Source organism: Limnohabitans sp. 2KL-1 (assembly GCF_003063435.1).
GTDB lineage: Bacteria > Pseudomonadota > Gammaproteobacteria > Burkholderiales > Burkholderiaceae_C > Limnohabitans_A.
The window spans coordinates 1-44923 of record NZ_NESL01000017.1 but is presented as its reverse complement, the minus strand read 5'-3'; the positions used below and the strand labels follow the sequence as shown (position 1 = coordinate 44923).

Here is a 44923-nt window from a genome sequence, read left to right as displayed (position 1 = left end):
GATGGCGTGCCAAGTTAGCTATCGGGGTTGTGGTCCCCAAAAAAGTTTCTCGGCATCTACCCTTGGCTCCTCCACCCTCAAGTTTCTTTCATCATTCGGGGCGTCGCTCTGGATTCATGACAGTTAGTTTAATTTCACCTCCGTGCGTCAAATCAGCAAAGAACTGGTCATTGACGAACACTTTGAAGGTAATCGCCGGAGCTTTCCAGTCGCTGATTGGCCGGTAAATGTGAATGGCGCCAGCACTCCCTGAACTCTCGGCAACAGCATGTGCGATCGGTTTCTGTGGGGAAGTACATCCGAAAAGAGATATGAAAATCAGTAGGCAAGATAGCCAATGAATTGGTGATTTTTTCAACATATAAATGATGGCATTGGTGTTCGATTAAATAAGTTGGTTTGAGACAAGCAAAACCGTAAGTTCAACCGGCTTCAACCACGCGCATTTCAATGTGAAGTCCGGCAGCTGTGGCCATGTTCACCAGTACATCAAGGCCGAACAGGTTGATCTTGCCGCGCATTAGGTCTGAGACGCGTGGCTGAGTCACGCCGAACAGTTTCGCGGCCTGTGCCTGACTCATTTCTGTGCGGGTCAGGTGGTTTTTCAGCGCCGTCATGAGAATCGAGCGCAGCTTCATGTTTTCTGCCTCCTCCGGGGTGTCCTCAATGGCATCCCAGACGCTGGCAAACCGTTGATTGCTCATAGGCCTAGCTCCTTTAATAAGTCTCGATAACGCTTTGCAGCCAAGTCCAGATCGGCCTTGCTTGTCTTCTCAGTCTTCTTTTGGAAGCAGTGAAGCACATAGACGGCATCGGCGAACTTGGCAACGTAGATGATCCGGAATGCGCCGGCAGCATCCCGAATCCGAATTTCCTTGACGCCTTGACCCACCGTGTTCATGGGCTTCCAGTCGTCCGGCGCTTGTCCGCTTTGCACCTGATCAATTTGATGACCTGCTTCGCGCCTTGCCGCGAGGGGAAAGGCACGAAGATCATCCAGAGAACTGCCTCGGAATTCGACAAGTTTGGGATCAGTCATGTTGAAAACATACAAAATATTATATGTGCCGGCAATGACGTTCTTGCGACCGGTTTAAAGAAGGCGGCGAATGAGCTCAACTCATACACACCGCATTCAACACCCCCGTCGCCACCGACATGGCGCACATAAAGATCGCCGGAGCGGTGTGGCCTTGTTCGATGGCGGGGGCGAAGCGGCGCAGCAGGGTAAATACGGCGATTTGCGCTGCGCCGGTGATGGCGGCCCATTTGATCATTTCGAGCAGGTCGTGGGTGAAGTAGATGGCCGCCGCCATGGGCAGGGCAAAGCCGATGCAGGCACCGGCCAGCGAGATGGCGGCAGCGGCGTTGTTTTGCCCGATGAGTTCAAACTCGTTGTAGGGCGTCACGCGCACATACACCGCCAAAAAGGCGGCCAGCAAGAGCAGGGCGGCCACAAAGTACTGGAGGAAGGCGAGAAAGGCTTGCATGTTGGGGCTCATTCAAAAAAGTGGGGAACAAACTGGCTCATGTTGGTGGTGACGGGGCGGGTGTCTTCGCGCAGGCACATGCCCGCTGCGCTGTCGCCCACAATCCACGAGCCGATGACGGGGTAGCGCCCATCAAATTGCGGCATGGGGGCCAAGGCTTGGAACACAAAACCTTCCGCACCATACGGCCCTTCGGCTCCGGCGCTCAGCCCTTGTGGGGTGTGCAGTTGCACATTGGCCCCCTCGCGTGAAAACAGGGGTTTGCGGGCGTAGTGCTGCAGCTGTCCGGGCTCAAAGTAAGCGGGCAGCAGGTTAGGGTGGCCTTCAAACAGTTCCCACAACACGGGCAGGATGCCTTTGCACGAGAGCACGGCTTTCCAGGCAGGTTCTATGAACCGGGTTTGGCTGGCCGCAATGTGCTGACCAAACGGCTCTTGGAAGATCCATTCCCAGGGGTAGAGCTTGAACAGGGTGGTGATGGGTTTTTGCGCCATGTCCACATAGCGCTGTTGTGCGGCGTTCCAGCCGATGTTTTCCAGGGTGATGTGTTCAGCTTGCAGCCCGGCCTGCAGGGCGGTTTCGATCAGGTAATGGGTGCAGACCCAGTCTTCTTCGTTGTCGTCGAGCGAGGCGATGTGCAGCGGCCCTTGCACGCCCAGCTGTTGCCAGCGCTCAACCAGGCGTTCGTGCAGCGAGTTGAATTGGTCGGCCTGCGGAAAGACGTTTTGCAGCCAGTACCACTGGGCCACGGCCGATTCGAGCAGCGAGGTGGGCGTGTCGGCGTTGTATTCGAGCATGCGCGGGGGCGAGTGGCCGTCATACGCGAGGTCAAAACGGCCATACAGGCTGGGCTCGCGCTTTTGCCACGAGGCATCGATCAAGGCGTGCGCCTGCTTGGGAAAGCCCAGCTGCGCCAGCCGCCCTTGTGCGATCACATGGCCCACCGCCTGCAGACACATGGCGTGGAGTTCTTCAGTGGCGGCTTCGAGTTCGTCCACCTGTTGGGCGTTGAAGCGGTAGCAGGCGGCTTCGTTCCAATAGTCGTCCCAGGCGTGAAAGGACAGGCCAATGGCTTCGAGCTTGCTGGCTTTGTCGGGCCGTGGGGTCAGGGTCAGGCGTTGCATGGCTCAGCCGCCCCCGCTCAGGCCGCGCCCAAAGCTGCCAAAACCACTGCGCACCACGCCTTTGGATGCCGTCATGTGTGTGGGCATGGCGGTGCGGGTGTTGACCGATTGGCTGGCGAATTGGGCACCGGAGGGCGGGATGCGGCTGCCGATGACGGGACGGGTTTTGCCACTGGAATCCACGGCCATGGGGTAGCCCCCGTATTCGTTGCGGTACCAGTAATAACGAGGGCCCGAATAGCGGTAACCACCGCCGCCATGAAAACCTGCCGAAGACGTGGTGGTGCTGGTGCCCGCCGAAGTCATGGCGTTGGTGCTGTCTGTGGCGGCGTTGCTGCCTGCGTAGCCGCTGCTCACGGTGTCTTGCCCATTGAAGTTGGTGGTGGTCAGGGCCTGTTGGCAGTTTTCTGGCTCATTGCCCCAGTCGCGCTGGCAGTCCTCTAGGCTGGCGTAAAAGTCTTGTTTGACTTGTACCTCGGTGTTGGCAGGCGGCTCGTCGCCGCAGCCGGTCAGCCCGCCCAGGGTGCCGAGGAAGATCAAGGGAACGGAGAGGGATCGTTTCATGGTGTGGGTGATGCAATGAAGAGGGCAATGAAATGTTGAAAGCGCCAGTCAGGGCCGGGGTGCCATGGTGTGTGTGTACCGCCCACATGGCCCCGGTAGGGCAGGGCCACACTCAGCACTTGGTCGCTGTCCATGGCTTCGGCTTCGGTGATGCCTGCGCGGGGGTGGTCCAGCATCCAGGCCAGTGCGCCCACAATGCCTGCGGCCACTTGCAAGGTGGTCGCGCTGTTGTGCGGGGCCAGGGCGCGTGCGGCCTGCAGGGTGAGGGTGCTGCCGTACCAATAGGCGCCTGTGGCGTGGCACAGCAACACGCCCAACTCGTCTTGGCCTTGCTGCAAGTCGGCCAGAGGTATCACGTTTTGCGTGTTGGGGGTTTGTTTGTGCTGGCCCAGCCAGTGCGCAATTGACTGGCAGGCTGGCGGGCAGGGCTGGTAGGCGAAATACACCGTGGGGCGGTAGCTGGTTTGGCCTTGAGCGTCTTTCACGGTCAAAAACTCGGCCAATGAAATCGATTCGTTGTGCGTGACCAGCCAGGCCAGGCTGTCGCCAACGGATGGCACCCACGAATTGACCTGAACCAGGCCTTGCTCAGGGTGGGGCCAGTAGATGCTGGCTTGCGAGCCTTGGCGGGGGCGCTGTGCGCCTGGGGGCAGGGTGCTTTCGTGGCTGCCCCAGCCCGCTTCGCAGGCTTGGCTCAGTTCGCTGATAAAGCCTGGCACGGACCAAGTGTTGCAAAACTCGCCCGCCGCCACGGGGCGGTGGACGGTTTGCGTGTCGCGCTCGGCCACCTGGATAACTTGCACACCCAGCGCCTGCGCCAAGTCGGCCCAGCGGCCAGGTGGGAAGGGCAGGCCTTGATCGTGCGCGAGTTGCTCCAATGCCCGTTTGGCCAGGTGCGAGATCAAGCCCGGGTTGGCCCCGTGCGCCAGCACGGCGGTGGCGCAGTCAGCTTGGCGCAGCGCCAGCACTTGTTCGCGCAGCCATTGGTTGGTGGTGGGCTCCAGGCCTTGGTCGGGCTGGTAGCCGCCGTGCCAGGGTTCAATGCCAGTGTCCAGATACAGCACGTCGTTTTGTTGGCACCAGGCGATCAGGTCATGGCTGCTGACTTCGACCGCCAGATTCAGCAACACATCACCCGCTTGCAAATGCGCGGCCAGCAGTTGGGCGTGGTTGTCGGGTGTGAGGGGCTGCAATTGCAGGGCAATGCCCACAGCCTGCGCCACAGAGGCCCCTTCCAGATCGGCTGCCCAAGCGGTGATGCGCGAGGGCTCTACCCCCAAAGCCTGCACCAGCAAAGGTGCCAGGCCTTGGCCGACAGCGCCAAAGCCGATGAGGGGGAAGCGGGGTGCGGGGGCTTTCAAAGGTGTGAGGTGATGACAGATGTGGCGGCTACAGCGCAGGAGAACTGGTGAGTGGAGCCTTCAGACCTTGCTCGATGTTCTGGCTGTACGGTCATTCTTATGATTTAATGTAACTACTATATTTGAAAAAATAAGTCATAAAGTTCAGTACTTGATGCATTCTTCCCCTCGGCAGTCCGTAGCCGTCCTGCTCATTTTTTAAGCGCATGACGCCAGCCCAGACGCCATGCGCCTTGGCGCAGTTGTCCTAGGGCTTATCCACAGGCTTGAACACGGTGGGTGTGGATGCTTCTTTTCATGGTCTCCACCATGGTTTTTTGAGCGATGCATGGCCGTGTTGGCTTTTTGTGGCGCAAAGTGCGCCAAAAGGAGAGCCTCATGTCCGCATCGTCGTCTTCGTCTTCGTCCTCATCTTCGTTTTCATCCGTCAAGTTGTCTTCAGGTTTGGTCAGTCAGGCCCGAGAGGCGGCCTCACCCATGCGCCGTTCGGTGGCCGGGCAGATCGAGTATTGGGCAACCTTGGGCCGCATTGCCGAGGCATCGGGTTTGACGGTCACTGAGGCGCGCGAGGCCATCGCGCTCTACGATGTCCACCAGGCCGCCCCTGCGGATGCCGAACGGCTGGACGCTCTGGAAGCCGACTTTTTGGCCGCTGAAAGTTCGGGCCGTCTGGTGCAGGCCGTGCGCCTGACCGCGCAGAGCAACCGCCGTCAGGTGATGAAGGCCGCCTGAGTCATGCCGCCTGAATATTGCCGCCTGAGCGATTGCCGTTTTTGAAGCCCGTTTTCTTTTTGCTCGCTGGCCCGAATGGGGCTGGCAAATCCACTTTGTACCGCTCAGCGGTTGCTTCGGGCTTGTTGCCGTCTGATGCCGAATTTGTGAATGCGGACCTGCACGAAGCCCATGCCCTCCAGCCCATCACCGATCCCGAACTGCGTTCTGCCCAAGCCCGGGCTTGGGCCGATGCGCGTCGCGCCGCTTGTCTGGCGCAGGGCCAGTCGTTTGTGAGCGAAACGGTGTTTTCTCATCCGTCTAATTGGCTTTGATGCGAGATGCGCGAGCGGCGGGTTTTGCCGTGGTGGTGGTGCTGTTGGTGGTGTGTGTGAATGACCCGCGTCAGTTGCTGGGCCGGGTGGCGCAGCGTGTGGCCGAGGGCGGGCACGATGTGCCGAGCGAGCGCATTTTGGCGCGTTACCCACGGACTTTGCAGAATTTGCACGAGGCCATTCCCTTGGCCGATTTGGCTTTGCTTTACGACACCTCGGGTGTTGGCCGACACGGCATTTCGGGCCCCAAGCTGGTGGCCCGTTGGCGTCATGGGGTGTGGCATTGGCAAGTGGTGCGGCCACCGGCTTGGGCCAAAAAGCTTCAGCCAGCCAAGGCCCCCACGCCGTTGGTTTCGTAGTTCTGGCTTGGCGTGAAGTCAGCGGGAGGTAAGCGGTAGGGGGGCGCGGGCGCTGGTGTGGCCTCAGATGGCGTCTGGTGCATCCGCCGTGTTGCCCCCCTTTTGCGCCACCACGCACTGCACCCCCTGATCGTCCATCAACTGCGCCAGCGCAGGTTCGGGCGGCAGGTCGGTGAAGAGGGTGTGCACCGCTCGGAGTGGGGCCATTTCGATCATGGCCGGGCGGCCGAATTTGCTGTGGTCGGCCACCAGCCAAACTTGCCTTGACTGCTCAACGATGGCGCGGGCCACCATGACTTCGCGCATGTCGTAGTCACGCAGCGTGCCGTCTTCGTCGATGCCGCTGATGCCGATCAGGCCGATGTCCACCTTGAACTGCCGGATGAAGCTGAGCGCCGCTTCACCCACCACGCCCAAATCTTCGTGGCGAACGGTGCCGCCGGCCACCACCACCTCGCACTGCGGGTTGGCCGCCAGGATGCGGGCCACATGCAGGTTGTTGGTCACCACCCGCAAGCCGCTGTGGTGCAGCAGTTCACTGGCCACCGCTTCCACTGTGGTGCCGATGTTCATGAACAGGCTGGCCCCGTCTGGGATGGCCGCGGCCACTTGCCGGGCGATGTCTTGTTTGGCCTGGGCCTGGGTGCGCTGGCGTTCGGTGTAGGTGGTGTTGCGGGTGGACGAGTCCACCGCCCGCACCCCGCCATGAAAACGCTCCAGCTCGGCCGCTTCGGTCAGGCGCTGCACATCGCGCCGTGCAGTTTGCAAGGTGATGCCGAATTGCTCTGCCAGTGCTTCGGTTTTGACGCTGCCTTGCGCACGCACGGCTTGCAAGATGGCGATTTGTCGGGGATTGAGGGCCATGGTCATGAAAAAACAGGAGGTTCGAGAAGTGTAGGGGTCTTCACTAGGCTCACGCCAAATCCCGATAACAGGCGTATTTTCACAGATACAATCAAAAGCGAATCATTTCAATCATTGTTTTTTGATTGTTTAAAGGATATTTTTGAAACCCTCTGCGTCGAATGCCTTGCCCAATGACCTGGTTTGGGACCTGCTGGTCGTCGGTGGCGGTGCCACGGGCCTGGGGGTGGCGGTGCAGGCGGCGCTGGAGGGGCGCCGCGTGGCCTTGGTGGAGGCCCGTGACTTTGCCAGTGGCACGTCGTCGCGCTCGACCAAGCTGCTGCACGGCGGTGTGCGCTATCTGGCGCAAGGCCGTTTGCGCCTGGTGCGTGAGGCGCTGCGCGAGCGCACCACGGTGCTGGGGCTGGCCCCGCACCTGGCCCAACCTTTGTCGTTTGTGGTGCCCGGTGCGAACTGGTTGTCCTGGGCCTGGACGGGTTTGGGGCTCAAGGCCTACCAGTGGTTGTCGGGCCGCATGAGCCTGGGGGCCACGGTGGCGCTGTCCAGACAGGCGCTGGCCCGGTGCTTGCCGGGGCTGCCCGGCATGGTGGCGGGTGCCGTGGCAGGCATGCGCTATTGGGATGGGCAGTTTGAAGACGCCCGGCTGGCGCTGGCGCTGGCCAAAACCGCACGCCAGGCCGGTGCCAGCGTGCACAACCACATGCGGGTGACGGCTTTGGCCCCTTCGGCGCAGGGCTGGCAAGTCGATTTGCGGGATGAGCGCAGCGGCATGGTGCAGACGGTGCAGGCGCGTTGCGTGGTCAATGCCACCGGGGTCTGGGTGGATGCCTTGCGCCGCATGGTGTTGCAGCCCTGGGCTGGCAGCCAGACTGTGCCCGCACTGGTCAAGCCCAGTCAGGGTGTGCATCTGGTGGTGGCGCGTGAGCGCCTGCCCATCGGTGAAGCGGTGCTGATCCCCCGCACCGCCGATGGCCGCGTGCTGTTTGCCGTGCCGTGGCTGGGGGCCACGGTGATCGGCACGACCGACACCCCGCGCAGCGATGCACCGCTGGAGCCTTTGCCGCTTCAGGAGGAGCTGGACTTTTTGTTTCGCGAAACCCGGCAGTCGCTGGGCGTGTCGCTCACGCGGGCGGATGTGCGCAGCGTCTGGGTGGGCTTGCGTCCACTGGTGGGCCACACCGATGGCCAAGCCACCAGCCAGATGTCGCGTGAACACCTGATCCAGCGCGAAGCCCCGGGCTTGTTCACCGTGACCGGCGGCAAATGGACAACTTACCGCAGCATGGCCGAGGACGTGATGCGGTCGATCCGGGCCCACAACGATTTACCGCCTGCAGCCCTTGGGCCTGGCAAGACCGCTCAACACACGCTGGTGGGCGCGCCTTTGGCGGGCGCGCCGCTGCTCCCGATCAGCGCGGCACCGGGCTTGCATATGTGGGGCAGCGAGGCGGCTCAGGTGCAGGCCTTGCCGGGGGCAGGGCGCGATCTGGGCATGGGCCTGAGCGAGGCCATGGTGCGTTTTGCGGCGCGCCACGAGTGGGCGCTGACGGTTGAAGATATGCTTGCACGCCGCTGGCGGGCTCTTTTTTTGGACGCCCGGCTGGCGGCGAAAATGGCCCCGGCCGTGGCGGCCTTGCTGCAAGAAGAGACCGGGCTCGACCCTCAGTTGCCCGCCTTTCTGGATTTGTGCCAACGCTACACGCTGGCCGACTGAAATTTTTTGAAACTTTGAACCGAACAGGGATTTGGCTTTGAACACCACAAACACCGCCCCCACCATGGCCGCTGTGAGCCCCGTGCGCTACGGCATCATCGGCTGCGGCATGATGGGTCAGGAGCATTTGCGCAACATCGCCTTGCTGCCCGGTGCACAGGTCACGCGCATTTTTGAGCCGGATGCTGACATGCTGGCGCGCAGCCTGGCGCTTGTGCCGGAGGCGCAGAGCGCCGCCAGTCTGGCCGAGGTGGTGACATCACCCGATGTGGACTGCCTGCTGATCGCCAGCCCCAACTTTTGTCATGCCAATCAGTTGCGCGAGATCGCCCGCCTGCGTCCGTTGCCGGTGCTGCTCGAAAAGCCCGCCTGCACCAGCCTGGCCGATGTGCGCAGTCTGGCCGCATTGCAAGCCAGTTACCCCGCGCCCATCTGGGTGGCCATGGAATACCGCTACATGCCGCCCGTGGCCCTGCTGGCGCAAGAGGTGCATGGCCAGCAGCACACCGGCCCGGTGAAGATGCTCAGCATCCGCGAGCACCGCTTTCCATTTCTGGTCAAAGTGGGCGACTGGAACCGCTTCAACCGCTACACCGGCGGCACGCTGGTCGAAAAGTGCTGCCACTTTTTTGACCTGATGCGCCACCTGACCCAAAGTGAACCGGTGCGCGTGTTCGCCTCGGCCGGGGTGGACCACAACCACCTGGATGAAACCTACCCCGACGGCACACCCGACATTCTGGACAACGCCTATGTGATCGTGGACTTTGCTTCGGGCCAGCGCGCCTTGCTGGAGCTGTGCATGTTTGCCGAAGGGGCTCGCTACCAAGAAGAGATTTCGGTGGTCGGCCCGCTGGGCAAGGCCGAATGTTTTGTACCCGGCCCCGGGCGCTTTTGGCCTGCACACCTGGGCGACGCACCGGTGCCCAAACTGGTCATCAGCCCACGCGACCCGAAAGGCCCGCGCGAGTTGGATGTGCCGGTGGACCCGGTGGCGCTGGCTGCGGGTGACCACAACGGCTCGACCTTGTACCAGCACCAGAAGTTCAACGCCGTGGTGCGGGGGCAGGGCACGGTGGAGGTGGGCTTGCGCGACGGCCTGGCCGCTGTGGTCATGGGCCTGGCGGCGCAAGAATCCGCCCGCACAGGCCAGGCGATCGACCTGACCCGTGGCGACTACGCCTTGCCCGATTTGCTGGATACTGTTTGAGTTTTTCGCTTTTTTTACACCACAACGAGGAGACTTCCATGAAAACTGTTCGCATTCTTCCCATCGCACTGGCTCTGGGCTCGGCCCTGACGCTGGGTCACAACCTTGCACAAGCCGGTGAAATCCGCGTCATGTGCTACCAGGACGGCACCGAGTGCGACGTGACGGCTGACCTGGCCAAACGCTTTGAAGCGCAAAACCCGGGCACCAAAGTCATCGTCGATACCGTGCCCTACAAAACCATCGTCGAGCAGTTGCCGGTGCAACTGGCCGCTGGTCAGGGTCCGGACATCGCCCGCGTGACCGATCTGGGCGGCCTGTCCAAGTACTACATGGACATCTCGGCCCACATCAAAGACCGCAAATACTGGGACGCCAACTTTGGCACCACTGCCCCCTGGCTGCGCCCGACGCCTGCGGACAAGGGTGTCTACGGCTTCATGTCGCAGCTGACCATGACCGGCCCGTATGTGAACAAAACCCTGTTTGAGCAGGCCAAAGTGCCCATGCCTGGCGCCAAAGCCTCGTGGGACGAGTGGATGGACGCTGCCCGCAAAGTGGCCAAAGCCACCCAAACCAAGGCCGCTGTGGCCTGGGACCGTTCTGGTCACCGTTTCGCAGGCCCCGCCATCAGCTACGGTGCCAAAATTTTTGACGCCCAGGGCAACCCGGTGATCGACGACGGCTACAAATCCACCGTGAACAAGTTCGTCGCCTGGCACAAAGACGGCACCATGCTGCGCGAGGTGTGGGCAGGTTCGGGCGGCTCCACTTATGCCGACTCGATTGGTGAGTTCATCAACGGCAACGTGGTGATGGTCTTGTCGGGCAGCTGGCAAATCAACCGCCTGCAAAAAGACGTGGCCAACAAGTTTGACTGGGTGGCGGTGCCCAACCCTTGCGGCCCGGCTGCCTGCACCGGCATCCCCGGCGGTGCCGCCTGGGCAGCGCTCAAGACCAGCAAGTCGCCCAAAGAAGTGGGGGCCTTTTTGGACTTCATGGCCTCTGAAGCGGCTTATGCCGATTTCAGCGCCCGCACCAACAACATTCCGGCACATGCCGGTCTGGCCAAAAAAGGCGTGAACTACGCCAGCGCCCAACCGGGTGCCAAGGCCGCTTTGGGCGTGTTTGGCAGCGGCGTGGCCAGTCTGGCCCCGGTGGCTTACCAGTTCCAGGGCTACAAGTTCAACCGCGCCATCATGCTGCCCACCGTGGCCCGTGTGACGCAGGTCATCGTGGGTGAAATGGGCTCTGACGAGGCCATCGGCAAGATCAACGCCGACATGCAGGACGCGCTGAAGCAGGCGCAAAAGTAAGCGCAAGTGCCTGGCGATGCTGCGCTGACCAGCTGGTCAGCGTTGCATCGTGCTGCTTTGAGGCGTGCACGCCTGGCGTGCACCGCCGTTTCTGTTCGTGTCTGAAGGTGGTTCGTGCAATTCCTGTCGTTCTTTTTTAATCTGCTGGAACCGCTGTTCAAGCTCGGGCAGCGCTGGCTGGGCACCTCCCGCCTGGGCTGGCTGTTTGTGGGACCCAACCTGCTGGTGTTTGGCCTCTTCACGTTTTTGCCCATCCTGATCAACCTGGTGTATGCCACCACCGGCGGCGTCAACCTCATGCCGATGCAACGGCCTTACACGGGTGCAGAAAACTTTCAGATCCTGTTTGAATGCCGGGACTACTTTGACCTGGTGACCTGCCGCAAGGACGTGTTCTGGCGTGCCATGTTCAACACCCTCAAGTTCAGCCTGCTGCAAGTGGGTTTGATGGTGCTGTTTTCGCTGATCACCGCGCTGGTGCTCAACCGCAAAATCATGGGGCGCGGTTTTTGGCGCGGTGTGTTTTTCTATCCGGTGTTGCTGTCGCCCGTGGTGGTGGCGCTCATCTGGAAATGGCTGCTGCAAAGCCAGGGCGTGTTCAACGCCGGGCTGGTGGCGCTCGACATGCCGCCAGTGGAGTGGCTCACCGACGGCGGTTGGGCTTTTTTCTGGACCGTGTTCGTGTCGATCTGGGCGCACATGGGCTTTTACACCCTGATTTTGCTGGCGGGATTGCAGGCCATTCCCGGTGATCTGTACGAGGCGGCGCAAATGGACCGGGCCAGCCCGATGCGCACCCTCACACGCATCACCTTGCCCCTGCTCATGCCCAACCTGATCGTGGTGCTGGTGCTGGCCGCCATCCGGGCGGTGCAGGTGTTTGACGAGGTGTTTGTGCTGACCGGCGGCGGCCCCGGCTCGGCCACCACCTTCATTGTGCAGTTCATCTACCAGACGGGCTTTGCCGAGCAGATCCATTTGTATGGGCTGGCGGCGGCAGCTTCTTTGTCGCTCGCGGTGTTTTTGATCGTGCTGACCTTGGCGCAGTTGCGCCTGACCCGCGCCAGCCAGGCTGGCCAGAAGGTGAAATGACATGAAGGCGCTTCGTTTTCTCACGCTCACCCGTGGTCGCCAGCGCTTGCACTGGACCGATGTGCTGAGTTACGCCTATTTGGTGGCAGGGCTGTTCGTGATGTTCGCCCCGGTCGTGTGGCTGCTCATGTCGTCGTTCAAGACCGAGTCGGCCATTGGCCAGTTTCCGCCGAGCTTTTTGCCTTACAGCCAGGTGCAGGTGCAGGTGCCGGGCCACGACAAGCCCTTGCCGCTGTTCAAGGTGGCGGGCGAGGGCGGTACCACCCGCGAGCTGGCGCAGGTCAGCCGCATCGGCATCATGGCCACCATGGTCGACCCGACCAAACCCGCCGAGTCGGTACAGGTCAATATTCGTGAGCGGGTGCCGGTCAACGAGCTGAAGTTCGCGACCAGCAACTACACCGACTTGTTTGGCAAATTCACCTTTGGCGCTTACCTCTGGAACAGCGTGTTCATCACGGTGGTCGCCACCTTGCTGACCTTGTTGTTCAACTCGATGGCCGCGTTTGCGCTGTCCAAATACCAGTTCAAGGGCCAAAAGGCGGTGTTTTTGCTGATCATCGCCACCTTGATGATCCCGCCCACCATCATTTTGGTGCCGGTGTTTCTGGTCATCAACTCGGTGGGCCTGCTCAACAGCCTGTGGGGCGTGATCTTGCCGGCCGTGGCCACGCCCACCGGGGTGTTTTTGTTGCGCCAGTACATGCTGACCATCCCTGACGAGCTGATCGAAGCGGCCCGCATGGACCATGCCAGCGAGTGGCGGATTTACTGGCGCATCGTGCTGCCGTTGTCGGCCCCGGCGCTGGCGGTGCTGGCCATCTTTTCGGTCATGTGGCGCTGGAACGACTTTTTGCTGCCGCTGATCGTGTTGTCCAAAAGCGAGTTTTTCACGCTGCAGTTGGCGCTCAATTCGTTTCAAGGCGAACTCAACACCCAGTGGCACTACCTGCTGGCCATGACGGTGATCACCTTGGTGCCCGTTACGCTGGTGTTTGCCTTTTTGCAGCGCTACATCACCACCGGCATCGCCAGTGCGGGCGTCAAGTGACGCCTCCCCCAGTCTTTTTTGAATCGAACACCCGTGTCCACCTTAGAACTGCGCTCCATTGAAAAATCGTTCGACCAGACCCACGTCATCCATGGCGTGGATTTGCAGGTCGCGCATGGCGAATTTGTCGTGTTTGTCGGGCCTTCGGGATGCGGCAAATCCACCTTGCTGCGCATGATTGCGGGCCTGGATTCGCCCACCCGGGGGGATCTCTTGATCGACGGTCAGCGGGTCAACGAGGTGGGGGCTGCAGACCGGGGCTGCGCCATGGTGTTCCAGTCGTATGCGCTGTACCCGCACATGAGCGTGTACGCCAACATGGCCTTTGGCCTTGAAAACGCCAAAGTGCCGCAGGCCGAAATTGCCCAAAAAGTGGGCGACGCGGCGGCACTGCTGCGCCTTGATGCCATGCTCCAGCGCAAGCCCACCCAGTTGTCGGGCGGTCAGCGCCAGCGTGTGGCCATTGGCCGGGCCATTGTGCGCAACCCCAAAATCTTTTTGTTTGACGAGCCGCTGTCCAACCTGGATGCGGAGTTGCGCGTGTCCATGCGCGCCGAGTTGCGCGAGCTGCACCAGCGCCTGGGCGCGACCATGGTGTATGTGACGCACGACCAGGTGGAAGCCATGACCCTGGCCGACAAGATCGTGGTGCTCAGAGCCGGGCGCATTGAGCAGGTGGGCACGCCCCAGGCTTTGTACGAGGCCCCGGCCAATGTGTTCGTGGCCGGCTTCATCGGCAGCCCGCGCATGAACTTCATCCCGGCGGCCACGGCGCGCACGGCCGCGTCCTTGCGCGCCAGCATCCCGGCGCAGGCGCAGCAAGTGGGCATCCGGCCCGAGCACTGGACGGCTTGCGCGGCCGATGCGGGCCTGGCCTTGCAGGTCAAAGGCACCGAATACCTGGGCGCGCAGCGTTTGCTGCACGGCGTGTTGACCGATGGCACCCGGGTGGAGGTGCTGATCGAAGGCGAGCGCGCCCCGCAGGCCGGAGAGACCTTGCATTTCACGACGCGGCCCGAGCGCCTGCATGCTTTTGATACCCACGAACAGCGCATGGCGCAGGTGACCGCATGAACCCCTTGATGACTTCCGCCTGGACGCCGGCGCACGGTGCCAGCGCCGCAGAGCGCACCGGCCCCGACGCCACGGCAGCCTTCACCACCGGCGGCGCTTTGCAGCTGTCTTTCCTGTCGCCCACGATGGCGAGGGTCACGCTGGTGCCTGCCCAAGGCTTTCGCGAACCCCACACCTGGGCGATTGCGCAGGGGTTCAGCGGCGAGCTGCCTTGGGCCGGTCGGCCTCGCAACGCGCTGAACGGTTTTGAGCGTCCGGCCCTGAGCCTGTCGCAGGCCGAAGGCCTCACCACGCTGTCAACCGATCGCCTGTCGGTCTCTTTGCAAGGCGGTGGCAACAGCCCCTTGCGCCTGCACTGGGTAGACGCTGCCAGCGGCAAAACCGTGCTCGAAGACCGGCCCACCAGCGCCTACCTGCAAGAGCGCCGCACCGGCCTGGTGCGCCACTGCGTGGTGCGCGATCCGCAAGAGCATTATTTTGGTCTGGGCGACAAGACCGGCCCGCTGAACCTGCATGGCCGCCGCCTGCGCTGTCTGGGGCAGGACGCGCTGGGCTACGACCCGCAAAACGGCGACCCGCTTTACAAGCACTGGCCCTTCGTGCTGTCGCGCACCGTGGACGGCCTGTGGGTGGGCCTGTATTACGACACGCTGGCCACCTGCACTTTTGATCTGGGCTGCGAGCACGACAACTACCACGGCTTTTTCCGCACGGTGGACATCGATGACGGAGACCTCGACTACTACGTCATGCTCGGGCGCACCCCGGCTGAAGTGGTGGCGCAGTTTGTGGCGCTCATCGGCGGCACGCACTTGCCCCCGCGCTGGAGTCTGGGTTATGCCCAAACCGCCATGGGCCTGGCCGATGCGCCCGATGCACAACATCAGCTCGACAAGTTCATTGACGAGTGCGCCCGCCACCGCATCCCGATTTCGTCTTTCCACTACGGTTCGGGCTATTCCAGCCGGGGCAAGCAGCGCTATGTGTTCACCTGGAACCACGACAAGTTTCCCGACCCGAAGGCCATCAACCGCAAATTCCAGAGCCACGGCATGCGCCTGGTGGCCAACATCAAGCCTTGTTTGCTCGACGACCACCCGGCCTACAGCAGCCTGAATGCCCAACACGCCTTCATCGAAGACCATGCCACCGGGCAGGCGGTGGTCGAGCCGTATTGGGACGGGCAGGGCTCGCACCTGGACTTTACCCGCCCGCAGGCCGTGGCCTGGTGGCAGGAGCAACTCCAGCGGCAGGTGCTGGACCAAGGCATTGACGCGGGCTGGAACGACAACAACGAATACGCGATCCAGAACGAAGACGCTTACAGCGACGCCTGGGGCACGGCTTTGCCCATGCACCGCAGCCGACCGCTGCACGCGCTGCTGATGACCCGCGCCACCTTTGAGGCGCAGCAAGCCCACGCGGCCAGCCAAGGGCAGCAGGGTGAGCCGGTGTTCACCGTGACCCGCGCCGGCCCGCCCGGTTTGCAGCGTTATGCCCAAACTTGGTCGGGCGACAACACCACCAGCTGGGCCACGCTCAAGTGGAACCTGCGCACCGGCCTGCAAATGAGCCTGTCGGGGATGTTCAACGTCGGCCACGATGTGGGCGGCTTTTATGGCCCCTTGCCCGACCCAGAGCTGTTTTTGCGTTGGGTGCAGGCTTGCTGCCTGAACCCCCGCATGGTCATGAACTCCTGGAAAGACGGCGGCATCAGCAATTTGCCCTGGATGCACGCCGAGGTGACCGACGCCGTGCGCGAGGCGATTGCCCTGCGCTACCGGCTCATGCCTTACCTGTGGGATTGCTTTGAGCAGGCCGCGCAAAAGCATGTGCCCATCATCCGCCCGACCTTCTTCAACTTCCCGGACGACCCGCAGTGCCTGGCCGATGCGGATGAGTTCATGCTGGGCGACAGCCTGCTGGTCTCGCCTGTGCTGGAAGAAGGCCAGCGCGAAAAACGCCTGTATTTGCCCCAGCTCAGCGATGGCCGCTGCTGGGTGGACTTTGAAACCCGACAGACGCTGGCATCGGGTGCCTGGCACACGGTGGACGCGCCGCTGACGCGGCTGCCGCTGTTTGTGGCGCAAGGCGCCCAGATCGCCGTGGCCGCTGCCGCGCCCGGTCAGGTGCCCCGGCACGATGACCCGGTGGCCGGGGTACTCCAGTTCTGACCGGGCTTGGGTTTTGAGTCCTGGGCAACGCTACCGGGCTGGCAACGGCGGTGTTTTTCAGGCTTTTCGCTGACCCGCAGAGGCTGCCCGGCTGTTGGATTCATCGTGCGTGTTCGCGATAACCCCAAGAACATTTATGGCCCGAGTCCTTTATGATTCATTCACATCGCCGGAGCTTGTCCGGCGATTTTTATGAAAACCACCCGCATGGCCTCCGTCCAACTTCAACAAGTCCAAAAAAGCTACGACGGCAAGCACAACGTCATTCACGGCATTGATCTGGAGATCCGGCACGGTGAATTCGTCGTGTTTGTGGGCCCTTCGGGCTGCGGCAAGTCCACTTTGCTGCGCATGATCGCGGGCCTGGAGAGCATCAGCGGTGGCGATGTGCTGATCGATGGTCAGCGTGTGAACGACCAGCCGCCGCGCCAGCGCGACATCGCCATGGTGTTTCAGGACTACGCGCTGTACCCGCACAAGAGCCTGTACGACAACATGGCCTTTGGCCTGCGCTTGCGCAAAACCCCCGAAGCCGAGATCCACCAGCGGGTGATGGACGCGGCCAAATTGCTGCGCATCGACCACATGCTGGACCGCAAGCCTGCCGCTTTGTCGGGCGGCCAGCGCCAGAGGGTGGCCATTGGCCGCGCCATCGTGCGTCAGCCCAAGGTGTTTTTGTTTGACGAGCCGCTGTCCAACCTCGATGCCCAGTTGCGCAACGAGATGCGCAGCGAGATCAAGAAACTGCACCAGCGGCTGGGGGCCACCATCATTTATGTGACCCATGACCAGGTCGAAGCCATGACGCTGGCCGACCGCATTGCGGTGCTCAGCGGCGGCCACAAAATGCAATACGCCACGCCCGACGAGATTTACAACCGGCCTGCCGCACAGTTTGTGGCGGGGTTCACCGGCAGCCCGCCGATGAACCTGGTGGCATGCCGCCTGAGCGGCGGTCATGCCGATCTGGGGGGCGTGACCATCGCGTTGCCCGCGGACTTGTCGGCCCGTGCGGCTGCGGCGTCAAAGCATGTGTTTGGCATCCGCCCCGAGAATGTGGCGCTGGCACCCCGCCAAATGCCGGGCGAGGTGGCCGTGCCCGCGCAGGTGGTGATCAGCGAGCCGCTGGGGGCCGAAACCCTGGTGACTTTTCAGCTCGGGCAGGCCGAGCTGGTGGCCCGTTGCCCGGCCAGCTTCAAGGCCGCACCGGGCACGTCGCAAACGCTGTACCTGGACCCGGCTGCCATGCACCTGTTTGATCAGGCCAGCGGCCTGGCCTTGTGACCTGGTTTGAGCTGTTTTGAAACCCTGAGATTGCTTTCCCTTAGTGCTTTGCCTTTTTCACTTGTTGCCCTTTTTTACCCCACAGGAGACCGCCATGAAGAAACGTCACGCCTTGCAACTCGCCGCCGTCGCATTCGCCAGCATGCTGGCCACAGGAGCCGCTTTGGCGCAGCAAACCACGCTGCGGGTTTTTGTGGGCCCCAACCAGCGCCCCGATCTGCAAGCCAAGTTGTTCGAGCAGTACAACAAGGCCAACCCTGGCGTGAAGGTCGAGATCGAAACCGGCGGTGCCACCTCTGAGCTGCAGCGCCAGTACCTGTCCACGGTGCTCAATGCCAAGGACTCGGCCATCGACCTGTTCCTGATCGACATCGTCAACCCGGCGCAATACGCCTCCAAGGGCTGGATCGAGCCGCTCGACAAATACGTGGGTGGCCCGGCTGTGCTGAAAAACGACTACCTGCCGGTCTACCAGTCGGCCAACGTGATCGGCGGCAAGCTCTATGCCATGCCCAGCCAGGGCGATGCGATGTTCATGTACTACCGCAAAGACCTGCTGACCAAACACGGTGTGGCCGAGCCCAAAACCTGGGACGAGCTGGCGGCTGCGGCCAAAAAGGTCATGGCCGCTGAAAACAGCCCGAATCTGCAGGGCTTGTCCATTCAAGGCGCGCCCATCGAAGGCGCGGTCTGCACTTTCTTGCTGCCTTACTGGGGTCAGGGCAAGCAGTTCAACGACGCTGCAGGCAAGCTGACGCTGGACAAGGGCGCAGCCGTCAAGGGCCTGCAAAGCTGGCTGAGCATGGTCGATCAGGGCGTGATCAAGAAAAACGTGGCCGAAGTCACCACCCCGGTCACCGTCAACGAATTCAAGGCCGGTCAGGCGGTGTTTGCCATCAACTGGGGTTTCGCTTTCGACCGCTTCAAAGACGATGCCGATTCCAAGGTCAAGGGCAACGTGGGCGTGATGCCACTGCCCGCCATGACCGGCGGCAAATCGGCCACCTGCATGGGGGGCTGGCAGTGGGCCATGAACGCCTATGGCAAAAACAAAGACGCAGCAGGCAACTTGATCAAGTTCTTGTCTTCCAAAGAAGCCAGTGCTTTCATCGCCCGCGAAGGCTCGATCCTGCCGGTGTTCCAGAGCGTGTATTCCGACCCCGCTGTGAACAAGGCGGTGCCTTGGTTCAAGGACGCCTTGCCCGTGGTGCTGGGTGCCCAAAGCCGCCCCATGGTGGAAGACTACGGCCAGGTGTCGGACATCATCCGCACCACCACCAGCGCGATTTTGGCCCGCACCAAAACACCTGAAGCTGGTGTGGACGAGATCGCCGCCCGGGTCGGCCGCCTGATGCGCTGAGCAACGTTTTTGCCGCCATCCCCAGACCCCGGCTTATCGGCCGGGGTCGTATTTTCAAAAGTGAGATTGCAAGTCGATGTTGTCCAAATGGCGTGATCCCAGCGAAAAAACACTTGCGGTGCTGCTGCTGGCCCCGGCGTTTTTGCTGTTGCTGCTGATCGTGGTCTATCCGATCGGCAAGCTGGTCTACAACAGCGTGCATGCGGTGGACAAGAGCGGTGCATTTTTGGGGTTGCAAAACTACGCCGATGTGTTGCAGGACCCGCTGTTCTGGAACGCCACCCAAAACACCTTGCTCATCACGCTGATCACTGTGCCCGGTGCCTTGATCGCGGGGCTGGCGCTGGCCATGCTGGCCAATTTGCCATTCAAGCGCAAATGGCCGGTGAGGCTGTCCTTGCTTTTGCCCTGGGCTTTGCCGCTGTCGTTTGCCGGGCTGATCTTTGCCTGGTTTTTCCACACCGAATACGGCGTGGTGAACGATGTGCTGGGCCGCCTGGGCTGGCAGACCGAGCCCACCAGCTGGCTTTTGAAGCCCCGCTGGGCGTTTGCCGCGATATGCCTGACCATCATCTGGAAAACTTCGTCTTTCATGGCGCTGATCCTCCTGGCCGGGCTGCAGATGATCCCCAAATCGCTCTATGAAGCGGCCGAAGTCGATGGTGCCAGCCGCTGGCAACAGTTTTGGCAAATCACCATCCCGATGCTGATGCCCAGCATCATCGTGGCCCTGATTTTTCGCACCATCACCGCTTTGCAGACCTTCGACATCCCCTACACCATGACCCGGGGCGGGCCGGGCGAAGCCACCGAAACGCTGGCCATGCTGATCCACAAATACACCATCGATTACTCTGACATCAGCTTTGGCTCCACGCTGGCGGTGTTCATGTTCGTGATTTCGATGTTTGTCACCGGCTTTTACCTGCGCCACATTGGAAAGAACGCCGCATGAACCCGACTGGCTTTTGGACTTCTCCCATGCTGCGTTGGGTGGCTGCGGCCATGGTGGTTTTCAATGGTTTTTTCCCGGCTGTCTGGATCTTGTTCACCTCGCTCAAAACTGAAGCCGAACTGGTGCAAAAACCCATCACCTGGTGGCCTGCCAACCCCATGCTGGACAACTATGTGCGCGCCTTCACCGACCAGCCGCTGTTGACTTACCTGAAAAACAGCCTGCTCGTGGCCACCGGGGCCACGGTGTTGTCTTTGTTGGTGGCCGCCTGCGCGGCCTATGCCATTGCCCGGCTGAATTTGAAGCGCCGCGAGCTGATCCTGACCTGCATCGTGGCGTCGAGCATGTTCCCGCTGGTGACCTTGCTGGTGCCGATTTTCGAGACCATGCGCGCTTTGGGTTGGCTCAACACCTACATCGCGCTGATCCTGCCTTATGTGGTGCTCAACTTGCCGGTCTGCACCCTGGTGCTGGTGAGCTTTTTCCAGAGCATTCCCCGCGACCTGGAAAACGCCGCCATGATCGACGGCTGCACCCGCTTGCAGGCGCTGTGGTTGGTGGTGGTGCCACTGGCCGCGCCCGGTGTGTTCACGGCGGGCATTTTGGCTTTTGTGAACGCCTGGGACGAGTTTTTGCTGGCCTTGTCGCTCAACTCCAGCCCGGCGGTGCGCACCTTGCCGGTGGGCATCGCGCTGTACCAGGGCGAGTTCACCTTCCCTTGGCCCATCATCTCGGCCGCGCTGATCGTGGCCATCGTGCCGGTGGCCATCCTGATCGCGCTGTTTCAGGAACGGGTGGTGGGCGGCCTCACGCAAGGTGGGCTCAAAGGCTAACGCTCAGATGGCGGCCCGCGCTGCGCCCCCTGACCTGAACGGCGGAACCCACAACAAAAAGCCCGGACTGCAATCAGCAGTCCGGGCTTTTTCAGGGTCAGGCGCAGCCGCTCAGGCGTTCACAGGCAAAGCCTGAAACTGGCCGAACTGACTGCGGTTGAAAGCCAGCGCCGGGCCGTCTTGCCAGCCAAAGTCGCGCACAGCCCCCAGCACGATGAGGTGGTCACCGGCGTCTACCAGCTGGTGCAGGTCGCAGTCGAACCAGGCCACTGTGCCGCTCAGGCGCAGGCGCTCACTGGTTTGACGTTGTGCAGGCACACCCGTAAAACGCTCAGCCATGCTGCCCCGGGCAAATTGCAGGGCGGTGGCTTGTTGGTTTTGCGCCAGCACATTCACCATGAAGCCGCCCGCGCCGGTGAAGGCGGCCAAGCTGCTGGCTTCCTTGCGGATGCTCCAGAGCACCAGCCGGGGGTTGAGCGAGACCGAGCTGAAGGAGTTGCAGGTCATGCCCACATCCTGGCCGTCGTGGCGGGCGGTGATGACCGTCACGCCCGTGCCAAAGCAGCCCAGCGCTTTGCGGTAGTCGGCGTTGTTATCCGTGCTGTGATCGGCACTGTGGTTGGCAGCCGGGGCCGCCGTCGGTGCTGAAACCGAGGGCAAAGAGGGGGCTGCGCTGGCCTGGGCCGAGCCTTCGGGGGTGTCTGGCAGGTGTCGCACGGTGTCTTTCATCAGGGCCGTTTCAGGGGACTTCGTGGCCGTTGGCCAATTCGTACAGTTCGTACCAAGTCTGGCGGTCCATGGGCACCTGGGCGGCATCGCCAAAGCGGGCAATGCGCTCGGGCTGGTTGGTGCCCATCACAGGCAACACCTGCACCGGGTGGTGCATCAGCCAGGCCATCGCCACGGCGGTGGTGTCGGTGCCTGCGGCCTGCGCCAGTTCGGCCAATTTGGGGGCCAGCCGGGCAGCGGCCGTGCCGGGCGTGGTCGCTTGCGAATGCAGACGGCCGCCACCCAGCGGCGACCAGGCCATCACCGGCATGCGGTGTTGCTGGGCATGCGCCAGCTGGCCGTTGATGAAGGGGGCGGTGTTCAGCAGGCTCAGTTCAATCTGGTTGGTTTGCAGTGGGTGCTTCATGCACGACTGCAACAAATCCACATCCCAGGGCATGAAGTTGGACACCCCCACGCCGCGCAGCTTGCCGCTGTCGATCAGGCCGTCCAGGCACGCGCCCAGCGCCTGTGCGTCCATCAGCGGGTCGGGGCGGTGGATCAGCAGCAGGTCGATCACGTCCACGCCAATGCGGCTGAGCGAGCGGTCCACACTGGCTGTGACATGGGCCGCGCTGGTGTCGTAGTGCTTCACGCGGGTGCTGGGCCATTGGTCAGACAGCAGCATGATGTCGGTCTTGGTGACGATCTCGATGCGGTCTTTCAGCTCGGGGCGGGCCTTGATGGCCTGGCCAAACAGGGCTTCGCAGCTGTAGTTGCCATAAATGTCGGCATGGTCAAAGGTGGTGATGCCTTGGGCCAGGCAGGCGTCGATGCGGGCCAGGTTGGCGTTGACCGAGCTGTCTTGTGCCTCGGAAAGTCGCCACACGCCATAGGCCATGCGGCTCAGGCTGCGCCCGTTGGGCAGCGTGATGCGGCCGATGTCGTTTGAACTCATTTGCGTACTCCTGTGCCCAGCGGTGTGGGCGGTGTTTGGGCCGGAACGCGGCCATATTCTTGCGCGAGGGACACGGTTTTGAGCTGCGGCAGCACTTTGGTGCCGAAGATCTCGCATTCCTGCAGGTGAGGGTAACCGGAAAAAATGAAGGCCCGGATGCCCATCTTCTGATAAGCCTCAATTTCTGACAGCACCTGATCGACGCTGCCCACCAGCGCGGCCCCGCAGCCGCTGCGGGCGCGGCCCACACCGGTCCACAAATGGGGCTCGACATAACCTTCGTCGTCGGCGCGGTCGCGGTTGGCGCTTTGCAGCGACACCCCCAGGCTCTTGGCATCCAGGGCGCGCTGGCGGATTTCACGGCCTTTTTCATCGTCGAGTTGCGAGACCAGCTCGGCCGCGTATTCACGCGCTTCGGCTTCGGTGTCGCGCACGATCATGTGCACCCTCAGGCCGTAATCGAGCAGTCGACCGTATTTTTCAGCCTGGGCATGCACATCGCGCATGCGCTGCGCCAGCATGTCTTTGGGTTCGGGCCACATCAAATAGGTGTCGCAGTGCGCGCCGCACAGGGCCAGTGCATCGGGGCTGTAGCCGCCAAAGTAGAGCAGGGGGCCGCCATTTTGATAAGGCCGCACCGGGTCGGTGGACAGACCCTTGAGTTGGTAAATCTGACCGTCGTAGTTGATCTCGTCCTGTGTCCAGGCTTGTTTGAGGATCTCCACCACCTCCCAAGAGCGGCGGTAGCGGTAGGCGCTGTCTTCTTGCTGCCCGGGGAAGTCTGACGAAATCACGTTGAGCGTGAGCCGGCCTTCCAGGATGTGGTCCAGCGTGGCCACGGTGCGTGCCAGCATGGCTGGGTGCACCTCGCCACAGCGGATGGCAGCCAGCAAGTTCATGCGTTGGGTCTTGTGGGCCACGGCAGCGGCAAAGGTCAGGGTGTCCTGGCCGACTTGGTAGGACGAGGGGCACAGGATGTTGCGAAAACCGAGCTGATCGGCCCGCTCCACGATGCGGCTGGTGTTGGCCCAGCTGCTGCGCAGGCTGCCGTCGGGCACGCCCAGGTAACGGAAATCGTCGGAACACAGGGGCGCAAACCACGCCACTTCAGCGCCCTGAATGTCTTGTCCTTTGACGGGAACGATGCTCATGCCACACCTCGTTGTAAAAGTGAATGAATAGTATATGAATTAAGGGGCGTCAGGATGAGGGTTAGTACGGAGGCCGGGGCTGATTTGTCATACTGCGGGCCATGAACGCTGTCCACAACGCCCAGCCCCTGCCTGTTTACCTGCAAATTGCCGAGTTGCTGGCCCGCCAGATCAAAGCCGGTTACTGGCACGGCGGTGAACGCCTGCCCACCGAAGCCGCACTGGCCGACACCCTGAAGGTGGCGGTGGGCACCTTGCGCAAGTCGCTGGCCTTGCTCGAAGCGCAGGGCGTGCTCGAACGCATCCAGGGCTCGGGCACCTATGTGCGTCAGGTGCAGGGCACACAACAGATTTACGAGCTGTTCCGGCTGGAGCTGCGTGACGGCCCGGGCCTGCCGACGGCGCAGATTCTGGAGGTGGTGCGCCAGCCCCGGCCCGCGCAGATGGACAGGCAAGCGGTGGCCAGACAAGCCGTGGCCGGGCAAGCGCAGGCCAGCGCTGCGGGTGCCGGCGATTGTTGGCGTGTGCGGCGTTTGCGCAGCCTCAACCAAGTGCCGGTGGCGCTGGAGGAAATCTGGTTTGCGGCCGATGGCTGCCCGGACTTGACGGCGCAGGCCCTGGGCGACTCCATGTATTTGTTTTACCAGCAGCGGCTGCAGGTCTGGATCGCCCGGGTGGAAGACCAGATCAGCGCGGCACCGGCACCGGACTGGGCAGCGCCGCCTTGCGCGCTGGTGCCCGGCGCTTGCGCGGGTTACATCGAGCGCCTGTCCTGGACGGCCACCAAAGAACTGGCCGAGTTTTCCAAAACCTGGTTTGACCCGCAGGTCTGCCGCTACACCTCGCGCCTGAGCCAGTGAGTCAGTCAGTGAGTCAGATACTGCATCCGGTGTTCAGACCGGTTGCAAAACCTGCAGCAGCTCGGTTTCGATCTCGATTTGCGCCTTGTTGTGCTGCAAGGCCGCGCCGCTGATCAAGAAGGTGTCTTCCACCCGTTCGCCCAAGGTGCTGATTTTGGCCAGTTGCAAATGGATGCCGTGGCGCGCCAGCACGGTGGCGATGCTGTAGAGCAGGCCGATGCGGTCGCTGGCCGAGATGCTCAGCAGCCATTTCTGGGCCTTGTCGTCGGGGTTCAGCGTGACACGCGGTGTCACGGGAAAGCTTTTGACCCGCCGCGACACCCGGCCGCGCGTTGGCGCGGGCAGGGGGCCTTGTTTTTCCAGGGTTTGGGTCAGGCCCGACTCCACCATGGTCATCAGTTCGCGGTAGTGCTCGGGCAGCATCGATGTGACGATCTGGAAGGTGTCCAGCGCCCAGCCAGTTCGGGTGGTGTGGATGCGTGCGTCCAGAATGCTGAAGCCAGACTGGTCGAAGTGGCCGCAGATGCGGGCAAACAAGTCGGGCTGATCGGGCGTGAAGACCAGCACCTGCAAGCCTTCACCCAAGGGCGAGATGCGGGCCCGCACGATAGGGCGGGGCGTGCCTTCGCCGGGCAGAGCCACATGCCGTGACAGTTGCCGCGCATGCCAGGCGATGTCCGAAGCATCGTGGCGCATGAAATAGCCCACATCCAGCGTGTCCCACAAGGCTTTGTGGCCTTCGTGGGGTTGGGCCTGACGGGCCAACTCGATCAGGGCTTCACGCTTGCGCGCTTCCACCTCGGCGTTGGCATCCGGTGCACGGCCGCCCAACACCCGCAGGGTGGCTTTGTACAAATCTTCCAGCAGCTTGCCTTTCCAGGCGTTCCACACTTTGGGGCTGGTACCCCGGATGTCGGCCACCGTCAGCAGATACAGCGCTGTGAGGTGCCGTTCGTTGCCCACGCGCTGGGCAAAACGTCCAATCACCTCGGGGTCGCCCAGGTCTTCCTTTTGGGCCACACGGCTCATGGTCAGGTGTTCGCTGACCAAAAATTCGATCAGCTGCGCATCTGCCTTGTCGATCTGGTGTTGGCGGCAAAAACGGCGCACCTCTGCGCAGCCGAGTTGGGAATGGTCGCCGCCACGGCCTTTGGCGATGTCGTGAAAGAGCGCCGCCGTGTACAAAATCCAGGGCTTGTCCCAGCCCGCCGCCAGCTGCGAGCAAAACGGGTATTCGTGCGTGTGCTCGGGCATGAAAAAGCGCCGCACATTGCGCAGCACCATCAGGATGTGCTGGTCCACCGTGTAGGCATGGAACAGGTCGTGCTGCATCTGGCCCACGATGCGGCGAAACACCCACAAATAGCGCCCCAGCACCGAGGTCTCGTTCATCAAGCGCATGGCGTGCGTGATGCCCTGGGGTTGCTGCAGGATCTGCATGAAGGTCATGCGGTTGACGGGATCGGTGCGAAACCGTCCGTTCATGATGGCCCGCACGTTGTACAGCGCCCTGAGCGTGCGGGCCGACAAGCCTTTGACCCCCGGCGTGGCCTGGTACAGCAAAAAGGTCTCCAGGATCGCGTGCGGGTGCTTTTGGTACAGGTCGTCGCTGGCCACTTCGATCAGGCCCGCTTTTTCAAAAAAGCGCTCGTTCAAAGGCCGGAAATCTGGGACCGTTTCGCCCCGCTCGGCCTGCAAGCGGTCTTCGATGTTGAGCAGCAAAATCTGGTTGAGCTGGGTCACCGCCTTGGCGGCCCAATAGTATTGGCGCATCAGCTTCTCGCTGGCACGCAAAGCCAGGCGGCCCTCGGGCGTCACGTCAGAGCTGAAGCCAAACGACTCGGCCACATTGGTTTGCAGGTCAAACACCAGCCGGTCTTCGCGCCGTTTGGCCTGCAAGTGCAGCCGGGCGCGGATCAGGCCCAGCAAGGCTTCGTTGCGTTTGATCTGGCGTGCCTCCAGTGGCGTGGCCAAGCCTTTGCGCGCCAACTCATCCCAGCTTTGGCCCAGGCCCGCCGCTCGGGCCACCCACAAGATGACCTGCAAATCACGCAAGCCACCCGGCGACTCCTTGCAGTTGGGCTCCAGCGCGTAGGGGGTGTCTTCAAACTTGGTGTGGCGCTGGCGCATTTCCAGGGTTTTGGCCACCAAAAAGGCTTGCGGGTCCATGGCCGCCTGGTATTGCTTTTGAAACTCGGCAAACAAACGGGTATTGCCCGTCACACGGCGGGATTCGAGCAAGGAGGTCTGCACCGTGATGTCCTTGGCCGATTCGGCCAGGCATTCCTCAAGCGTGCGCACGCTGGCGCCGATCTCCAGGCCCGTGTCCCAGCAGCTGCCAATGAAGCTTTCCAGTTGGCTTTGCAGCTGCGGCGTGTTCTCTGGCGACTGGCCCTCGGGCAACAACACCAGCACATCCACATCGGAGCAGGGGAACAGTTCGGCACGGCCAAAACCACCGACCGCCACCAAGCTCAGTTCGGGCGCAAAGCCGGCCTTTTGCCACAGCTGGATCAGCAAGCCATCGGCCAGAATGGACAGCTGCCTGAGGGTTTGTTTGAGGCTCCGAACCGCGGCCCCGCTGCTGGCCAGCGTCTGCAAAACGGCGGCTTTGTCGCTTTTGTAAGTCTCGCGCAGCGCAGCCAGATCGGTTTGCAGAGCCGGTATGTTCATGTCAGGCCATGATTTTTTCTTGGATGAAGGCGGGCACAGGCGGCATGCCTGCCGAAATCGTGAGCACTTCGTAGCCGGTTTCCGTGACCAGCACCGTGTGTTCCCACTGCGCCGACAGGGAGTGGTCCTTGGTCACGATGGTCCAGCCATCGCCCAGCTCCTTGATGTCCCGTTTACCGGCGTTGATCATGGGCTCGATGGTGAAGATCATGCCGGGCACCAGTTCCACCAAGGTGCCGGGCTTGCCGTAATGCAAGACCTGGGGTTCTTCGTGGAAGCCCCGGCCGATGCCGTGGCCGCAAAACTCGCGCACCACCGAAAAGCCGTGGCCTTCGGCAAACTTCTGGATGGCGTGACCGATGTCACCCAAATGGGCACCGGGCTTGACCTGTTCAATGCCTTTCCACATGGCGTCGTGGGTCAGGCTGGCCAGGCGCTTGGCCGCGATCGAGGCCTCGCCCACATGGAACATGCGGCTGGTGTCGCCGTGCCAGCCATCCTTGATGGTGGTGATGTCGATGTTCAGCGAATCGCCTTTTTTCAGCGGCTTGTCATTGGGAATGCCGTGGCAGACCTGGTGGTTGATCGATGTGCAGATCGACTTGGGGTAGGGTTTGTAGCCGCCCGGCGCGTAGTTCAGCGGAGCGGGAATGCACTGTTGCACATCGACCATGTAGTCGTGGCAGAGCTTGTCAATCTCGTTGGTGGTGACGCCGGGCTTGACGAAGGGCGCAATGTAATCCAGAACTTCGGCGGCCAGGCGGCAGGCCAGGCGCATGCCGGCGATGTCGTCGGCGTTTTTGATGGTGATGGTCATGGGGCGCGATTATCCCATTGAGTCGCCACTTGCGCTGTCTCTGCAGGCAACAGCCTTGCGTGAATTTGGCGCGTACAGAGCCGTCTTTGCCCGGTTGGGGTCTGGGTCCCGAACGCGAGACCATGGGGTAAACACGGGTGGGCGTTTTTCCATGGATTTTGTATTCTGTATACAGACATGAAGCCTTCCCTCATTCAACTTTCTGCAAGTCCTGACCTGGTTGAACAGGTTTACGCGCGTTTGCTGGACGCGATCAGCGAAGGCACATTGCCGCCGGGTGAGCGATTGACGCAGGAAGACCTGGCCCAGCGCCTGGCCGTGTCGCGCCAGCCGGTTTTGCAGGCCCTGCGCTTGCTCAAAAAAGACGGTTTTGTCGAAGACGCACCCGGCCGGGGTGTGCAGGTCACCCAACTCGATGTGGCCTGGATCGCCCGGGTCTACCAAGTGCGCAGCAGTCTGGACGCCTTGGCGGCGCGTCTGGCGGCCGAACGCGGTGCCCGTCTGTCGCCGCAGGTCATGCGCCAAGGGCGTCTGGCCGAAAGCGGGCGTGATGTGCAGGCCATGATCCAGGCCGACCTGGCTTTTCACCGTGCCATCTACGATGCCTCGGGCAACCCCCTGATAGCCCAGAGCGTGGACTTGCACTGGCACCACCTCAAACGCGTCATGGGCGCGGTGCTGCAATCGTCTTAGCAACGCCAGACGGTGTGGGACGAACACGAAGCCATTGCGCAGGCCATTGCCGCATCCGATGTCGATCTGGCCGTGCGCCGGGTGCAAGAACACGCCCACGAAGCGAGCGTGCAACTGACGGCCCGATTGTCCGAGCAACTTTCCCTCATTCCCCCACCAGGAGCACAAGCATGAGACTGACCCCCGAGCAATTGGCGCAATTCGACAGCGATGGTTATTTGTTTTTCCCCGGCCTGTTCACGCCGGAAGAAACCCAAAACCTGACCGATGCGGTGCCCGAGCTGTACAGCCGCCGCGAAGCCTACAACGTGCGCGAAAAAGGCAGCGAGGCCGTGCGCACCAACTTTGCGGCCCACATGTACAGCGAGCCTTTTGCCAAGCTGGCACGCCACCCCCGCATGATCGAACCGGTGGAAGACCTGTTTGGCGAAGCGCTTTACATGCACCAGTTCAAGATCAACGGCAAGATGGCGTTTGAGGGGGATGTGTGGCAGTGGCACCAGGACTACGGCACCTGGCTCAACGACGACCTGATGCCCACCGAGCGGGCCATGAACGTGGCCATTTTTCTGGACGACGTGAACCCCTTCAATGGCCCGCTGATGTTCATCCCCGGCAGCCACAAAAAAGGCGTGGTCGAGGCCAAACACGACCTCTCCACCACCAGCTACCCGCTGTGGACGGTCGACAACGACCTGATCCGCCAGCTGGTCCAGCGTGCCGGTGACAAGGACGGCGGCATCGTCAGCCCCACCGGCCCGGCGGGCTCCATGATCCTGTTTCACAGCTGCCTGGTGCACGCCTCCACCAGCAACCTCTCGCCCTGGAACCGGGTCAGCGTCTACCTGAGCCTGTGCGCCGTGTCCAACCACATCCGCCGCCACAAGCGTCCCGAATACATCGCGCACCGCGACTTCACGCCCATCCGCTGCCTGCCCGACGATTGCCTGCTGAAAGACTACCCGGTCGACCTGCCCTGGAAAAACGGCATGCCCGACAGCGCCTTGCAAACCTCCCTCGAAGAACTGAAAGAAACCGCATGAACCTGCACGCCAAACTCCTGCAACGTGCTGCAGAAAACCGCCCGATCCGCATTGGCCTGATTGGCGCGGGCAAATTCGGCTCCATGTATCTGGCGCAAATTCCGCGCACCCCCGGCGTGCACCTGGTGGGCATTGCCGACTTGTCGCCCGACAACGCCCGCACCAACCTGGCCCGCGTGGGCTGGGATGCTGAGCGCCTGACGGCCAGCAGCTTGGACGCTGCCGTCAAAAACGGCACCACCCATGTGGGCGACGACTGGCAAAGTCTTGTGCGACACCCGGCGGTGGACGTGATCGTGGAATGCACCGGCTCACCCCTGCACGCGGTGGACCACATTCTGGAAGCCTTTGCGAACCGCAAGCATGTGGTCAACGTGACGGTGGAGGCCGATGCTTTCTGCGGCCCCTTGCTCGCCACCCGCGCGCAGACGGCGGGCGTGGTGTATTCGCTGGCCTTTGGTGACCAGCCTGCGCTCATTTGCGATCTGGTGGACTGGGCACGCACCTGCGGCTTTCCGGTCGTGGCGGCGGGCCGGGGCCACAAATGGTTGCCGCACTTCAGCGAATCCACGCCCGAAACGGTGTGGGGCTATTACGGCCTCACGCCCGAGCAGGCCGATCGCGGGGGCCTGAACCCCAAAATGTTCAACAGCTTTCTGGACGGCTCCAAGCCTTCGATCGAGAGCACCGCAGTGTCGAATGCCACCGGTTTGGGCGTGCCCAGCAACGGCTTGCTGTACCCGCCGGCCAGCGTGGAAGACATCCCTTTTGTGACCCGGCCGATTTCGGAGGGCGGCATGCTGGAACGCAAAGGCATGGTGGAGGTGATTTCCAGCCTGGAAAAAGACGGCCGAAAAATCCCCTACGACATCCGCATGGGCGTGTGGGTCACGGTGGAAGCCGAAACCGACTACATCAAGAACTGCTTTGAAGAGTACAACGCCCACACCGACCCCTCGGGCCGCTACTTCACGCTCTACAAACGCTGGCACCTGATCGGTCTTGAAGTGGGTGTGAGCGTGGCCAGTGTCGCCCTGCGCAACGAGCCCACCGGCGTGGCCATCGGCTGGAACGCCGACGTGGTGGCCACCGCCAAACGCGACCTGAAACCCGGCGACATGCTGGACGGCGAGGGCGGCTACACCGTCTGGGGCAAGCTGCTGCCCGCCGCCACCTCCAAGCGCATGGGCGGCGTGCCGCTGGGCCTGGCCCATGGTGTCAAAGTGGTGCGCCCCGTGGCCAAAGGCCAAAGCCTGACTTGGGACGACGTGGCCATGGACACCAGCACCCACGCCTACAAAATCCGGCGCGAGATGGAGGCGACTTCGGTGATGGGTTGAACTCTCAATCTGTCGGAATCCCAGATAGCCGTGCTGCATCAGTTGCACGGCTTTTTTGATCAAGTCAAGGTCTGCAAGCACCTGGCTTTGACCCTGGGCTCACTGGGACTTGCGCGATCTCATTTGTTTTGCGCTGTGTGCAAGATGGTCAGAACCTGTACCTGATCACCTTTGATCCTGTAGACCGCCAAGTAGTTGGGGTGAAGAACCAGTTCTTTGGTCCCAAAAACACGACCAGATCGGCCCAAAGGTTGAGTTCTTAAAACCTCGAGCTTGTTGCGCAATTCCGTGACAAAGGTCTGGGCGCGAACTGGGTTGTCTCTCGCAATGAAATCAGCGATGTCGTCAAGCCGTTTCAGGGCGCGGTGGGTCCAAATCAGTTCACGCACTGTATTTAGCCATCACGGCTTTGACTTGCTCTGATGTGGCGAAATCGCCATGGTCGGCTTCGGCAATCGCCGCTTCGATATCACCGATTTGCCAGCTTTGCTCGTTGAGGTAACTGGTCAGTGCCTCCAAAGTCACAAAACTTTTCGTTCGGGAGGTGGCCTTGGCCAGGCCCTCCAGTTGCGCATAAACATGGGCTGGCACCCTGACATTGATGGTTCGGGTCGGCATTTCTTTCGAAAGGGGTGATGTCATGATTTACTCTGTGTTGCGTGTATTACGGTGCATTGTATGAATGGTGCCGACATGGTCAAGTCTTTGACCGCTTGTTTCAACTTGCACGAGGGATGCGCTGTTCTGTGCAACAGGCCCGGCAATCAGGGTTTCCCCCGGCTAAAATACCGCCTTTGCCGACAAGCCCCAGTCAGCGGCCCCGGCGCTACGGTTTTCCGTCTCTTTACAAGGCCACCCCGTGTCCCTGCACATCACGACTTTCGAAGGCGCCAGCGCCCTCAGCGACTTTCGCATTGCCCAGCTTTTGCCGCGTCTGGCAGCCATTTCGCCGCAAATTCAGGGCATTTCAGCCCGTTTTGTGCACCTGGTGGCCACGGTTGCGCCTTTGGCCGATGCCCCAAAAAAAACCCTGTCGGCGCTGCTGACTTACGGTGAGCCTTATGCAGGCCCGGTGGATGGTCCCGTGATCGTGGTCAGTCCCCGTTTGGGCACCGTGTCGCCCTGGGCGTCCAAAGCCACCGACATCGCCCACAACTGCGGTTTTGAGGTGCGCCGAGTGGAGCGGCTGACCGAATACCGCCTGACCCTGAAATCGGGCTTGCTGGGCACCGCCAAATTGAGCGCCGAGCAACTGGGCCAGGTCGCTGCCGTGCTGCATGACCGCATGACCGAGTCGGCCATGCCCAGCCGAGATGAAGCAGCGGCCTTGTTCACGGCCCTGGACCCCGCGCCGATGGACCATGTGGACGTGCTCGGCGGCGGCCGCGCCGCTTTGGTCGATGCCAACAAGGCTTGGGGCCTGGCCCTGGCCGAAGACGAAATTGATTATTTGGTCACCGCGTTCACGGGTCTCAAGCGCAACCCCACCGATGTGGAGTTGATGATGTTTGCGCAGGCCAACAGCGAGCACTGCCGCCACAAGATTTTCAACGCAGAGTTCACCATCGACGGCGTGGCCCAGCCCAAGAGCCTGTTCGGCATGATCCGCAACACCGAGCAGCTCAGCCACCAGCACACGGTGGTGGCGTATTCGGACAACGCCTCGGTGATGGAAGGCCACCACATTGAGCGTTTTGTGGCCCGAATGTCAAAGGACAAGGACGGGCAGGGCGCGGCGTACCAGAGCGAACAAGCGCTGCACCATGTGCTGATGAAGGTCGAGACCCACAACCACCCGACCGCGATTTCGCCATTCCCCGGCGCATCCACGGGCGCAGGCGGCGAGATCCGCGACGAAGGCGCAACCGGTCGCGGCTCCAAGCCCAAGGCGGGTTTGTCGGGCTTCACCGTGTCCAAGCTCTGGGGCGGTTTGAGCGACCAGCCGGGCGGCAAGCCCGAACACATCGCCAGCCCTTTGCAAATCATGACCGAAGGCCCCTTGGGCGGCGCGGCCTTCAACAACGAGTTTGGGCGTCCCAATTTGCTGGGCTATTTCCGCGAGTACGAGCAGACCGTGGACGGCGTGGTGCGTGGGTACCACAAGCCCATCATGATCGCGGGCGGTCTGGGCCAGATCGACGCCGAGCAAACCAAAAAAATCGAATTCCCTGCCGGCAGCTTGCTGATCCAGCTGGGCGGCCCCGGCATGCGCATCGGCATGGGCGGCAGTGCCGCCAGCTCCATGGCCACGGGCACCAACGCCGCGAATCTGGACTTTGACTCGGTGCAGCGCGGCAACCCCGAGATCGAACGCCGTGCGCAAGAGGTCATCAACCACTGCTGGGCGCAAGGCAGCCAAAACCCCATCCTGGCCATCCATGACGTGGGCGCGGGCGGTTTGTCCAACGCCTTCCCCGAGCTGACCAACGACGCGGGTCGTGGCGCACGCTTTGATTTGCGTGCCGTCAAGCTCGAAGAATCCGGCCTGTCGCCCAAAGAAATCTGGTCCAACGAAAGCCAAGAACGCTATGTGATGGCGATCGCGCCCGAGTCTTTGGCGCAGTTCCAGGCTTTTTGCGAGCGCGAGCGCTGCCCGTTTGCGGTGATCGGTGTGGCGACAGAAGAGCGCCAACTGGTGCTGGAAGACGGCGTTCAGCGTTCAGCGTTCAGTGTTGAGCGTGGAGATGGCGTGCAGCGTACAGCGTTCAGTGTTGAGCGAGAAGACCAAGGCGCTCAAAGCTCAAGGTCCAACGCTGAACGCTCAACGCCCGACGCCCAACGCCCCGTGGATATGCCCATGGACGTGCTGCTGGGCAAGCCGCCCAAGATGCACCGCGATGTGAAGACCGTGGTGCGCCAGTCGCCTGCGATGGACCTCACAGGTGTGTCGCTGCAAAAGGCCGTCATTGACGTGCTGAGCCACCCCACGGTGGCGTCTAAGCGTTTCCTCATCACCATTGGCGACCGCGCTGTGGGTGGCCTCACGCACCGCGACCAGATGGTCGGCCCTTGGCAAGTGCCTGTGGCCGATGTGGCCGTGACCCTGGCCGATTACCAAGGCTTTGCTGGCGAAGCCATGAGCATGGGCGAGCGCACGCCGCTGGCCTCGCTCAACGCCGCCGCATCCGGCCGCATGGCCGTTGCCGAAGCCATCACCAATTTGTTGGCCGCGCCCATCGAGCTGCCCCGCGTCAAGATGTCGGCCAACTGGATGGCCGCTTGCGGTGAGCCCGGTGAAGACGCCGCGCTTTACGAGACCGTCAAGGTCGTGGGCATGGCGCTGTGCCCTGCGCTCGATATTTCGATTCCTGTGGGGAAAGACAGCTTGTCGATGCGCACGCAGTGGCAAGCCGATGGCCAGACACACAAAGTCACCTCGCCCGTCAGCCTGATCATCACCGCCTTCGCCAGCCTGAGCGATGTGCGCGGCACGTTGACACCGCAGCTTGATGCCCAAGAGGGCGACACCAGCTTGCTGCTGATCGACCTGGGTCAAGGCCGCAACCGCATGGGCGGCAGCGTGCTGGGTCAAGTGCTGGACCAGTTTGGCGACAGCGTCCCTGATCTGGAAGAACCGCAAGCGCTGGTGAATTTGGTCAAGGCCATCAATGCCTTGCGCGCCCAAGGCCAGATCCTGGCCTACCACGACCGCAGCGACGGCGGCTTGCTCGCCGCAGTCGCCGAAATGGCTTTTGCAGGCCATGTGGGCGTGGCGCTCAATGTGGACATGCTGGTCACCGAAGGCGACGGCATTTCTGACAGCCGTGCCGATCATGGCGACGCCAAGAACTGGGCGGGGCAGGTCAGCGCCCGCCGCGACGAACTCACCCTCAAAGCCCTGTTCAACGAAGAGCTGGGCGTGGTGCTGCAGGTGCGCACGGCCGACCGCAACGCGGTGCTTCAAACCCTGCGTGAACACGGCCTGTCCAAACACACGCATGTGATCGGCAAGACCCGTCCCGTGCAATCGACCATCCAAAAAGGCGTGGGCGAACTCAGCATCTGGCGCGACACCAAAGAAGTTTTTGCCGCCAAGCTCGAAGACCTGCACCAGGTCTGGGACAGCGTGAGCTGGAAGATTTGCCAGCAGCGCGACAACCCCGCTTGCGCCGATGCCGAGCACGCGGCTGCTGGCCGCGTTGACGACCCCGGCATGCATGTGTCGCTGAGCTTTGACCCGACGGACAACGTGGCCGCGCCGTTCCTGAACCTGTCGCGCCCCAAAGTGGCCATCCTGCGCGAGCAGGGCGTCAACTCGCATGTGGAAATGGCCTATGCCTTCCACACAGCGGGTTTTGAGTCACACGATGTGCACATGACCGACCTGCAATCGGGCCGCGCCAACTTGGCCGACTTCCAAGGTCTGGTGGCTTGTGGCGGTTTCAGCTACGGCGACACGCTGGGCGCGGGCATCGGCTGGGCACGCAGCATCACCTTCAACCCGGCTTTGGCGGAACAGTTCAAAGGCTTCTTTGGCCGCACAGACACCTTTGGTCTGGGCGTGTGCAACGGCTGCCAGATGTTTGCCGAGCTGGCCGACATCATCCCGGGTGCCGAAGCTTGGCCGCGCTTCACCACCAACCAAAGCGAGCGTTTTGAAGCCCGCCTGTCCATGGTCGAGGTGCTGGAATCGCCCAGCTTGTTTTTGCAAGGCATGGCGGGCAGCCGCTTGCCGATCGCAGTCGCCCATGGCGAAGGCTTTGCCAACTTCAAGCACAGGGGCAACCCGGCCCAAGCCATTGGCGCGATGCGCTTTGTGGACAACCACGGCCAGGCGACCGAGCAGTACCCGTTCAACCCCAACGGCAGCGCGGGCGGCCTGACAGCCGTGACCACGGCTGACGGGCGCTTCACGGCCATGATGCCGCACCCCGAGCGCGTGTTCCGCAATGTGCAGATGAGCTGGACAGACCTGGCCAAGTCGGGCGACATTTCATCCACCAGCCCCTGGTTGCGTGTGTGGCAAAACGCCCGCAAGTGGGTAGCTTGATGGTGGACGGCAGGATGTTTTTTGTGTGTGCCCTGACCGATGTCTGACCAATGGTTTCCGCCTTCGCAGCTGGCGTTTTACTTTGACTCCAATTCCTGGGCCAAAGGCACTGCGCTGTATTTGAAAAATGAGGTCCTCTCGGCCCAGTTGACGCCCGATGGTGACGACTGGCGACTCGACGCCCAGGTGCAGGGAACCTCGTTTGAGCCCTATCGCGTGACCGCCCATCTGCGGGTGTCGGAGGGCGGCAATTTGCAAGGCTGGCGCTCCAATTGCACCTGTCCGGTGGGGCGGCTGTGCAAACACGGCGCAGCGCTGGGCATCCAGGTGGCCATGCAAGGCCTGGCCATGCGCGAGCCGCAAGTCAGCGACGATGCGGCGGGCGACACCGAACAGCAAACCACAGCGCGCCAGGAAAAGGCGTTGCAGCAATCCGAGTACCAAGTGCGTGACTGGCTGCTGCGTTTGCAATCGGCCGATGTGCCCAACGGTTTCAGTGTGCCGGGCAAGGCCCATGAGCATTTTTTGTACTGCCTGTCTGCGGCGGCCGTGGGGCATCGCCCGGTGTTTCACCTGACCATCAAGCAAGCGGTGCTCAAGCAAAACGGTGAATGGGGCAAGTCCAAAAAAGTCACCCACCAGCCTTATCCAAGTGACCCGATCTGGCACAGTTGCGCGCCTGGCGAAGCTGGCATTTTTGACCTGATGAAGGCCTGTCCACCCACCAACAGCTTCAGCTCTTATGGCTTTCAAAGTGCCGTGAAACTGCAAGGCGTGGCAGCGCATTTGCTGCTGCGCATGTGCAGCCAAACCCGACGCCTGATGTGGGAAGAGGGCAAAACCCTGAAGCCTTTGCAATGGACCGATCAAGCGGTGGTGTTCAGCGGCAGCTGGCAGGCCGTGCCCGCGCAAGGCCACAGCCCCGAGGGCTGGAAACTGCACATGCAAACGGCCCAGGCGGGCGTGCTGCACGGCTTGAACGATCCGCCGTTGTTTGTCGACCTGCAGCATGGCACTTGTGGTTTGCTGGACACGCAGGGCATGAGCAGCGAGCAAGTCTTGCTGTTGACGCAGGCGCCCGTCTTGCCGGAAAAAGTGGCGCTGAAATTCCAGCAACAGCTGATGGATGCCATGGGCCCCTTGCCGCTGCCGCCGGTGATCGAAAAAATGCCCGAAATCCGCAACGTCACGCCTGTGCCCGTGCTGCGGATCGTGGAAGTGCCCACGCATTTGCGCGACGAACAAGGCCTGTTTCAGGCCGAAGTGAAATTTCGTTACGCCGACTGCACCGGTTATTGGCCAGAACACCAAAGCCGCGTGGTGGTGGGTCAGGGCGCGCAGTCGCGTCTGTTGGTGCGCGATCTGGAACAAGAGCTGGTCGCTTGGGAGCAGCTTGAAGACCTGGGTTTTTTGATGTGGGACGAAAACCTGCTGGGCATGCCGGGCGTTGAAGGACAGGCCTTGTGGCTCGAATGGCTTGAAACCGATTTTGCACCGTTGCGCGAAGCCGGCTTTGAGGTGCGCCCACCCGAGGGTCTGAACCACTGGTTGCGTCTGGCCGAGGATGTGCATGTGCGCATGAACGGCGACGGTGCCGAAGGCAGCGCCGAGGACACCTCGCCTTGGTTCGATTTGTCGCTGGGCATGGACATCGACGGCCAGCGGGTGAACATCCTGCCGTGGGTGCCCGAAATCCTCAAAGCCCTGGCCCGTTCAGGCGTGTCGGTGACGGCCATGGACGGCGAACACGCCGATCGCGTGCCGGACCATTTGTACCTGCCCGATCTGCATGGGCCCGGTTATGTGAAGCTGCCCACCGCCAAAATCAAGCCTTGGCTGGCCATGCTCATGGAGCTGCACGGCGAACGCGGCCATGACTGGGACGGCGACGTGCTGCGCTTGTCGCGCATGGACGCGTTGCGCACAGCCGCTTCGCTGGGTGAGGGCGCGGTATGGCAAGGCGCGAAAAGCCTGTTGCAACTGGTACAACAAATGCGCGGTCAGGCCGCGTTGACTGAAGTGCCCATGCCCGAGGGCCTGCAAGCGACGCTGCGTCCTTACCAGCAGCAGGGCTTGAATTGGCTGCAGTTCTTGCGCGAGCACCGGTTGGCGGGCATTTTGGCCGACGACATGGGGCTGGGCAAAACTTTGCAAACCTTGGCCCATATCCTGACCGAAAAGCAAGCCGGGCGATTGACGCAACCGGCGCTCATCGTGGCACCGGTCAGCCTGTTGGGCAATTGGGAGCGCGAAGCGACACGCTTTTGCCCTGGCCTGAAAACCCACATCCACCACGGCCTGTCGCGCCATGAAACGGCGCAAGAACTCAGCGGCTTTGACATCGTCATCACCGCCTATTCGCTGCTTTCGCGTGACCGCGAGATGTGGCTGGAGGTGCCCTGGCACCTGCTGGTGCTCGATGAAGCCCAGAACATCAAAAACGCCAACACCAACGCCGCCCAAGTGGTCTCCGAAATCCCGGCTGTGCACCGGCTGTGCCTGTCGGGCACGCCGATTGAAAACCACCTGGGCGAACTCTGGAGCCAGTTTCACTTTTTGATGCCCGGCTTTTTGGGCAGCCAACGGCGCTTCACGGAGCTGTTTCGCAACCCGATCGAACGCCAGGGCAGTGTGGAAAAACTCGCCCAATTGCGTGCCCGGGTCACGCCATTCATGTTGCGCCGGACCAAAGACCTGGTGGCCAGCGAACTGCCGCCCAAGATCGAAACCCTGATGCCTGTTCCGCTGCAGGGTCAGCAAGCCGACCTGTACGAAACCATTCGGCTGGGCATGGAAAAAACCGTGCGCGACGCGCTCAGCACGCAAGGCCTGGCCAGGTCGCAAATCACCATCCTGGATGCGCTGCTGAAGTTGCGTCAGGTCTGCTGTGACCCGCGTCTGCTCAAGCTCAGTGCCGCCAGCCAGGTGCGCGAATCTGCCAAGCTGGAGCAGTTGCTGGACATGCTGCCCGAAATGGTGGCCGAAGGCCGCAAGATCTTGCTGTTCTCGCAGTTCACCGAAATGCTGGGCTTGATCGAAAAAGCTTTGCCCGATTTGGGCATCCCTTGGGTCAAGCTCACCGGCCAAAGCAAAAACCGCGACGCGATCATCGACAAGTTCACCAGCGGCCAGGTGCCCCTGTTCCTGATCAGCCTGAAAGCCGGTGGCGTGGGCCTGAACTTGCCGCAGGCCGACACCGTGATCCACTACGACCCGTGGTGGAACCCGGCCGTGGAAAACCAGGCCACCGACCGCGCCCACCGCATTGGCCAGACCAAAAACGTGTGGGTCGTCAAACTGGTCGCCCAGGGCACCATCGAAGAACGCATGCTGGCCCTGCAAGAGCGCAAAGCCCAGCTGGCGCAAGACATGTACGAAGGTGCCGTCAAGCGCAAAGAGCCGCTGTTTGGCGAATCCGATTTGAACGAGTTGCTCAAGCCGCTGGGTTAAAGGCCGATTTGACGTGCATCACCCCTTGGGTAATAATATTCTTATTACCCAAGGAGGTTCGCATGACCACCACCGTCAAACTGCCCGATCCGCTGGAAAAATCCCTGCGCCAGCGCTGCGCGCAAGAGGGCCGCAGCATCAGCGAAGTCATGCGCGATGCGCTCACCGCTTACCTGGCCCAGCCCTCCCCGACCGCATCGGCATTTGCACTGGGTGAGGGCGTTTTTGGGCGATTCACCGGCCCGGTTGACCTGGCCGAAACCCGCAAAAACCAACTGGCCGACGCTTGGGCCGACAAACACGCGTAAAGGGCATGAGTGCAGAAACCCCTTCGGCCCAAGAGCCCAGCGCACGCTGGTTGTCTCAGCTGCCCCCACAAGATGCGCTGATCGACAGCGGCCCGCTGCTGGCCCTGTTCAACCGCAGCGACAAATGGCACGCGCCCACACTGGCCTGGCTGCAAGGCAATCCGCAAGTGCGCCTGCACAGCACCTGGCCGGTGCTGACCGAAGTCTGCGCCTTGCTGGCCCGGCGCATCCACAACGGCGCAGCGCTCGACTTTTTGCAGTGGGTGCAGCGCGGCGCAGTGCAGCTCGATGCCCCCGCCGACTGGAGCCTGACCAGCGTGCTGGCCATCTGCCAGCGCTTTGCCAGCTTGCCGCTGGACCTGGCCGACGCATCCATCGCCGAAGCCGCCGAACGTCTGCAAATCCGCTGCATCGTGTCGATTGACAAAGACTTTGATGTCTACCGCGATGCCAAAGGACAAGTTCTTCAAAACTTGTTGCGCTGAGCGGACCGCCCAGCAACACCTTCCACTTCCGAAAGACACCGAATGGCCGCCTCCAGCCTGTTGACCCTGATCGACGACATCGCCACCTTGCTCGACGACGTGGCCACCATGACCCAAGTGGCCGCCCGCCAAAGCGCGGCCGCCGCCGACGATGTGGCGGCCATGACGCAAATGGCCGCCAAAAAAACCGCTGGCGTGCTGGGTGACGACCTGGCCTTGAACGCGCAACAAGTCACGGGTGTCAACGCCGACCGCGAATTGCCCGTGGTCTGGGCTGTGGCCAAGGGCTCGCTGGTGAACAAGGCGATTTTGGTGCCCGCTGCGCTGGCCATCAGCGCCATTGCGCCCTGGCTCATCACGCCTCTGCTCATGCTGGGCGGGCTGTTTTTATGTTTTGAGGGTGCCGAAAAACTGTTGCACGCCTGGTTGCACAGCCGCACAGAAGACGCCGCCCATCACGCGGAACTGGTGCAAGCCGTCGCCAACGACCAGCTGGATTTGGTCGCTTTTGAAAAGGACAAGATCAAGGGCGCTGTGCGCACCGACTTTATTTTGTCGGCCGAGATCATCGTCATCACCTTGGGCACGGTGGCCAGCGCCAGTTTTGCGCAGCAGGTGGCGGTGCTGGTGGGCATTTCCATCGTCATGACGCTGGGCGTGTATGGACTGGTGGGCGGCATCGTCAAGCTGGACGATGCCGGGCTCTACCTTGCGCAAAAAAGCAGCAGCGCCTTGCAAGCGCTTGGCCGGGGCCTGCTGGTGTTTGCCCCTTGGCTCATGAAAGCGCTGTCGGTGCTGGGCACCGCCGCCATGTTTTTGGTGGGCGGCGGCATCTTGCTGCACGGCGTGCCCGCGTTGGGCCAAGTGGTCGAACGTTGGGCTCATGATTTGCCGACGGTGGCGTCCTTGTTGGGCAATCTGGCCGGTGGCGGGGTGGGCTTTGTCGCGGGTGCTGTGTTGGTCGGCGGCATGCACTGGGTCCGCAAAATTCGGCGCTGATTCGGAATTGGTCCTTCGGTTTTGGCGGGGTTGTGTTCAACAGGCCAAGGCCACAGGCAAGCCGATCAGGGCGCATGCGCCGGGGCTTGTGTTGCTCAGGGACAAACGCCCACCGAACTGGGCCAAGATGGTTTTGGAGATGGACAAACCCATGCCCAAACCCGAAATTTTGGTGGTGTAAAAAGCATCCCCAGCCTGGCTGGCGGCCTCTTGCGACAGGCCCGCGCCCGTGTCACACACGCTCAGTTGAACTTCCTGATCGATCAGCCCCAAGGTCAAGCGGATCTCACGCACCGGGCAAGAGGTCACAGACTCCATGGCGTTGCGCAACACGTTGAAAACAACTTGGGACATTTGCACGGGGTCTGCCAGCACCCAAACTGGCTGGGGCATGGTCGCCTTGAGTATTTGGATGTCAAGGCGTCGCGCTTGCGGTGCCACCAGGGCGCAAACCTCGTCCACCACCGTGCGCATGTCCACGCGCTGGGTTTTGAGATCGCCGGGTTGAATGAACACGCGGATCCGGCGAATGATGTCTGCGGCACGCTGGCTGTTGGCCAAGATGTTGTCCAAGACGCCAAGGGTGAACTTTTCCGCCATCTGACCGGTGCGCTGGCGGTGTTGCAGCAGCTCTGAGTAGCCCATGATCGCTGTCAGTGGCTGGTTCAACTCGTGTGCAAACGATGCGGACATGACGCTCAGGCTTTGCTGGCGTTCAAGTCGCGCCAGCTGCTGGCCCAGACGTCGGGCTTCTTCTTCCCGGGCCAAAGCAGCAGCCACTTGCAGGCGCTCGTCGTCTTGCTGCTGAATGCGCATGGCGACGTAGGTGAAATAACGCAACATGCCAAAAACAAAAATGGCCGACCAGATGGTTAGGGTCCAGGCGTCTTGCCCGAAAGTCTGCACACCCCAACCCGTCAGCGCCCCTTGCATGCGCACCAGGTGCAACACGCCCAGCCCGGCCATGACCCAGCGCATGTGCATCGAAAACCGGTTGCCTGTCAGCTTGAAATGCACATGTGCCGGATAAGCGCTCCAGATGGACGACAAGCCAAAGGCCAGGCCCGACAAGACCAGGGTGACTTTGGGGCCGGCATGGACGCGACACAACTCGAGCGTCACCGTGTAAGCCAAGGTGGCAACACCCAACACCACCAAACTCGGCCATTGGGGAGCTGGCTTGTAAAGCCGGACAAGGCCCAGCCCCATCAGCACGAAGCTGGCGCTGTTCACCCCAATCGGGATGCTGTAAGACCACAAGGGCGGCAGCTCGTTGCGAAACACGGTGGCCATGCCCGTGATGCCCCACAAGATGGTCGCCACCGTCCAATACTTGGCCGAAGTGTCCAGCCGCTTGAAATAAAGGCTGGCAATGCCACCCCCCAAAAGAGAAAAGATGGCAAAAAAGATGAAGAGGCTTTGTACGTTGTAAGAGGCCATAGATCGTCGCCTTGCCTGCTTCGAAAAATCACATAATCTATGATTATATTAATTTGCTTTCATAAATATCGAATTTCATAATTTCGGTATTTCGTGGTTCTGTCAAGCTGGCCTGTGCCTCAATGCATGCCCACCACGGGCCGCGTCTTGTAAAACTGCACCGGGCTTTCGGGCACCGCATTCAGCACCGACTTTTTGATCTTGCCCACCACATGCATTTCGCAGGGTTTGCAGTCAAAGCGCAGCGTGAGTTTTTCCTTGCCATTGATCAGCTGCAGGGGTTCGGCTTTCACTGTGCCTTGCACGCCGGTCACGCCTTTGGCCTGCTTGGGGCACAGGCTCAAACTGAAGCGCACGCAGTGCTTGGTGATCATCAGGCTGACTTCGCCCAACTCTTCTTGTGCTTCGTAGGCGGCGGCGATCACCTTCACGCCGTGTTTGGCGTAAAAGTCGCGGGCTTTTTGGTTGAACACGTTGGCCAAATAAGTCAGGGTGTCTTCGGGGTAGGGCGCAGGCGGCTCCACGGGCACGGCACGCGGCAGGCGGTGCAGGCCTTGGGCGCGGGCGGCTTCGAGTGCCTGCACCGCGTCGCGGCGCAGCGCGTTCAGTTGTGACGGAGGCACAAACCAGGGGCGGGGCAGGGTCGTTTGAACGTCCAGCGGCTCGAACAAGGTGTCACCCAGCTTGCCCAAAGCGGCCTTGAGTTTGTCCTCGGCCTGGGCCGGGTCTTTGGGGGCTTGCCAGTTGATGGCCAATTGGGCTGCGCCGGTGTGCCCGGCTTCGTCGGTCAGCGTCAGTTGCAGGCCGTCACCTGTGCCACTTGTGCTTTCGGCCAGCTGCATCCACACGCCCATGCGGCGCTCAGCAGACTTTTTGTCCAGTGTGCGCACCCAGCTCATGTCGCGGTTGCGGTTGACCTGCACGCCTTTGCGCAGGTCCTTGAACCCGTCCATCGGGTCTTTGGGGAACAAGCGCCAAACCCCTTTGGCTTTTTGCGCTTCGGCGCGGTTGATCTGCAGGCCCACCAGTTCCTTTTGCAGGTCGTAGTAGCACATGCCGTCACCGTTGTGCAGCTCCGTGGCCGGGTCGTCGGTGGTGATCTCGACGTGTTCGGCCGTCACCTTGCTCACCCAACCAATGGGCTGGCCGGGGTTTTTGGGCGTGTCAAACGCGCCGATGTCTTCCTTGCGGCCTTGCACGAAGTAGTCGGTGAACTCGCGGTTGAAGTTCTGGTTCGGGTCGGGTTCAAAGCTGAAGGTGGTGCGGCCGTGCGAGGCGGGGGCCAGCTCGGGGCGCTCGGCCAGCACTTCGTCAAACAGCTTGCGGTAATGGGCCGTGATGTTTTTCACATAGGCCATGTCCTTGTAGCGGCCTTCGATCTTGAAGCTGCGGATGCCCGCGTCCACCAGGGCGCGCAGGTTCTCACTCTGGTTGTTGTCTTTCATGCTCAGCACATGCTTGTCGTGCGCCACGATGCGGCCTTGTGCGTCTTTGACCTCATAGGGCAGGCGGCAGGCCTGCGAGCAATCGCCCCGGTTGGCGCTGCGCCCGGTGTGGGCGTGGCTGATGAAGCACTGGCCGCTGTAGGCCACGCACAAAGCGCCGTGCACAAAAAATTCGATCACCGTGCGATCGGTGTCGATCACATCCCGGATGGCGGCGATCTGCGGCAAGGTCAGTTCACGGGCCAGCACGATCTGGCTCAGCCCTGCGTCTTGCAGAAACTTGGCTTTTTCGGGTGTGCGGATGTCGGTCTGGGTGCTGGCGTGCAGCTGGATCGGCGGCAGATCAATCTCGAGCAGTCCCATGTCTTGCACGATCAGCGCGTCCACGCCGGCGTCGTACAGCTGCCATGCGAGCTTGCGGGCCCCTTCAAGTTCGTCGTCGCGCAAGATGGTGTTGAGCGTGACAAAGATGCGGCTGTGAAAGCGGTGGGCGTGCTGCACCAGTTTGGCAATGTCCTGGATGCTGTTGTCGGCCGTGGACCGTGCCCCGAAGGACGGGCCGCCAATGTAGACCGCATCGGCACCGTGGTGGATGGCTTCGATGCCGATGTCGAAGGTGCGGGCGGGGGCGAGGAGTTCGAGGTGGTGGGGCAACATGGGTAGGGATTATCCCAGCTTGTGTCCTTTAGGCA

The 44923-nt window shown here is 61.8% G+C and carries 38 protein-coding genes and 1 pseudogene; 23 read left to right on the top strand and 16 right to left on the bottom strand.

What is annotated here, in order from left to right; genetic code table 11:
* Window positions 1–422 precede the first annotated feature (422 nt).
* The 6 genes from B9Z47_RS18010 to B9Z47_RS17985 all read right to left on the bottom strand — a co-directional run bounded on the left by B9Z47_RS18010 (window position 423) and on the right by B9Z47_RS17985 (window position 4539).
* Entirely contained in the window at window positions 423–704 is a 282-nt protein-coding gene (locus tag B9Z47_RS18010; RefSeq protein ID WP_108332587.1) for a helix-turn-helix domain-containing protein, read from the bottom strand.
* Window positions 701–1039 carry a type II toxin-antitoxin system RelE/ParE family toxin gene (locus B9Z47_RS18005; RefSeq protein WP_108332586.1) on the bottom strand — a complete coding sequence of 113 codons (339 nt, stop codon included), beginning with the start codon at window positions 1037–1039 and terminating at the stop codon, window positions 701–703. Before B9Z47_RS18005 ends, B9Z47_RS18010 begins: the two co-directional genes overlap by 4 nt.
* A 76-nt stretch (window positions 1040–1115) precedes the next feature.
* A complete protein-coding gene (locus B9Z47_RS18000; RefSeq protein ID WP_199226470.1) occupies window positions 1116–1490 on the bottom strand; it encodes a DUF350 domain-containing protein in 375 nt (124 codons plus the stop codon).
* Window positions 1491–1498: 8 nt separating this feature from the next.
* On the bottom strand, window positions 1499–2614 hold the full coding sequence (locus tag B9Z47_RS17995) for a glutathionylspermidine synthase family protein (protein ID WP_108332584.1): 1116 nt from the start codon (window positions 2612–2614) through the stop codon (window positions 1499–1501).
* Window positions 2615–2617: 3 nt separating this feature from the next.
* Entirely contained in the window at window positions 2618–3178 is a 561-nt protein-coding gene (locus B9Z47_RS17990) for a hypothetical protein (protein ID WP_108332583.1), read from the bottom strand.
* Window positions 3175–4539 carry a saccharopine dehydrogenase NADP-binding domain-containing protein gene (locus B9Z47_RS17985; RefSeq protein WP_108332582.1) on the bottom strand — a complete coding sequence of 455 codons (1365 nt, stop codon included), beginning with the start codon at window positions 4537–4539 and terminating at the stop codon, window positions 3175–3177. The genes B9Z47_RS17990 and B9Z47_RS17985 overlap by 4 nt, the downstream gene beginning before the upstream one ends.
* Window positions 4540–4917: 378 nt before the next feature.
* Between B9Z47_RS17985 and B9Z47_RS17980 the strand changes: the two genes are divergently transcribed.
* From B9Z47_RS17980 to B9Z47_RS19075, 3 genes are read left to right on the top strand one after another with little or no spacing between them, the layout of a single operon-like run.
* On the top strand, window positions 4918–5271 hold the full coding sequence (locus B9Z47_RS17980) for a hypothetical protein (RefSeq protein ID WP_108332594.1): 354 nt from the start codon (window positions 4918–4920) through the stop codon (window positions 5269–5271).
* Window positions 5272–5312: 41 nt separating this feature from the next.
* The gene (locus B9Z47_RS19080) at window positions 5313–5585 is read left to right on the top strand and encodes a zeta toxin family protein (RefSeq protein WP_233253875.1); all 273 of its coding nucleotides are present in this window, start codon (window positions 5313–5315) and stop codon (window positions 5583–5585) included.
* Window positions 5585–5944 carry a hypothetical protein gene (locus tag B9Z47_RS19075; protein ID WP_233253874.1) on the top strand — a complete coding sequence of 120 codons (360 nt, stop codon included), beginning with the start codon at window positions 5585–5587 and terminating at the stop codon, window positions 5942–5944. The genes B9Z47_RS19080 and B9Z47_RS19075 overlap by 1 nt, the downstream gene beginning before the upstream one ends.
* 63 nt (window positions 5945–6007) lie before the next feature.
* Here the strand turns inward: B9Z47_RS19075 and B9Z47_RS17970 are convergent, their stop codons facing one another.
* Complete coding sequence (locus B9Z47_RS17970; protein WP_108332593.1) at window positions 6008–6808, bottom strand: DeoR/GlpR family DNA-binding transcription regulator; 801 nt, start codon at window positions 6806–6808, stop codon at window positions 6008–6010.
* A gap of 142 nt (window positions 6809–6950) precedes the next feature.
* Between B9Z47_RS17970 and B9Z47_RS17965 the strand changes: the two genes are divergently transcribed.
* The 11 genes from B9Z47_RS17965 to B9Z47_RS17915 all read left to right on the top strand — a co-directional run bounded on the left by B9Z47_RS17965 (window position 6951) and on the right by B9Z47_RS17915 (window position 20871).
* Window positions 6951–8522 (top strand): glycerol-3-phosphate dehydrogenase/oxidase, encoded by a 1572-nt coding sequence (locus B9Z47_RS17965; protein ID WP_233253873.1) that lies wholly within the window; start codon window positions 6951–6953, stop codon window positions 8520–8522.
* Window positions 8523–8559: 37 nt separating this feature from the next.
* On the top strand, window positions 8560–9732 hold the full coding sequence (locus tag B9Z47_RS17960; RefSeq protein ID WP_233253872.1) for a Gfo/Idh/MocA family protein: 1173 nt from the start codon (window positions 8560–8562) through the stop codon (window positions 9730–9732).
* A gap of 38 nt (window positions 9733–9770) precedes the next feature.
* The gene (locus tag B9Z47_RS17955; RefSeq protein ID WP_108332581.1) at window positions 9771–11048 is read left to right on the top strand and encodes an ABC transporter substrate-binding protein; all 1278 of its coding nucleotides are present in this window, start codon (window positions 9771–9773) and stop codon (window positions 11046–11048) included.
* A gap of 114 nt (window positions 11049–11162) precedes the next feature.
* Entirely contained in the window at window positions 11163–12140 is a 978-nt protein-coding gene (locus tag B9Z47_RS17950; RefSeq protein ID WP_108332580.1) for a carbohydrate ABC transporter permease, read from the top strand.
* Window position 12141: 1 nt separating this feature from the next.
* Window positions 12142–13191: a carbohydrate ABC transporter permease gene (locus B9Z47_RS17945; RefSeq protein ID WP_108332579.1), complete on the top strand. Its 1050-nt coding sequence runs from the start codon at window positions 12142–12144 to the stop codon at window positions 13189–13191.
* A 33-nt stretch (window positions 13192–13224) separates the two neighbouring features.
* On the top strand, window positions 13225–14265 hold the full coding sequence (locus B9Z47_RS17940; protein WP_158271709.1) for an ABC transporter ATP-binding protein: 1041 nt from the start codon (window positions 13225–13227) through the stop codon (window positions 14263–14265).
* Window positions 14262–16439, top strand: a complete 2178-nt coding sequence (locus B9Z47_RS17935) for a TIM-barrel domain-containing protein (RefSeq protein ID WP_108332578.1) — start codon at window positions 14262–14264, stop codon at window positions 16437–16439. Before B9Z47_RS17940 ends, B9Z47_RS17935 begins: the two co-directional genes overlap by 4 nt.
* A 207-nt stretch (window positions 16440–16646) precedes the next feature.
* A complete protein-coding gene (locus B9Z47_RS17930) occupies window positions 16647–17723 on the top strand; it encodes an ABC transporter ATP-binding protein (RefSeq protein ID WP_108332589.1) in 1077 nt (358 codons plus the stop codon).
* 94 nt (window positions 17724–17817) lie between these two features.
* Complete coding sequence (locus B9Z47_RS17925; RefSeq protein ID WP_108332577.1) at window positions 17818–19083, top strand: ABC transporter substrate-binding protein; 1266 nt, start codon at window positions 17818–17820, stop codon at window positions 19081–19083.
* 76 nt (window positions 19084–19159) lie between these two features.
* Window positions 19160–20038: a carbohydrate ABC transporter permease gene (locus B9Z47_RS17920; protein ID WP_108332576.1), complete on the top strand. Its 879-nt coding sequence runs from the start codon at window positions 19160–19162 to the stop codon at window positions 20036–20038.
* Between the two features lie 26 nt (window positions 20039–20064).
* A complete protein-coding gene (locus B9Z47_RS17915; protein ID WP_199226468.1) occupies window positions 20065–20871 on the top strand; it encodes a carbohydrate ABC transporter permease in 807 nt (268 codons plus the stop codon).
* Window positions 20872–20982: 111 nt separating this feature from the next.
* Here B9Z47_RS17915 and B9Z47_RS17910 read toward each other — a convergent pair whose 3' ends face one another.
* The 3 genes from B9Z47_RS17910 to B9Z47_RS17900 are packed head-to-tail and all read right to left on the bottom strand — an operon-like array spanning window position 20983 to window position 23688.
* Window positions 20983–21600, bottom strand: a complete 618-nt coding sequence (locus tag B9Z47_RS17910; RefSeq protein ID WP_108332574.1) for a flavin reductase family protein — start codon at window positions 21598–21600, stop codon at window positions 20983–20985.
* A gap of 10 nt (window positions 21601–21610) precedes the next feature.
* Window positions 21611–22537 carry an aldo/keto reductase family oxidoreductase gene (locus B9Z47_RS17905; RefSeq protein WP_108332573.1) on the bottom strand — a complete coding sequence of 309 codons (927 nt, stop codon included), beginning with the start codon at window positions 22535–22537 and terminating at the stop codon, window positions 21611–21613.
* A complete protein-coding gene (locus tag B9Z47_RS17900; protein WP_108332572.1) occupies window positions 22534–23688 on the bottom strand; it encodes an LLM class flavin-dependent oxidoreductase in 1155 nt (384 codons plus the stop codon). Before B9Z47_RS17900 ends, B9Z47_RS17905 begins: the two co-directional genes overlap by 4 nt.
* Before the next feature lie 101 nt (window positions 23689–23789).
* On the opposite strand from B9Z47_RS17900, the gene B9Z47_RS17895 reads away from it, so the two are divergent.
* Window positions 23790–24548 carry a GntR family transcriptional regulator gene (locus tag B9Z47_RS17895; RefSeq protein WP_108332571.1) on the top strand — a complete coding sequence of 253 codons (759 nt, stop codon included), beginning with the start codon at window positions 23790–23792 and terminating at the stop codon, window positions 24546–24548.
* Window positions 24549–24581: 33 nt separating this feature from the next.
* Here the strand turns inward: B9Z47_RS17895 and B9Z47_RS17890 are convergent, their stop codons facing one another.
* Window positions 24582–27221 carry a [protein-PII] uridylyltransferase gene (locus B9Z47_RS17890; protein WP_108332570.1) on the bottom strand — a complete coding sequence of 880 codons (2640 nt, stop codon included), beginning with the start codon at window positions 27219–27221 and terminating at the stop codon, window positions 24582–24584.
* 1 nt (window position 27222) lies between these two features.
* Window positions 27223–28038, bottom strand: coding sequence for a type I methionyl aminopeptidase (gene map, locus B9Z47_RS17885; protein ID WP_108332569.1), 816 nt, complete (start codon window positions 28036–28038; stop codon window positions 27223–27225).
* A 177-nt stretch (window positions 28039–28215) separates the two neighbouring features.
* On the opposite strand from map, the pseudogene B9Z47_RS17880 reads away from it, so the two are divergent.
* The 3 genes and pseudogenes from B9Z47_RS17880 (at window position 28216) to B9Z47_RS17870 (ending at window position 31114) form a co-directional block, all read left to right on the top strand.
* A pseudogene (locus tag B9Z47_RS17880) lies at window positions 28216–28905 on the top strand (GntR family transcriptional regulator).
* A complete protein-coding gene (locus B9Z47_RS17875; RefSeq protein ID WP_108332568.1) occupies window positions 28902–29774 on the top strand; it encodes a phytanoyl-CoA dioxygenase family protein in 873 nt (290 codons plus the stop codon). Before B9Z47_RS17880 ends, B9Z47_RS17875 begins: the two are co-directional and overlap by 4 nt.
* A complete protein-coding gene (locus B9Z47_RS17870) occupies window positions 29771–31114 on the top strand; it encodes an NAD(P)H-dependent oxidoreductase (protein WP_108332567.1) in 1344 nt (447 codons plus the stop codon). The genes B9Z47_RS17875 and B9Z47_RS17870 overlap by 4 nt, the downstream gene beginning before the upstream one ends.
* Before the next feature lie 119 nt (window positions 31115–31233).
* Here B9Z47_RS17870 and B9Z47_RS19245 read toward each other — a convergent pair whose 3' ends face one another.
* Entirely contained in the window at window positions 31234–31503 is a 270-nt protein-coding gene (locus tag B9Z47_RS19245) for a type II toxin-antitoxin system RelE/ParE family toxin (RefSeq protein WP_108332566.1), read from the bottom strand.
* Window positions 31496–31756 carry a CopG family ribbon-helix-helix protein gene (locus B9Z47_RS17860; RefSeq protein WP_199226466.1) on the bottom strand — a complete coding sequence of 87 codons (261 nt, stop codon included), beginning with the start codon at window positions 31754–31756 and terminating at the stop codon, window positions 31496–31498. The genes B9Z47_RS19245 and B9Z47_RS17860 overlap by 8 nt, the downstream gene beginning before the upstream one ends.
* Before the next feature lie 217 nt (window positions 31757–31973).
* On the opposite strand from B9Z47_RS17860, the gene purL reads away from it, so the two are divergent.
* The 5 genes from purL (at window position 31974) to B9Z47_RS17835 (ending at window position 41346) form a co-directional block, all read left to right on the top strand.
* A complete protein-coding gene (gene purL, locus B9Z47_RS17855; protein ID WP_108332565.1) occupies window positions 31974–36104 on the top strand; it encodes a phosphoribosylformylglycinamidine synthase in 4131 nt (1376 codons plus the stop codon).
* 39 nt (window positions 36105–36143) lie between these two features.
* Window positions 36144–39554 (top strand): DEAD/DEAH box helicase, encoded by a 3411-nt coding sequence (locus B9Z47_RS17850; protein WP_108332564.1) that lies wholly within the window; start codon window positions 36144–36146, stop codon window positions 39552–39554.
* A gap of 62 nt (window positions 39555–39616) precedes the next feature.
* On the top strand, window positions 39617–39862 hold the full coding sequence (locus B9Z47_RS17845; protein ID WP_108332563.1) for a CopG family transcriptional regulator: 246 nt from the start codon (window positions 39617–39619) through the stop codon (window positions 39860–39862).
* Between the two features lie 5 nt (window positions 39863–39867).
* Window positions 39868–40347: a type II toxin-antitoxin system VapC family toxin gene (locus B9Z47_RS17840; RefSeq protein WP_108332562.1), complete on the top strand. Its 480-nt coding sequence runs from the start codon at window positions 39868–39870 to the stop codon at window positions 40345–40347.
* 42 nt (window positions 40348–40389) lie between these two features.
* Entirely contained in the window at window positions 40390–41346 is a 957-nt protein-coding gene (locus B9Z47_RS17835; protein ID WP_108332561.1) for a DUF808 domain-containing protein, read from the top strand.
* A 36-nt stretch (window positions 41347–41382) separates the two neighbouring features.
* Here B9Z47_RS17835 and B9Z47_RS17830 read toward each other — a convergent pair whose 3' ends face one another.
* Window positions 41383–42786: a sensor histidine kinase gene (locus B9Z47_RS17830; RefSeq protein ID WP_108332560.1), complete on the bottom strand. Its 1404-nt coding sequence runs from the start codon at window positions 42784–42786 to the stop codon at window positions 41383–41385.
* Between the two features lie 119 nt (window positions 42787–42905).
* A complete protein-coding gene (locus B9Z47_RS17825; RefSeq protein WP_108332559.1) occupies window positions 42906–44888 on the bottom strand; it encodes a U32 family peptidase in 1983 nt (660 codons plus the stop codon).
* Between the last annotated feature and the right edge of the window lie 35 nt (window positions 44889–44923).

Bases quoted from the DNA above. Each gene is read 5' to 3' on its own strand.
- B9Z47_RS18010 (WP_108332587.1), bottom strand. From the start codon at position 704: ATGAGCAATCAACGGTTTGCCAGCGTCTGGGATGCCATTGAGGACACC.
- B9Z47_RS18005 (WP_108332586.1), bottom strand. From the start codon at position 1,039: ATGACTGATCCCAAACTTGTCGAATTCCGAGGCAGTTCTCTGGATGAT.
- B9Z47_RS18000 (WP_199226470.1), bottom strand. From the start codon at position 1,490: ATGCAAGCCTTTCTCGCCTTCCTCCAGTACTTTGTGGCCGCCCTGCTC.
- B9Z47_RS17995 (WP_108332584.1), bottom strand. From the start codon at position 2,614: ATGCAACGCCTGACCCTGACCCCACGGCCCGACAAAGCCAGCAAGCTC.
- B9Z47_RS17990 (WP_108332583.1), bottom strand. From the start codon at position 3,178: ATGAAACGATCCCTCTCCGTTCCCTTGATCTTCCTCGGCACCCTGGGC.
- B9Z47_RS17980 (WP_108332594.1), top strand. From the start codon at position 4,918: ATGTCCGCATCGTCGTCTTCGTCTTCGTCCTCATCTTCGTTTTCATCC.
- B9Z47_RS19075 (WP_233253874.1), top strand. From the start codon at position 5,585: ATGCGAGATGCGCGAGCGGCGGGTTTTGCCGTGGTGGTGGTGCTGTTG.
- B9Z47_RS17970 (WP_108332593.1), bottom strand. From the start codon at position 6,808: ATGGCCCTCAATCCCCGACAAATCGCCATCTTGCAAGCCGTGCGTGCG.
- B9Z47_RS17955 (WP_108332581.1), top strand. From the start codon at position 9,771: ATGAAAACTGTTCGCATTCTTCCCATCGCACTGGCTCTGGGCTCGGCC.
- B9Z47_RS17945 (WP_108332579.1), top strand. From the start codon at position 12,142: ATGAAGGCGCTTCGTTTTCTCACGCTCACCCGTGGTCGCCAGCGCTTG.
- B9Z47_RS17935 (WP_108332578.1), top strand. From the start codon at position 14,262: ATGAACCCCTTGATGACTTCCGCCTGGACGCCGGCGCACGGTGCCAGC.
- B9Z47_RS17930 (WP_108332589.1), top strand. From the start codon at position 16,647: ATGGCCTCCGTCCAACTTCAACAAGTCCAAAAAAGCTACGACGGCAAG.
- B9Z47_RS17925 (WP_108332577.1), top strand. From the start codon at position 17,818: ATGAAGAAACGTCACGCCTTGCAACTCGCCGCCGTCGCATTCGCCAGC.
- B9Z47_RS17920 (WP_108332576.1), top strand. From the start codon at position 19,160: ATGTTGTCCAAATGGCGTGATCCCAGCGAAAAAACACTTGCGGTGCTG.
- B9Z47_RS17915 (WP_199226468.1), top strand. From the start codon at position 20,065: ATGCTGCGTTGGGTGGCTGCGGCCATGGTGGTTTTCAATGGTTTTTTC.
- B9Z47_RS17910 (WP_108332574.1), bottom strand. From the start codon at position 21,600: ATGAAAGACACCGTGCGACACCTGCCAGACACCCCCGAAGGCTCGGCC.
- B9Z47_RS17905 (WP_108332573.1), bottom strand. From the start codon at position 22,537: ATGAGTTCAAACGACATCGGCCGCATCACGCTGCCCAACGGGCGCAGC.
- B9Z47_RS17900 (WP_108332572.1), bottom strand. From the start codon at position 23,688: ATGAGCATCGTTCCCGTCAAAGGACAAGACATTCAGGGCGCTGAAGTG.
- B9Z47_RS17895 (WP_108332571.1), top strand. From the start codon at position 23,790: ATGAACGCTGTCCACAACGCCCAGCCCCTGCCTGTTTACCTGCAAATT.
- B9Z47_RS17890 (WP_108332570.1), bottom strand. From the start codon at position 27,221: ATGAACATACCGGCTCTGCAAACCGATCTGGCTGCGCTGCGCGAGACT.
- map (WP_108332569.1), bottom strand. From the start codon at position 28,038: ATGACCATCACCATCAAAAACGCCGACGACATCGCCGGCATGCGCCTG.
- B9Z47_RS17875 (WP_108332568.1), top strand. From the start codon at position 28,902: ATGAGACTGACCCCCGAGCAATTGGCGCAATTCGACAGCGATGGTTAT.
- B9Z47_RS17870 (WP_108332567.1), top strand. From the start codon at position 29,771: ATGAACCTGCACGCCAAACTCCTGCAACGTGCTGCAGAAAACCGCCCG.
- B9Z47_RS17860 (WP_199226466.1), bottom strand. From the start codon at position 31,756: ATGACATCACCCCTTTCGAAAGAAATGCCGACCCGAACCATCAATGTC.
- B9Z47_RS17850 (WP_108332564.1), top strand. From the start codon at position 36,144: ATGTCTGACCAATGGTTTCCGCCTTCGCAGCTGGCGTTTTACTTTGAC.
- B9Z47_RS17845 (WP_108332563.1), top strand. From the start codon at position 39,617: ATGACCACCACCGTCAAACTGCCCGATCCGCTGGAAAAATCCCTGCGC.
- B9Z47_RS17840 (WP_108332562.1), top strand. From the start codon at position 39,868: ATGAGTGCAGAAACCCCTTCGGCCCAAGAGCCCAGCGCACGCTGGTTG.
- B9Z47_RS17835 (WP_108332561.1), top strand. From the start codon at position 40,390: ATGGCCGCCTCCAGCCTGTTGACCCTGATCGACGACATCGCCACCTTG.
- B9Z47_RS17830 (WP_108332560.1), bottom strand. From the start codon at position 42,786: ATGGCCTCTTACAACGTACAAAGCCTCTTCATCTTTTTTGCCATCTTT.
- B9Z47_RS17825 (WP_108332559.1), bottom strand. From the start codon at position 44,888: ATGTTGCCCCACCACCTCGAACTCCTCGCCCCCGCCCGCACCTTCGAC.